Annotated in this window: 51 protein-coding genes, 1 tRNA gene and 1 pseudogene; 21 read left to right on the top strand and 32 right to left on the bottom strand. The window is 69.0% G+C overall.

Annotated features, from left to right (window positions below; translation table 11 throughout):
- Positions 1 to 187: hypothetical protein (locus tag BI335_RS15490; RefSeq protein ID WP_229119632.1), on the bottom strand; the 187-nt coding region annotated here is incomplete at its 3' end.
- 160 nt (positions 188 to 347) lie between these two features.
- Between BI335_RS15490 and BI335_RS15495 the strand changes: the two genes are divergently transcribed.
- Positions 348 to 866, top strand: a complete 519-nt coding sequence (locus BI335_RS15495) for a DUF1707 SHOCT-like domain-containing protein (RefSeq protein ID WP_094432003.1) — start codon at positions 348 to 350, stop codon at positions 864 to 866.
- On the opposite strand, the gene BI335_RS15500 is transcribed toward BI335_RS15495, so the two are convergent.
- From BI335_RS15500 to BI335_RS15525, 6 genes are all read right to left on the bottom strand, one after another.
- The gene (locus BI335_RS15500; protein WP_144009131.1) at positions 848 to 2,473 is read right to left on the bottom strand and encodes a polysaccharide deacetylase family protein; all 1,626 of its coding nucleotides are present in this window, start codon (positions 2,471 to 2,473) and stop codon (positions 848 to 850) included. The two genes, BI335_RS15495 and BI335_RS15500, sit on opposite strands and share 19 nt — an antisense overlap.
- Before the next feature lie 113 nt (positions 2,474 to 2,586).
- A complete protein-coding gene (locus BI335_RS15505; RefSeq protein ID WP_094432007.1) occupies positions 2,587 to 3,426 on the bottom strand; it encodes an alpha/beta fold hydrolase in 840 nt (279 codons plus the stop codon).
- A 107-nt stretch (positions 3,427 to 3,533) separates the two neighbouring features.
- A complete protein-coding gene (locus tag BI335_RS22315) occupies positions 3,534 to 4,850 on the bottom strand; it encodes a LamG-like jellyroll fold domain-containing protein (protein ID WP_094432009.1) in 1,317 nt (438 codons plus the stop codon).
- Positions 4,847 to 5,422, bottom strand: coding sequence for a hypothetical protein (locus BI335_RS15515; protein ID WP_094432011.1), 576 nt, complete (start codon positions 5,420 to 5,422; stop codon positions 4,847 to 4,849). Before BI335_RS15515 ends, BI335_RS22315 begins: the two co-directional genes overlap by 4 nt.
- Positions 5,423 to 5,681: 259 nt before the next feature.
- A complete protein-coding gene (locus BI335_RS15520; RefSeq protein ID WP_094360235.1) occupies positions 5,682 to 6,182 on the bottom strand; it encodes a MarR family winged helix-turn-helix transcriptional regulator in 501 nt (166 codons plus the stop codon).
- A 126-nt stretch (positions 6,183 to 6,308) separates the two neighbouring features.
- Complete coding sequence (locus BI335_RS15525; RefSeq protein WP_094432013.1) at positions 6,309 to 7,091, bottom strand: IclR family transcriptional regulator; 783 nt, start codon at positions 7,089 to 7,091, stop codon at positions 6,309 to 6,311.
- Between the two features lie 177 nt (positions 7,092 to 7,268).
- On the opposite strand from BI335_RS15525, the gene BI335_RS15530 reads away from it, so the two are divergent.
- From BI335_RS15530 to BI335_RS15545, 4 genes and pseudogenes are all read left to right on the top strand, one after another.
- Positions 7,269 to 8,612, top strand: a complete 1,344-nt coding sequence (locus BI335_RS15530) for an MFS transporter (protein ID WP_094432015.1) — start codon at positions 7,269 to 7,271, stop codon at positions 8,610 to 8,612.
- Positions 8,599 to 9,507: a methylenetetrahydrofolate reductase gene (locus BI335_RS15535; protein ID WP_229119633.1), complete on the top strand. Its 909-nt coding sequence runs from the start codon at positions 8,599 to 8,601 to the stop codon at positions 9,505 to 9,507. Before BI335_RS15530 ends, BI335_RS15535 begins: the two co-directional genes overlap by 14 nt.
- Positions 9,508 to 9,539: 32 nt before the next feature.
- Positions 9,540 to 10,403: pseudogene (gene purU, locus BI335_RS15540) on the top strand (formyltetrahydrofolate deformylase).
- Between the two features lie 100 nt (positions 10,404 to 10,503).
- Positions 10,504 to 11,940 (top strand): hypothetical protein, encoded by a 1,437-nt coding sequence (locus BI335_RS15545; protein ID WP_229118943.1) that lies wholly within the window; start codon positions 10,504 to 10,506, stop codon positions 11,938 to 11,940.
- Between the two features lie 199 nt (positions 11,941 to 12,139).
- Here the strand turns inward: BI335_RS15545 and BI335_RS15550 are convergent, their stop codons facing one another.
- Both BI335_RS15550 and BI335_RS15555 read right to left on the bottom strand, forming a co-directional pair.
- Positions 12,140 to 13,462 (bottom strand): MFS transporter, encoded by a 1,323-nt coding sequence (locus tag BI335_RS15550; protein ID WP_208109055.1) that lies wholly within the window; start codon positions 13,460 to 13,462, stop codon positions 12,140 to 12,142.
- Positions 13,463 to 13,539: 77 nt separating this feature from the next.
- Positions 13,540 to 14,550: an MBL fold metallo-hydrolase gene (locus BI335_RS15555; RefSeq protein WP_094432369.1), complete on the bottom strand. Its 1,011-nt coding sequence runs from the start codon at positions 14,548 to 14,550 to the stop codon at positions 13,540 to 13,542.
- 120 nt (positions 14,551 to 14,670) lie between these two features.
- Here BI335_RS15555 and BI335_RS15560 point away from each other — a divergent pair, with 120 nt between their 5' ends.
- From BI335_RS15560 to BI335_RS15575, 5 genes are all read left to right on the top strand, one after another.
- On the top strand, positions 14,671 to 15,615 hold the full coding sequence (locus BI335_RS15560) for a LysR family transcriptional regulator (RefSeq protein WP_094360225.1): 945 nt from the start codon (positions 14,671 to 14,673) through the stop codon (positions 15,613 to 15,615).
- 160 nt (positions 15,616 to 15,775) lie between these two features.
- Positions 15,776 to 16,651, top strand: a complete 876-nt coding sequence (locus BI335_RS22120; protein ID WP_229119634.1) for an FAD-binding oxidoreductase — start codon at positions 15,776 to 15,778, stop codon at positions 16,649 to 16,651.
- 167 nt (positions 16,652 to 16,818) lie between these two features.
- Positions 16,819 to 17,289, top strand: coding sequence for an FAD-linked oxidase C-terminal domain-containing protein (locus tag BI335_RS22125; protein ID WP_208109053.1), 471 nt, complete (start codon positions 16,819 to 16,821; stop codon positions 17,287 to 17,289).
- Positions 17,290 to 17,446: 157 nt separating this feature from the next.
- Entirely contained in the window at positions 17,447 to 19,132 is a 1,686-nt protein-coding gene (locus BI335_RS15570; protein WP_144009132.1) for a M15 family metallopeptidase, read from the top strand.
- On the top strand, positions 19,129 to 19,950 hold the full coding sequence (locus tag BI335_RS15575) for a hypothetical protein (protein WP_144009133.1): 822 nt from the start codon (positions 19,129 to 19,131) through the stop codon (positions 19,948 to 19,950). The genes BI335_RS15570 and BI335_RS15575 overlap by 4 nt, the downstream gene beginning before the upstream one ends.
- A gap of 64 nt (positions 19,951 to 20,014) precedes the next feature.
- On the opposite strand, the gene BI335_RS15580 is transcribed toward BI335_RS15575, so the two are convergent.
- Positions 20,015 to 20,087: transfer RNA gene (locus BI335_RS15580), tRNA-Ala, on the bottom strand.
- Positions 20,088 to 20,191: 104 nt separating this feature from the next.
- Between BI335_RS15580 and BI335_RS15585 the strand changes: the two genes are divergently transcribed.
- Positions 20,192 to 20,860 (top strand): class I SAM-dependent methyltransferase, encoded by a 669-nt coding sequence (locus BI335_RS15585; RefSeq protein WP_094432024.1) that lies wholly within the window; start codon positions 20,192 to 20,194, stop codon positions 20,858 to 20,860.
- Positions 20,861 to 21,046: 186 nt separating this feature from the next.
- Here the strand turns inward: BI335_RS15585 and BI335_RS15590 are convergent, their stop codons facing one another.
- From BI335_RS15590 to BI335_RS15630, 10 genes are all read right to left on the bottom strand, one after another.
- A complete protein-coding gene (locus BI335_RS15590) occupies positions 21,047 to 21,664 on the bottom strand; it encodes a histidine phosphatase family protein (RefSeq protein ID WP_166646829.1) in 618 nt (205 codons plus the stop codon).
- Complete coding sequence (gene rsfS, locus BI335_RS15595; RefSeq protein ID WP_094360215.1) at positions 21,661 to 22,050, bottom strand: ribosome silencing factor; 390 nt, start codon at positions 22,048 to 22,050, stop codon at positions 21,661 to 21,663. Before rsfS ends, BI335_RS15590 begins: the two co-directional genes overlap by 4 nt.
- Entirely contained in the window at positions 22,047 to 22,718 is a 672-nt protein-coding gene (gene nadD / locus BI335_RS15600) for a nicotinate-nucleotide adenylyltransferase (protein ID WP_094360213.1), read from the bottom strand. The genes rsfS and nadD overlap by 4 nt, the downstream gene beginning before the upstream one ends.
- A gap of 13 nt (positions 22,719 to 22,731) precedes the next feature.
- Positions 22,732 to 22,878, bottom strand: a complete 147-nt coding sequence (locus BI335_RS21585) for a hypothetical protein (RefSeq protein ID WP_166646830.1) — start codon at positions 22,876 to 22,878, stop codon at positions 22,732 to 22,734.
- Positions 22,879 to 22,915: 37 nt separating this feature from the next.
- Positions 22,916 to 24,181 (bottom strand): glutamate-5-semialdehyde dehydrogenase, encoded by a 1,266-nt coding sequence (locus tag BI335_RS15605; protein WP_094432028.1) that lies wholly within the window; start codon positions 24,179 to 24,181, stop codon positions 22,916 to 22,918.
- An 18-nt stretch (positions 24,182 to 24,199) separates the two neighbouring features.
- Positions 24,200 to 25,324 (bottom strand): ABC transporter ATP-binding protein, encoded by a 1,125-nt coding sequence (locus BI335_RS15610; protein ID WP_094403944.1) that lies wholly within the window; start codon positions 25,322 to 25,324, stop codon positions 24,200 to 24,202.
- Complete coding sequence (locus tag BI335_RS15615; RefSeq protein WP_229119635.1) at positions 25,321 to 26,352, bottom strand: ABC transporter ATP-binding protein; 1,032 nt, start codon at positions 26,350 to 26,352, stop codon at positions 25,321 to 25,323. Before BI335_RS15615 ends, BI335_RS15610 begins: the two co-directional genes overlap by 4 nt.
- A gap of 17 nt (positions 26,353 to 26,369) precedes the next feature.
- A complete protein-coding gene (locus BI335_RS15620) occupies positions 26,370 to 27,374 on the bottom strand; it encodes an ABC transporter permease (RefSeq protein ID WP_229118150.1) in 1,005 nt (334 codons plus the stop codon).
- Positions 27,371 to 28,393 (bottom strand): ABC transporter permease, encoded by a 1,023-nt coding sequence (locus BI335_RS15625; RefSeq protein ID WP_094360205.1) that lies wholly within the window; start codon positions 28,391 to 28,393, stop codon positions 27,371 to 27,373. The genes BI335_RS15620 and BI335_RS15625 overlap by 4 nt, the downstream gene beginning before the upstream one ends.
- A gap of 123 nt (positions 28,394 to 28,516) precedes the next feature.
- The gene (locus tag BI335_RS15630) at positions 28,517 to 30,193 is read right to left on the bottom strand and encodes an ABC transporter substrate-binding protein (RefSeq protein WP_166646831.1); all 1,677 of its coding nucleotides are present in this window, start codon (positions 30,191 to 30,193) and stop codon (positions 28,517 to 28,519) included.
- A 236-nt stretch (positions 30,194 to 30,429) separates the two neighbouring features.
- Here BI335_RS15630 and BI335_RS15635 point away from each other — a divergent pair, with 236 nt between their 5' ends.
- Positions 30,430 to 31,701, top strand: coding sequence for a pyridoxal phosphate-dependent aminotransferase (locus BI335_RS15635; protein ID WP_094432031.1), 1,272 nt, complete (start codon positions 30,430 to 30,432; stop codon positions 31,699 to 31,701).
- Between the two features lie 18 nt (positions 31,702 to 31,719).
- Here BI335_RS15635 and BI335_RS15640 read toward each other — a convergent pair whose 3' ends face one another.
- Positions 31,720 to 32,286 (bottom strand): flavin reductase family protein, encoded by a 567-nt coding sequence (locus BI335_RS15640; protein ID WP_229119636.1) that lies wholly within the window; start codon positions 32,284 to 32,286, stop codon positions 31,720 to 31,722.
- Between the two features lie 386 nt (positions 32,287 to 32,672).
- On the opposite strand from BI335_RS15640, the gene BI335_RS15645 reads away from it, so the two are divergent.
- The 3 genes from BI335_RS15645 to BI335_RS15655 are packed head-to-tail and all read left to right on the top strand — an operon-like array spanning position 32,673 to position 36,195.
- On the top strand, positions 32,673 to 33,656 hold the full coding sequence (locus tag BI335_RS15645) for an alcohol dehydrogenase catalytic domain-containing protein (protein ID WP_166646832.1): 984 nt from the start codon (positions 32,673 to 32,675) through the stop codon (positions 33,654 to 33,656).
- 47 nt (positions 33,657 to 33,703) lie between these two features.
- Positions 33,704 to 34,864: an acyl-CoA dehydrogenase family protein gene (locus BI335_RS15650; protein WP_133626338.1), complete on the top strand. Its 1,161-nt coding sequence runs from the start codon at positions 33,704 to 33,706 to the stop codon at positions 34,862 to 34,864.
- Entirely contained in the window at positions 34,864 to 36,195 is a 1,332-nt protein-coding gene (locus tag BI335_RS15655; protein ID WP_094403940.1) for a PucR family transcriptional regulator, read from the top strand. Before BI335_RS15650 ends, BI335_RS15655 begins: the two co-directional genes overlap by 1 nt.
- Here BI335_RS15655 and proB read toward each other — a convergent pair.
- The gene (gene proB, locus BI335_RS15660; RefSeq protein ID WP_094432371.1) at positions 36,182 to 37,336 is read right to left on the bottom strand and encodes a glutamate 5-kinase; all 1,155 of its coding nucleotides are present in this window, start codon (positions 37,334 to 37,336) and stop codon (positions 36,182 to 36,184) included. The genes BI335_RS15655 and proB overlap by 14 nt on opposite strands.
- Entirely contained in the window at positions 37,329 to 38,900 is a 1,572-nt protein-coding gene (obgE, locus tag BI335_RS15665; protein ID WP_094432037.1) for a GTPase ObgE, read from the bottom strand. Before obgE ends, proB begins: the two co-directional genes overlap by 8 nt.
- Positions 38,901 to 39,035: 135 nt before the next feature.
- On the opposite strand from obgE, the gene BI335_RS15670 reads away from it, so the two are divergent.
- Positions 39,036 to 39,890, top strand: coding sequence for a PIG-L deacetylase family protein (locus BI335_RS15670; protein WP_094360185.1), 855 nt, complete (start codon positions 39,036 to 39,038; stop codon positions 39,888 to 39,890).
- Between the two features lie 69 nt (positions 39,891 to 39,959).
- Here BI335_RS15670 and rpmA read toward each other — a convergent pair whose 3' ends face one another.
- From rpmA to BI335_RS15685, 3 genes are all read right to left on the bottom strand, one after another.
- Positions 39,960 to 40,247: a 50S ribosomal protein L27 gene (rpmA, locus tag BI335_RS15675; RefSeq protein WP_094360183.1), complete on the bottom strand. Its 288-nt coding sequence runs from the start codon at positions 40,245 to 40,247 to the stop codon at positions 39,960 to 39,962.
- A 14-nt stretch (positions 40,248 to 40,261) separates the two neighbouring features.
- The gene (gene rplU, locus BI335_RS15680; protein ID WP_094360181.1) at positions 40,262 to 40,570 is read right to left on the bottom strand and encodes a 50S ribosomal protein L21; all 309 of its coding nucleotides are present in this window, start codon (positions 40,568 to 40,570) and stop codon (positions 40,262 to 40,264) included.
- Between the two features lie 241 nt (positions 40,571 to 40,811).
- Positions 40,812 to 41,690, bottom strand: a complete 879-nt coding sequence (locus BI335_RS15685; protein ID WP_133626339.1) for a hypothetical protein — start codon at positions 41,688 to 41,690, stop codon at positions 40,812 to 40,814.
- A gap of 79 nt (positions 41,691 to 41,769) precedes the next feature.
- Here BI335_RS15685 and BI335_RS15690 point away from each other — a divergent pair, with 79 nt between their 5' ends.
- Together BI335_RS15690 and BI335_RS15695 are read left to right on the top strand one after the other, a co-directional pair.
- The gene (locus BI335_RS15690) at positions 41,770 to 42,948 is read left to right on the top strand and encodes a benzoate/H(+) symporter BenE family transporter (RefSeq protein WP_094428838.1); all 1,179 of its coding nucleotides are present in this window, start codon (positions 41,770 to 41,772) and stop codon (positions 42,946 to 42,948) included.
- Positions 42,949 to 43,557: 609 nt separating this feature from the next.
- A complete protein-coding gene (locus BI335_RS15695; RefSeq protein ID WP_094407011.1) occupies positions 43,558 to 44,019 on the top strand; it encodes a MarR family winged helix-turn-helix transcriptional regulator in 462 nt (153 codons plus the stop codon).
- Between the two features lie 118 nt (positions 44,020 to 44,137).
- Here the strand turns inward: BI335_RS15695 and BI335_RS15700 are convergent, their stop codons facing one another.
- Positions 44,138 to 47,140: an Rne/Rng family ribonuclease gene (locus tag BI335_RS15700; protein WP_094432042.1), complete on the bottom strand. Its 3,003-nt coding sequence runs from the start codon at positions 47,138 to 47,140 to the stop codon at positions 44,138 to 44,140.
- A 293-nt stretch (positions 47,141 to 47,433) separates the two neighbouring features.
- Positions 47,434 to 48,141 carry a TIGR03936 family radical SAM-associated protein gene (locus BI335_RS15705; protein ID WP_094432044.1) on the bottom strand — a complete coding sequence of 236 codons (708 nt, stop codon included), beginning with the start codon at positions 48,139 to 48,141 and terminating at the stop codon, positions 47,434 to 47,436.
- Between the two features lie 88 nt (positions 48,142 to 48,229).
- On the opposite strand from BI335_RS15705, the gene BI335_RS15710 reads away from it, so the two are divergent.
- A complete protein-coding gene (locus BI335_RS15710) occupies positions 48,230 to 49,963 on the top strand; it encodes an NAD-dependent malic enzyme (RefSeq protein WP_267489560.1) in 1,734 nt (577 codons plus the stop codon).
- A gap of 13 nt (positions 49,964 to 49,976) precedes the next feature.
- On the opposite strand, the gene BI335_RS15715 is transcribed toward BI335_RS15710, so the two are convergent.
- Together BI335_RS15715 and BI335_RS15720 are read right to left on the bottom strand one after the other, a co-directional pair.
- The gene (locus tag BI335_RS15715; protein ID WP_094428830.1) at positions 49,977 to 51,989 is read right to left on the bottom strand and encodes an AAA family ATPase; all 2,013 of its coding nucleotides are present in this window, start codon (positions 51,987 to 51,989) and stop codon (positions 49,977 to 49,979) included.
- A 60-nt stretch (positions 51,990 to 52,049) separates the two neighbouring features.
- Complete coding sequence (locus BI335_RS15720; protein WP_094403931.1) at positions 52,050 to 54,014, bottom strand: TIGR03960 family B12-binding radical SAM protein; 1,965 nt, start codon at positions 54,012 to 54,014, stop codon at positions 52,050 to 52,052.
- A gap of 119 nt (positions 54,015 to 54,133) precedes the next feature.
- Between BI335_RS15720 and BI335_RS15725 the strand changes: the two genes are divergently transcribed.
- Positions 54,134 to 54,721, top strand: coding sequence for a hypothetical protein (locus BI335_RS15725; RefSeq protein WP_094403930.1), 588 nt, complete (start codon positions 54,134 to 54,136; stop codon positions 54,719 to 54,721).
- Between the two features lie 138 nt (positions 54,722 to 54,859).
- Here BI335_RS15725 and BI335_RS15730 read toward each other — a convergent pair whose 3' ends face one another.
- Complete coding sequence (locus BI335_RS15730; RefSeq protein WP_094403929.1) at positions 54,860 to 55,267, bottom strand: hypothetical protein; 408 nt, start codon at positions 55,265 to 55,267, stop codon at positions 54,860 to 54,862.
- Position 55,268: 1 nt separating this feature from the next.
- A complete protein-coding gene (locus BI335_RS15735) occupies positions 55,269 to 56,756 on the bottom strand; it encodes an LGFP repeat-containing protein (protein ID WP_172421921.1) in 1,488 nt (495 codons plus the stop codon).
- A gap of 620 nt (positions 56,757 to 57,376) precedes the next feature.
- Between BI335_RS15735 and BI335_RS15740 the strand changes: the two genes are divergently transcribed.
- On the top strand, positions 57,377 to 57,586 hold the full coding sequence (locus tag BI335_RS15740; protein WP_141212470.1) for a hypothetical protein: 210 nt from the start codon (positions 57,377 to 57,379) through the stop codon (positions 57,584 to 57,586).
- Positions 57,587 to 57,671 lie beyond the last annotated feature (85 nt).

Consider the following 57,671-nt stretch of genomic DNA (forward strand, 5'->3'; position numbering starts at 1 on the left):
CCGGCCGCTGCGGCGTACCGGGCCCGGCGGCCGGGCCCGCGGCGGGACCGCCGAGACCCTGGCGCAGCACCAGCACCGCGGCCACCAGCACCACCGCGGCCGCGAGCATCCCGGTGAGCAGCGCGGTGCGCCGCAGCCGGCGGCGTTCGGCCGGCGGCCGGGGTTGGATCGCGGGTTCTCCGGGCACGGCTCACAGGCTAGGCAGTGCCGGGGGCAGTCGCGAACCAGCCCGTGGTGGGATCGTCCGCTGCGACCGTGGTCGCCGGTTCGCCGGCACCCTCCGCCGAGGGTCCCGCATTCGGGATGATCGGTTCCGGGGTGACCCACAGGCCGCGAAGAATGGGGTCATGACGGTCCCGATGCAGCCACCCTTCCCGTTCGCGAGCTTCCCCCGGCGGCAACCGCCGCCGCCCGCGATGCGGATCGGGGACGCCGAGCGTGCCGAGGCCTGTGAGCTGTTGAACCGGCACTTCACCGCCGGCCGACTCGGCCACGACGAGTTCGAGGAGCGGTTGTCGACGGCGGTCGCAGCGCGAACCGAACCGGAACTGGATCGGCTCTTCGCCGACCTGCCGCAACTTCCCCCGCCACCACCGGCCCCGGCACCGGCGCGCCCGGTGCAGTCCCACCCGGTCCGCGATCTGTTCTTCGCGTTGACCATGCTCGGCGGCCTGCTGGCGATCCCGGTGGTGCTGCTGATGCTGCTCGGGGCGATGATGTTCAGCCCGGGGATCTTCCTCTTCTCCCTGGTCGGCGGCAGCCTGGCCGCCTTCTCCGGTGCGACGCTGACCCGGATGTGCCTGACTGACCGGGCCGAGCGGCGGTCCGCTCCGCAGCCGGGCGGGCGTCAGCCCTTGCAGCCGTAACCGGTCTGCGGCACGTTGGTGCCGGTGCAGTAGCCGTGGCCGGCGTACACGCCACCGGAGTTGACCGTCAGCTCCGAGACCGTGACCAGGGTCGCGCCCCTGTCCTGCAGATCCTTGACGATCGTCGGCGCGGCGGCGACCGTGCTGTCGTGGATGTCGTGCATCAGCACGATCGACGACGGCTTGGCCAGGCCCTGGTAGATGGCACTGTTCTCGGTCTTGGCGGTGCTCTTGGTCTGCCAGTCCATGGTGTCGACGTTCCAGTTGATGATCGCCATCCCGCCCTCGGCGATCACCTTGTCGGTGGCGTCCTTGTGCGAGCCGTAGGGCGGGCGGAACAGCAGCGGCTTGCGGCCGGTGATGGCCTCCAGCCGGTCGCTGTTGCCGAGGGTCTCCTCGCGCAGCTTGGTGCCGCTCAGCTTGGCCAGGTCCGGGTGGTTGGCGGAGTGGTTGCCGACCTCGTAGCCACTGCTGGCGACCAGCCGGACGTTGTCCGGGTAGGCCTTGATGCTCTGCCCCATCTGGAAGAAGGTGGCGGCCGCCTTCGCATCGTCGAGGGCCTGCACCACCTTCGGCGTACCGGCCGCGGGGCCGTCGTCATAGGTCAGCGCGACGCACTTCAGCACCCGGCAGTCCGGGCCGACCGCGGTGGAGGGACGCTCCCCCGGGGCGGGGGTGGCGCTGCCGCCGGGGGTCGCGGTCGCGCGCGGGGTGGCCGAGCCCGCGGGCGTGGCGCCCGGGGTCGCGGTGCCGGCGGAACCCGGGGTGGCCGAGCCCGGCGCGGCGCTCGGGTTCTTCTCGGGCGTCGCCTTCGGGGTGGCGGTGGCGGTGTAGTCGGCGGGGCGGGTGGCGGCCGCCTGGGCGTTCATCCCGTACGCCGACAGCAGTCCGGCGACCCGGTCCTTGGGCAGCACGAGTCCCTCGGGTTTCGCATCGAGGACGCCGCTGCCGAACTTCAGCACCACGTTGCCGTCCGGGTCGAACCCCATCGCCGGGCCGGTGCCCTGCGGGGCCGGGGCGTCGGCGAGTGCGGCGGAGACCTTGGCCGGATCCAGCTTCTGCTGGCCCCCCGCCTCGGTGACCGCCCTGGCGAAATCGGCCCACTTGGTCTCTTCGATCAGGATCGGGGAGGAGAAGGTCTGGGCGGTGCTCGGGTCGTACCAGAGGGTGGCCGGCCGCTCGACCTGCTGGCCGCCCTCGGTGCTGACGCTCTTCAGCACCACGCCGACCGCGTCCGGGGAGCTGGCGATCACCTTGGCCCGGATCTCGACCTGGTCGGCCTTCGCCCAGTGCGCCAGCCGCAACTGCTTCTCCCGGACCACCTCGACGGCCTGGGTCAGGTTGCGCGCCTTCGGCACCTGCGGCACCTCGGCGACCACCTGGCGGGAATCGTCGCGCAGGGTCACTGACTGCAGGGAGGACACCTTGGCGTTGTCCACCTCGACGAATCGGGCCTCCGGGGCGGCAGCCGTCGGTTGCTGGCTGCCCACTGGTTTGGCGTTCGGATCGGCCGTCTTCGGCGCCGGCGGCGTACCGCAGGAGGCGAGCAGAATCGGCACCAGGCCGCCGATGGCGATTACCCCGAAATATGAACGAACCCTAAGCACGGCGGCGAGTCTAAGCGCAGCGACGGTCAATCTTCACATCGTCACCCGCCGCCGGACACCGCACCGTATTTCACCATCAGATGAGTCATCGGCCGGTGAGAACCCGGCTCCGGTCAGCGGGCCAGGAAGGCGTTCACCTGCTCGCTGAACTCGGCGGCGTACTCGATCTGGGTCCAGTGCCCACAGCGGCCGAAGAGGTGCGCCTGGGAGTCGTCGATCCAGTCCAGCAGGGTCAGCGAGTTCGTCAGCGGGATCACCTTGTCATCGCGCCCGTGGACGATCAGCGTCGGCGCGGTGATGCCGCGGATGTCGGCCTCGGGGTGTGCCATCGCATCGACCCAGCGCTGCCGCGGGGCGGGGAACATCCGGGCGAACGCGTCCTGGGTGCGCAGGCTGGCGGTGTAGCGGGACTGCACCATGTCGTCGGTGATGAACGAGGCGTCGTGGGCGAACACCTCGCGCATCAGGCGGCCCATCGCCTCCGGCGAGGGTTCGTAGCCCCAGACCGCGTCCAGTCCGTCGGTGAGTTCGAACGGTACGCCGACGCTGCCCATCAGCACGAGTTTGTCGACCCGGTCGGGGTGGGCGATGGCCAGCGCCAGCGCCATCGACCCGCCGAAGGAGTTGCCGACCACACTGACCCGCTCGAGGTCGAGGGCGTCGAGGAAGTCGACGATCTGCCGCAACCAGGCCTCGCGGGAGAACTCCTGGCCCTCGGGGATCTCGGTGTAGCCGAAACCGGCCAGGTCAGGGGCGAGCACCCGGGAATGCTCGGCCAGCGGGTCGAGCACCAGCCGCCAGTTGGCGTAGGAACTCACCCCGGGGCCGGAACCGTGCAGCAGCAACAGCGGCGCACCGCTGCCCTGCTCGAGATAGTTGGTCCGGATCGCACCGGTCTGGACGCTCTTGCCGATCTCGGGATTCTCGCCCTGCGCGGGCTCGCCACTCTGCATGCGCCGATCGTGGCACGACGCCCGGAGCGACGACAGGGCCCGTTCCGGTGTGCGGATCGCACGGTGGAACGGGCCCTGTTGCGGGGAAGTGCTCGCCGGAGAACCGGTCAGCTCGGCCGGCCGGCCTTGTAGTGCTCCTGCGCCTCGGTGACGGTGAGCGCCCGGTCATAGATCGCGATGTCGTCCGCCCAACCGGGGAAGGACTTCAGCGAGGGCGCCGACGGCCAGCCGCTCAGATTGTCGTAGCCGACCCGCCAGTGCCCGTCATAGGACTGCACGGAGGCGGCCTCACGGCTCAGTGCGGTGCCGTCCACGATCAGCCGCATCCCGGAGGCGTCCCGGGTGGCGACGATGTGGTGCCACTGACCGTCGTCGTAACGCGACTTCGTCTCCAGCCGGTTCGGGCCGTAACCGTCGTTGCCGTAGATGATGCGTCCATCGGTGGTCAGGTAGATCGCGCGGTCATAGAGCCACGAGCTCCGCGGAGCCCGGCTCTCGCCGTAACCGATCAGCCGCCCGCCCTGGCCCTGGACGCCGGTCTTGAACCAGAGTTCGAGGGTGAAGGACTGCGGCCCGGGCCCCGGGAAACGCTTCGCGAGATCCATCCCACCGGTCGGGCGGGCCAGATAGACCGCTCCCCCACGTCCGGTGCGACCGGCACCGGTCTGCGTCGTCAGGCCCGCGTTGTCGGTGCTGGCGGAGGTGCCGCTGGTGTCCAGGGCGGGATCGGCGGTGTCACCCTCCCAGAAGACGATCGGCTTCGCGGCGCGGATCAGGTTGCCGTAGTCGACGACCGCGGCGGTGGCGAAGGCCGCCGTGGACTGCGTCTTCGCGCTGAAGGCGGCCGAGGCGGTCGGCGGCAGGGTGGCGACGGCGAGTACGCCGAGGGCGGCCAGGGTGCCGGCCAGGGCGATCGCGGCGGGGCGGCGGACCTGCTGGAGCTGCCCGGAGCCGATCGCACAGAGGACGGCGAGGGCGGCCGTGGTGGCGACCAGCGGGCCCATCGCGCCGGCCCGGAGCCAGACCAGCGGCAGACCCAGCCACGGGACCCGGATCACGCCGATACCGCGTACCTCTTCGTTGCCGATCGGGCTGGAGTCGGGCTCGGGGTTGGCGTCCCCCTGCAGGATCAGCGCACCCTCGGGGTTGCGCTCCAGCATCCGGTGCAGCCGGAGCCGGTCCGCGTGGTCGGGGTCATTGGCCAGCACGACCCGGCCGGGCTCGACGTCCGCGCCCGCCATCGGCATGCTGACCACGACGTCGCCGGCGTTGATGGCCGGGGCCATCGATCCCGTGACGACGGTGGTCGAGGTCCAGCCGAGTGCGAGCGGGGTGACCGCCCAGACAGCCATCCCGAGCACGGCGAAGAGCACCGTGCGGGCGGCCACCAGGAGGATCAGGCCCGGCCAGGTCGTGGTGTTCACAGGTTCTGCGCCTCCCAGACGAAGTCCAGCGCGGCGGTGCTGGCCTGGGTGCTGTTCGGGGCGTCGTCGGGGAAACGGTAGGTGATCATGTAGGTCCGGATCTCACCCTTGTTGCCGGTGGTGTTCCAGTCGCCGACGCCGTTGGCGTAGTTGGTCGGGCCGGCGGCGAACTTGGCCATCGGCCCGTCCACGATGGTGGTGCCGCCGGCCCCGCAGCTGGTGGCCTGGACGACCTTGATCGAGATGTACTGGTCGAGCTGGTTGGTGGCCTTGGCGTTGGCGGCGTACAGCTTGACCCGCGAGGGCGAGGTGCCGTCGGAGGTGACGGTGATGCACTTCTCGCCCTGCTGGCCGGGCCGCAGGTTCTTGACGGTGAACAGCGCGGCGCCGCGGTCGTCGTCGGTCAGCTTCACGCTGCCGGTCTCCCAGCTGTTGCCGGTGTTCTCGGTCTTGGCGCTGAAGGCGGAGTAGGAGGCCTGGGAGACGATCAGGCCGCTGACGATCAGGGCGGCGGGGATGGCGGCCCAGGGGGCGATGCGGGCGATCTTGCGGGAGGGGGTCTGCTGGCTCATGGCGGTAGCGGTTCCTTCGGGTCGGATGAGTGGAGCTGAGTCGAGGTTCGGGCCGGCTCTCCGGCCGACAACAGAAACACTAGATTCCGAATCACTCGTTTGTCAAACTACTCTATTGAAGAGTGACACGGATCACGAGTTACGCGCATGTCGAGTGAACATGTCGCCAGATCGACCTGGCCCGCAGGCACCCGGGCAACGAAAAGACCGCCCCGGCCGTATCGGCCGGGGCGGTCTGATCTGCAGGCGGGCAGGACGCTCAGGCGTCCTGACTGGCCACCATCGCGTTGGTGAGGTCGTCGACGAAGGCACTGGCAGCGAGGAGCCGCTGCGGGTCGGCATCTTTCAGTGCACCCAGGGTGGTGGCGGCGTACCGGTCGATGATCTGGGTCATCACCTCATCCCCCTGCGGGGTCAGGCTGAGCAGCACGCTGCGCCGGTCGCGCGGGTGCGGGCTGCGCAGCACCAGGCCACTCTCGGTCAACCGGTCGATCAGCGCGGTCACCGACCCGGTGCTCATCGACAGCTTCTGCGCCAGCGCCTTGGGGGTGATCCGCCGCTCGTACTCGACATAGATGAGCGCGTTCAGCTCGTGCAGCGTCATCTTGAGTTCCTTGGCGAGCTCGGCACGCATCCGCTCATTGGCCATGCTGAGCCGGCCGAGCCGGTCGATCAGCGTGAGCAGTTCGGCCGAGTGCATGGCCGCGGCCGAGATGACGGCCGGACTGAGCCCGTCGGTGGAACTGGGATTGCTGGACAACGGTGCGCTTCCTTTCGCGGTTCGGGACCCCCGAGTGCAGGTGATCCATTACTCTAACATTAAATAGCTCGCCTATCAAGATTGATGGCTGGCGAGCTAGTCCTGCATCGAGACGACTCGTGCTGACTAGCGGCCGCGCCGAGCCGCGGCGGCGGGCCCCGCGAGCGCCCGGGACACCCCGCGCGCCGCGGTGACGACCGCCGGCGTGAGCCGGCGCAGCACCGTCGACGAGGCGCGAGTGCTGACACTGAGCGCGGCGACCACGCGCTGGTTCGGGCCCCAGACCGGGGCGGCGACCGAGATCAGGCCCAGTTCCCGCTCCTCCAACTGATAGACCACCCCGGCCTCGCGCGCACGTTCCAGCGCCCGGGCGAGGCGGCCCGGATCGACGATGGTGTTCGGGGTGAAGCGCTCCAGCCCCTCGGCGACGAGCCGCTCGAAGAGCTCCGGTCCGGCATAGGCGAGCAGCACCTTCCCCACCCCGGTCGCGTGCAGGGCGAGTCGGGAGGCGACCAGGGATGCCATCGTCACCGAGTCGCGCCCGTGGATCTTCTCGACCACCAGGGCGTGGGTGCCGCTCAGCACCGCGAGCTGGACATTCTGACCGGTGGCGATGAACAGGTCCTCCAGGTAGGGCAGCGCCGCATCGCGGATGTCCCCGCGCCGGGCGGTGCGGGAGCCGATCTCCCAGAGCAGGGTGCTGGCCCGGTAGCTGCCACTGTCCTCCCTGACCAGCAGGCCACCGGCGGTGAGTTCGCGCAGCAGCCGCAGCGCGGTCGCGGCCGGCAGCCCGGTCGCTCGGCGCACCTCGGCCAGGCTGAGCGGTCCATCGGTGCGCCCGAACGCGGTGAGCACGGCGACCACCTTGTTGGTCACCGTCCGCGCCGGCTCGCGCGCATTTCCGGCCATCGCTCGACTCCCCATCCCCCGCTGCCGCGACCCCTGCCGCACCGGTTCGGGGAAGAATATTCGAAACGTGCCACTGAGTGAAACACCACCCCTACCGCGGCCGGACCCGACCGGCTCTACTTGCCCTGTTGCAGGGCGGCAACGGCTCCCAGCGCAGGTGAGCCGCGAAAGGTGGACATGAACACAGTGAGCACGGGCGACCAGCAGGAGTCCACCGCGGCGGCGGGCATCGATGCCCGCTACGCGCGTCGGGCGGCGGTCAGCAGCCTGGTCGGATCGACCATCGAGTGGTACGACTTCTTCCTCTACGGGACGGCCGCCGCGCTGGTCTTCAGCGCGGCCTTCTTCGCCCCGCTGCCCGAGTCGTGGCAGCAGTTGATGTCCTATCTCACCCTGGCCATCGGATTCGCGGCCCGGCCGATCGGCGGCATGCTGTTCGGGCACTTCGGCGACCGATTGGGCCGCAAGTCGACCCTGATCGTGTCGCTGATGCTGATGGGCGGCACCACGGTGGCGATCGGCCTGCTGCCGACACACGCCCAGATCGGCCTGTGGGCACCGATCCTGCTGGTCATCTGCCGATTGCTGCAGGGCATCGCGATCGGTGGCGAGTGGGGTGGCGCGGTCCTGCTGGCGGTCGAAGCAGCGCCCCCGGAGAAGCGCCGGTTCTATGGCTCGTTCCCGCAGATCGGCACCCCGTTGGGTCTGATCCTGGGCAACGTCGTCGTGCTGATCGTGTCGAACCTGATGTCGGACCAGGCGTTCCTGTCCTGGGGTTGGCGCCTGCCGTTCGTCGCCAGCGTGGTGCTGCTCGGCGTCGGCCTGTTCATCCGGTCGCGGGTCCCGGAGACACCCGCCTTCGTCAAGGCGCAGCAGCAGGCACCCGAGCAGGAGGAGGTGCCGCTGCTGCGGGTCCTCAAGAACTATCCCAAGCAGGTGCTGCTCGGCATCTGCGTCCTGGTCGGCCATTCGGCGACCACCTACATCGTGCTCACCTTCTCCCTCGGTTACGGCACCACCCGGCTCGGCTTCACCCGTTCCCAGGTGCTCACCGGTGTGCTCATTGTCGGGGTGCTCTGGGCGATCAGCATCCCCTTCTGGGGGCGGATGGCCGACCGCAGCGGGCTGCGCCGGCTCTTCCTGATCGGCACCATCACCCTGCTGGTCGCGATGCCGCTCTACCTGCCGCTGCTCGGTCTGCGTTCGGTCCCGGCGCTGATCGTTGCCTCGGTGCTGCTCGGGGTGATCCTGCCGATCGCACACACCGGCCAGGGCAGCATCCTCGCCGACCTGTTCCCGACCCGGGTCAGCTATTCGGGCACCTCGCTCAGCTATCAGCTCGGCGCCCTGCTCGGCGGTGGCCTGGCCCCCTTCATGGCCTCCTGGCTGATGCTGGTCACCGGCCGCGTCTGGCCGGTCACCGCCTATGTGGTGGTCCTGCTGCTGCTCACCCTGGTCACCATCCCGGCGATCGCCCGAGCCGCTGCCGCGGGACGGGAGCAGACCGATGCCGGCAACTGAGAACTCCAAGCAGACAAGGATTTCGGACAAGCAGACGATGATCGACCCAGCAACCGCACACACGCCCGGCCTGCTCGAGGGCTTCTCGGTGGAGATCACCGGAAAGGATGTCCCCGCCCTCATCGAGGCCGCGCCGCTGCTGCCCCGCGGCACGGCGGTCAACATCACCTATCTGGCCAACGAGGACGCCGCGGTCAGGCTACGGGCCGCGGAATCGGTGCTGTCGTTGGGATTCCACCCGGTCCCGCACCTGTCGGCACGCCGCATCGGATCCGCCGCGGAGCTGACCGAGACCCTGGCCGCATACCAGCAGGCCGGTGCCGTCGAGGAGGTGTTCCTGATCGGGGGCGACCCGCCGAGCCCGGAGGGCCCCTTCCCGGATGCGCTGTCGCTGATCGAGACCGGCGTACTCGAAGAGCACGGCGTGCGCAGTGTGGGCATCGCCGGATATCCGGAGGGGCACCCGAAGATCGCCGACGCCGACCTGGCGGAGGCGATGGGACTCAAGCTCGATGCGATCGCCGAACGAGGGATGGCCGCATCGATCATCACCCAGTTCGGATTCGACGCCGAACCGGTGCTGGGCTGGATCCGCGGTCTGCGGGGGCGCGGCATCGGCGCACCGGTCCGCGTCGGCGTACCGGGCCCGGCCGGCATCAAACGGCTGCTCGGCTACGCCCGCCGCTTCGGCGTCGCCTCCTCGGCCGGGATCGCGCAGAAATACGGACTGTCGCTGACCAGCCTGATCGGCACCGCCGGTCCGGAGAAGTTCCTGCATGCACTCGACGACGGACTCGAGCCGGACATCCACGGCCAGGTGCTGTTGCACTTCTACACCTTCGGCGGGGTGCCGGCCACCGCCAGATGGATCGACGACCACTCGGAGGAGTTCTGATGACCAGGATGAAGGAAGCCCGCGCTGCGGCGATGGGTCTGCCGCCCGATCATGCCTCGTTGATCGTGCACGGCCCGGACCGGCCGGGCATCGTCGCGGCGGTGACCAGCGAGCTGACCGGGCTCGGCGCCAACATCGTGTCGCTGGCCCAGCACACCGACGACCCGGAGGGCGGAAATTTCTTCCAGCGAGTGGTTTTCGAGCTTCCCGGGTTGACCGCGAGGATGCCGGAACTCCGCGACACGATGGAGAAGACCGTCGGCACCGGGCTCGGCCTGCAATGGCGGGTACGCGACCTGTCGGTCCCGCTGCGGGTGGGCATCCTGGCCTCGAAGTCCGACCACTGCCTGCTGGATCTGCTGTGGCGGCAGCGTCGCGGCGAACTGCCGATCCTGGTGCCTATGGTGATCTCCAACCACCAGGATGTCGCCGAGGACGTCCGGTTCCTCGGCATTCCCTTCTTCCACGTGCCCAGCGCCGGGGAGGACCGCGAGGGCCCGGAACGGGAGATGCTCAAGCTGCTGGTCGGCAACGTCGACTTCGTCGTGCTGGCTCGATACATGCGCGTGCTGTCACGGACCTTCCTCGAGGAGGTGGGGGTCCCGGTGATCAACATCCATCACTCGTTCCTGCCGGCCTTCATCGGCGCCGGGCCCTATCGGAAGGCGAAGGAGCGCGGGTCAAACTGATCGGCGCCACCGCGCACTACGTTGACCGAGGACCTGGACGAGGGGCCGATCATCGAACAGGACGTCGTCCGGGTCTCCCACCGGGAAACCGTCGACGAACTGACCCGTCGGGGTGCCGATGTCGAACGACAGGTCCTGTCCCGTGCGGTGCTCTGGCACTGCCAGGACCGCGTGATCCGCAACGGCAACCGCACCGTGGTGCTCTGACCTGATCGCGCCCGCGCACCGTTTCAACCCAAGCGAAACCCAACTGACCGACACCGGCGATGGCGCAAGCTCCCGCCGGACACAGAGAGGAACCACCACAGTGACCACACCTACCGGCGACGGATCCCTGCAGCAGCTGATGGACGAGGTCGGCGACCTCCCCACGCTGGTCGACTACTTCTACAACGACACCCAGTCCCCGCACTTCAGCCGGGCCGGGGTGACCAGGACCGGTGCGTTCATCCCACCGGCGTACACCAACTGGCGCGATGAGCAGCGCGCCTGGAACGAGACGGCGGTGCTGTTCCACCAGTCGCACCACATGCCCGAGCTCTTCCTCGAGGGCCCGGACGCGTTCCGGTTGCTGGAGCGACTGGGCGTCAACTCGCTGGCGAACTTCACCACTGATCGGGCCAAGCAGTACGTGGCCTGTGCACCCAGCGGCCGGGTCATCGGCGACTGCGTCGCCTACCGGCTCGGTGAGGAGAAGTTCGAGCTGGTGTCGGGGATGCCGCTGCTCAACTGGGTGCACTACAACGCCGAGACCGGTGACTACGACGTCACGGTGACCCGCGACAACCACAGCACCGCCAACCCCACCGGTCGCCGGGTCAACTTCCGCTTCCAGCTCGACGGCCCCAATGCCGGGGACATCTTCGCCGACGCCGTCGAGGGCGAGGCGCCCGAGATCGGTTTCTTCCGGACCGCGAAGGTGAAGATCGCCGGTGTCGAGGTGCTCGTGCTGCGGCACGGCATGGCCGGGAACAAGGGCGTCGAGCTCTCCGGCCCCTACGAGCACCACGACACCGTGCGTGCGGCGCTGATCGAAGCCGGCCGCAAGCACGGGCTGGTACCGGCGGGGACCCAGGCGTACTTCAGCACCCCGATGCAGAGCGGCTGGATGGCGTACCCGGTGCCGGCGATCTTCGACGACGAGTCGCTGCGCGGCTACCGGGAGTGGCTGCCCGCGAACACCTGGGAGGCCAGCACCAACCTCGGTGGCAGCTTCGTCTCCTCCGACATCACCGACTACTACGCGACGCCCTACGACCTCGGTTACGAGCGGTTGGTGAAGTTCGACCACGACTTCATCGGTCGTGAGGCGCTGGAGGCGCTGGATCCGGCCGACCGGCGCAAGCGGATGACGCTGGTGTGGAACCACGAGGACGTCGACAAGGTCTTCGACTCCCAGCTCGGCGAGGGTCCCCGCTTCAAGTCGCTGGACTTCCCGATCACCTACTACGCGTGGAACCAGTTCGACAGCGTGACCACTCCCGACGGGAAGCCCGCCGGCGTCTCCTGCCATGCCGGCTACCTGAACCCCGAGGGCGAGGCGCTCTCGATCGCCATGCTGGATCAGGCGTACGCCGAGCCCGGGACCGAGCTGGTGATCACCTGGGGCGAACCGAACGGTGGTTCGCGCAAGCCGCAGGTCGAGCAGCACGAGCAGACCCAGGTGCGCGCCACCGTGGCACCCGCCCCCTACTCGAAGCTCACCCAGCAGCTGCAGCGCTCCGCCGTCGGCGGTTCGCGCTGACCCCGCCCTCCGCTGGCTGAGCGAGGGAGGAACCCCACGTTCATCGAGTAGCTGCCCCGGCGCCGCGAAGCGGAGCCGGGGCAGCGTGTCGAGATGAACCTCCCCCGCAAACCCTGCGTACATGCAGATCCCGACAACGACGAGAGCCCGCCAGGACCTGGTTTCCCAGATCCTGGCGGGCTCTGCCGTCGGCGGTCGTTCAGTTGACGGTCGGCTGCTTCGGCTCGGCCGACGGCACCGCGGGCTCGCCCTCGGCGGAATCGTCGATGGCCTCCAGGTCGACCTTGTCCCGGCCCCGCGGTGAGGCGACGATCATGGCCAGCAGACAGATCGCGAGTACGCCGACCCAGAGTCCGCTGAGCGCGGCCACCCCGCCGGCAGCGATCACCGCGGTGGCGATCGCCGGGGAGAACCCGGCGCCGAGCGTCGAGCCACCCTGGTAGGTCAGCGAGGCACCGGTGAACCGCACCTTGGTCGGGAACAGTTCCGACAGGTAACCGGCCAGCGGCCCGAACATCAATCCCTGCATGAACTGGGACAGCATGATGGCCACCCCGAAACCGGTGGCGGTACCCGATTCGACCAGCAGCAGCACCGGGTACGCGGCCACCGCCATGCCGACCATGCCGATGCCCATGATCAGCTTGCGGCCGAAGCGATCGGAGAGGATCGCCGCGACGAAACAGACGACCAGCAGCATCACCGCGGAGGTGGCCTTCAGGTTGAGCACGTGGGTCTGGTTGGCACCCGCGTCGACACTGCGGGAGACGGCCCAGACGGCCATCAGACCCGACACGGTGAACTGGGCGGTGGCGACGAGGATGCCGACGATCACCATCTTCGGGTGCTGGGTGAGCACCTGGGCGATCGGCAGGCGCCGTTCCTCGGCCTTCTTCGAGGCGGCGACGAAGATCGGGCTCTCCGAGACCGAGGCGCGTACCCACAATCCGACGATGACCAGCACGAAGCTCAGCAGGAAGGGAACCCGCCAACCCCAGGCGAGGAACTGTTCCCGCGGCAGCATCGTGAACAATGAGGTGACCAGGGTCGCCAGCAGCGCACCGGCCGGGGCGCCGGAGCTCGCGAAGGTCGCGGCCAGGCCACGACGTCCGCCCGGTGCGTGTTCCAGCGCGAGGGTGGCCGCGCCGCCCCACTCGCCGCCGACGGCGATCCCCTGCAGGATTCGCAGCAGCAGAAGGAGAACGGGCGCCGCAGCACCGATCTGGGCGACCCCGGGCAGCAGGCCGATGCCGACGGTTCCGGCACCCATCATCAGCATGGACAGCACGAGCATCTTCTTGCGTCCAAGGCGATCCCCGAAGTGGCCGAAGATGACCCCACCGAGCGGCCGGGCAAGATAGCCGGTGGCCAGGGTGGCGAAGGCGCTGAAGGTGGCAAGGGTCGGCGACAGGCCGGCGAAGTAGACCGACTTGAAGACGAGCGCGGCCGCGATCGAGAACAGTGAGAAGTCATAGAACTCGATGACGCTGCCGAGGAAGGCCGAGGACAGGATCCTGCGCATCTGTGGTGTGTTGAGACTGGCTTGTGCCGGTGCCTGCGACTCTGAAGACATACGGCGTCCTTTCGGTAGGTGTGCGCTCAGTCGCGCTCGATGGAAATGAGTTGGAGATCGTCCGGGACCAGGACGGTGCCGGGAAACGTTTCCTTGGCGGCGAGCCAGACACTGGGGTCGGCGTCCGCCGGGGCGATGTGGTGCAGCGCCAACCGGGCGACCCCGGCCCGGGCCGCGATCTCACCGGCCTCGACCGGCGTGGTGTGGGCGGTCCGGTGGTGCCGCATCACCGCGGCCAACCGGTGCGGGGCCTGGCGGCGGTAGGTGGCCTCGATCGTGTCGAGATCGATCGCCTCGTGCAGCAGCAGGTCCGCGCCGCGGGCCAGGCGTACCAGGTTGTCACTCGGTGCGGTGTCCCCGGAGACCACCACCGACCCGGCATCGGCATCGATCCGGTACGCCAGGGCGGGTGCGATCGGCTGATGGCGGACCAGGGTGGCGGTGATGCGTACCCGATCGTCCTCGTGGACGAGGAACGGGTCCATCTCCGGGTGCGGGTTGTCGTTGGGGTGGAAGCCGGCCGCCGCGGGCAGCTCGATGTCCACACCGGTGAACAGTTCCTGCGGATCGCCCCGCAGGCTGTCGCGCATCCGGTCGGTGACGTCGGTGCCGTAGGACTCGATCAGGCCCGCGATCAGCGCCGCCGTCCCGGGGGTCGGATTATTGGGGTACGGCAGCACGGGCTCGCTGCTCGCCGCGGGGCTCAGGGCCGGCAGCACACCGCGGTCACCGGGACCGTAGACCGGTACCGGTCCCTCGGCACGCGGTCGCATCGCGGCATGACCGAAGAGCATCAGCCCGGGCAGGTCGACGACGTGATCGGAATGCAGGTGGGTGATCAGCACCGCGCGCAGCGCGTCGAGCCGAAGGCCGGCGCGGTGCAGCTGCCCCGCGGCACCGTAGCCACAGTCGATGAGGTAGGCCGCGTCACCGACCGTGACGGCGGTCGCGATGCCGCTCCGCGGCCGCTGCCCCCACCACCGTGGCCCGCCGGCGGTTCCGAGGGTGATCACCTCGACCGGATCCGATGCTGCCATCGCCCCCACCTCTTTCCAGACGGCCGACACCGGCTGCTCCGGCGTCGAGTGGGAACATTCGAGCATGATCGTTACCCACTGAAAATCACCGAAAATGGGTGAACTACCTAAGATGAACTGATGAAGGAGCCAACCCTGCGCCAGCTCCGTTTCCTGCTGGCGGTCGCCGATCACGGGTCGGTGCAGGCAGCGGCGAAGGCGCTGCACATGTCCCCGACCGGTGTCTCGGTCGGGCTGGACGAGCTGGATCACATCATCGGCGTGCAGCTCACGGTCCGACGGCGATCCAAGGGGGCCGCGCTGACCCCGGCCGGGCGCGAGGTGGTGCGGCGGGCGCGGGCCATCCAGGATGCCGTCGCCGAACTGGGCGTCGCGGCCCAGCAGATCCGCGGCACCCTCACCGGTGTCGTGCGGGTCGGTTGCTTCCCCACCCAGTCACCGGCGCTGGTCCCCGAACTGCTGGAACGGCTGCAACACACCCACCCCGGACTGGAGGTCGACCTGGTCGAGGATTCGGCGGATCGGCTGCAGGACCAGGTGCGCGCCGGGGAGCTGGATCTTGCCCTGATGCTGGAGAACCAGGCCGATCGCGATCTGGAGGTGATGCCGATCATGCCGACCCACACCCAGGTGCAGATCTCGCCGCGGCATCGGCTCGGGATGCGGCGGAGGCTGCGGTTGGCCGAGCTGGCCGAGGAACCGCTGGTCCTGCTCAATGTCGAACCGAACGCGAAGCTGACCCTGGCCTCGTTCACCGATCGTGGGCTGACCCCGAAGGTGCTGACCCGCACGGCCAGTCACGAGACGATCCGTTCGCTCGTCGGTCGCCGACTCGGCTACACCCTGATCATGGGCGTCATCCAGCGACGGACCAGCATCGAGGGACTGCCGCTGGCCTACATCCCGCTGGCCGACGACCTCCCCGCGAACGCGGTGGTCGCGGTGCGGCGCCCGGGCGGCCCGACCAGCGCCCGGGTCACTGCCGCGATGCGGGTCGTGCGGGCCATCGGGCTGGCCGCCGGAAACGGCAGGCCGTCGCCGGCCAGTGATCTGCTGCCGGGGTGAACACCGTGCCGGGCGCATCGGGGTGCGTTATGCCGGACCGGGCATAACGGGACAAGCATCTTGCATTGGTGACCGGGCGGCGACAGGAGCAGGGTGCTGATCACCACTTGCCGTTCCAATCACCACAGCTGTTCCAACGGCTCGACCATCAGGAGGCGCCGTGACCGCCGCAAACCCCACCGATGAACGACTTCACCGCTTCCTGACCGACGTACGCCGAGAGCTCGGCCCGGACGCGGTGAGCGATTCGCCCGAGGTCCGCACCCGGTACGGCGACTCAGAACTCCCCGGCGGCCCCTGCCTGCCCGCCGCGGTGGCATATCCCCGCAGCACCGCTGAGGTGCAGACGATGGTCCGCCTGGCGAGTCGGCACGTCGTGCCGCTGCATGCGATCAGCACGGGTCAGAACGTCGGCCTCGGCAACTCGGTGGCCGTGGCACCGGGGACGGTCACCCTCGATCTCGGCCGCCACCTCGACCGCATCCTGGAATTCGACGATCGCTTGAACTACGTGGTCGTCGAGCCGGGGGTCAGTTATGCCGCGCTGGCAGGGTTTCTGGTCGACCGGGGGGACCACCTGATGTGCGACACCACGTCGGGCCCACCGACCGGCGGGCCGCTCGGCAACACCCTGGACAAGGGCGGTGGCTACACCCCGGCCGCCGATCATTTCGGGAACAGCTGTGGCCTCGAGGTCGTGCTCGGCGATGGCCGCGTATTACGTACCGGGGATGGTGCATCCCCCGACAGCCGCACCTGGCACATCGCGAAGTACGGCTTCGGGCCGGTACTGGACGGGCTCTTCCTGCAGTCAAATCTGGGGATCGTCACCAGGATGGGGATCTGGCTGATGCCCAGGCCACCGGTGATCCGCTCGTTCTTCTTCATCTTCCCCGATGACGACGACATCGCCGAGATCGTGGAAATCGCGCGTACGTTGAAGTTCTCGGGCCTGGTACCGACGGCGATCAAGCCACCGGCGACCTCTACTCACTGGCTTCCCATATTCCCTACCCGGATCTGCCGCGGCCGCTGACGACGCAGCTGCGCCGTGATCTGCACCGCGACCACGACATCGGCGCCTGGATCGTCAGCGGTGCGCTCTACGGTTCCTCCGAGGAATCGATTGCGCCCGCCCTTGATCGGGTCCGCAGGCTCTTCACCGATTCGGGGAAAGGACGCTACATCGACCATGACGAGGCGTTGGAACGCCCGGAGTTGAAGATCCACATCGACACCTACAGCGGGCGGCCGACCGAGACGGAGACCGCGATGGTCGACTGGCGCGGCGGTGGCATCGTGTCCCTGACACCCGCCACCCCGATGATCGGCGAGGTCGCACTCGAGCATCAGCGGCTCTCTCGCCGGATCCTTGACGAGCACGGGCTGGATACCTGCATCGACTACATCTTCGCCGGCCGGGCCTCCCGGGGTCTGCACAGCATCCTGTTCGATCCGAGCGATCCCCAGGAGTGCGCCGACGTCACGGCCGCGAGTGCGGCGCTGCGGGACGAGTACCGGCGGATCGGCTATCCGGTGGGCCGAGCGCCCGCCGACATGCAGGTCGAGGAGATGAGTCACCGCGACGAGGTGTTCCGCGAGGTGCTGCACCAGCTCAAAGGGGTCTTCGACCCGAACCGGATCCTCTCCCCCGGTCGATACGGGATGCACTGACCACGGGTGAGGTCTCATCGGTCGGTCGGTACGCAGAGATCACACGCCAACAGCGGGGGGCTGCACCGGGGTCAGGGGTCGGTATGAGAGTCTGATGTCAGGTCAGCCGCTGATAAACCTCTCATCGCCCCGTCCGGTCCAGAACAGGAGCCCTGAGTTGTCCACCCGCACCCCTGCCCTCGCCCTCACCGGCTCGGTGATCGGCCTGACGATGACCGTCGGGCTCACCGGGCCGGCCATCGCCACCCCGACGCCGAGCCCCACCCCGACACCGACGGCCACCCCCACGCCAAGCGCCTCACCCGGGCGTACGCCGTCGGCCACCCCGACCACGACGCCACCCTCGGTCGCGCCGACGCGCTCACTCACCCCGAGCCCGACACCCAGCGCCAGCCCGACCCCCACTCCCGCCCCCGGCCCAACGGCCAGCCCGGGGCCTGCGCAGACCCGCGCCGCCGACGAGTTCGTCGTCAAGGGCGAGATCCTCAAGCGCTACAACGAACTGGGCGGTGAGCAGGGGCAGCTCGGCAAGCCGACCAGCAACGAGTTCGTCGCCGGCCGGAACGTGACCGTGCAGCGCTTCCAGGGCGGCAACATCTACTGGCGCTCCGATGTCGGGGCCACCCACCTGGTCGGCGACATCCTGCGCAAGTACGGCGAGATCGGCTGGGAGAACGGGTTCGCCGACATTCCGGTCGCGGGTGAGTTCAAGGGCAACGACGGGCGCTCCTATCTGAACTGGTTCCGCAACGACACCACGATCATCTGGAACCCGGGCACCGGCGCGCACGTGGTCCGCGGGTCGATCCGGCAGAAGTGGCACGCCGAGGGTGCCGAGGGCGGTTTCGGCGTACCGACCACCGACGAGTTCGCCGGCAATGACGGCGGCCGCTCCCGATTGAGCTTCTTCCGCCGGAACGCCGGCGGGGACGCCACCATCATCTGGACCCCGCAGACCGGTGCACACAAGGTCTACGGGTCGATCCGCGAACGCTGGCACTCCCTCGGCGCCGAGGGCGGTGTCCTCGGCGCGCCGACCTCCGACGAGTTCGACGGCCAGCGGGGCACCCGGGTGCAGCGTTTCGAGAAGGGGTTGCTGATCTGGAGCCCGGCCACCGGTGCGCAACCGGTCGTCGGCGCCCTGCTCGCCGACTATGAACGTCGCGGCTGGGAGGGCGGTGACCTGGGCGCCCCGACCTCCGGTGAATGGCGGTTCGTCGACGGCTGGGGGCAGGACTTCCAGAACGGCCGGTTGCTGTTCCTCGACAACGGCAGCTATCGCACCCAGGTGCGGGTCAACGCGTTCGTCCGACAGGCCGGGCCGGGTGATGTGCAGAGCACCTTCCGCGCCGGCTGCCCGGTCGGCCCCGACCAGCTGCGGGTGGTCGAGATGAACTATCTCAACTATGGCGGGCGGATCGGCCGCGGGATGATGGTGCTGCGCTGGGACGCCGTGGAACCGACGGTGCGCGCCTTCTCCGGTGCCGCCTGGGATTCCTTCCAGATCTTCCAGATGCGCAACCCGGACGTCTGGGGCAACGACCCGGATCAGATGTATGCCAACAACACCTCCGGCTTCTTCTGCCGCTCGGTGGTCGGCAATCCGTATTCGATGAGCCCGCACTCCTACGGTCGGACGATCGACATCAACACGGTGCAGAACCCCTACTACGACGGGTCGCGTTGGTGGCCGAGCAACGGCACCCCGTGGATCGACCGGAATCGGCGAGACCCGGGGATGCTGTTCGACGGTGGGTTGATGACCCGGAACCTGACCGACAACGGCTACTTCTGGGGTGGCTGGTGGGCCGACCGGGACTACCAGCACTTCGAGATGCGGTGAGGGTGGCGATGGTACGCCGCGGGCTGGCCGGATCGCTGACTTTCCTTGCCCTGGTGGGTTTGTCGGGGTGTGGTGGTGGGTCCGGTGCGCCGACGCCCTCCCCCGCTGCCCCGGCCGCCCCGCCCGCACCCACGGTGACCGGCGTCCCGCCCGGGACGCCCGCTGGCGGCGTACCCACCGGACCCGGGCCCGGCGATCCGGCGCCCGAGCCGTCGATCTCCTACGCCCCGGGTGCCGGGCCGCCGAGCGGGGCGCGCCCCGGTGGCGCCCCGCAGCCGACACCGGCGCCTTCCGGCGTACCCGCACCGACCGCGGCCGGACCGCTGGACGAGGCGGCGCTGCCGCGCGCGATCGCTGGCTACACAGGGGTTCCGGGCAAGCCGACCGAGGGTGAGTTCAACCCGAACGGCACCTGGGTGCACGCCACCGATCCGGCCGTGGCGAGTTTCCAGGCACTGCCGATGTGCGGGACCGAGCGGGAGACGCCCAAGGCGGCGTACGCCCTGGCGGGCAGCTATGCCGGTCCGAACCAGGCGCCCGGAAACGGCCTGGTGCTGCAGTTCGCGAACGCCCAGGCTGCGCAGGGCTGGTACGCCGCATTCATCGACCGGATGGCCGCCTGCCCCCCGGACAACGGCCCGGTGACCGTCACCGATCTGAGCAGGGGCGAGGGTTCGTTCACCGCCCGCCGCAACATCTCCTACGCCCGGACGACCTGGTCCGAGGCCGGCCGGGTGAAGGGCGATCGGGTGCTGCTGATCGCCCTCGGTGGTACGCCGGACCTGCGCCAACTGGGTACCGAGTTGCAGCGGTTCTGATCCACGTGCGAGGGCATGAAGAAGGGCCCCCGTCATCCGACGGAGGCCCAGTGTGGTTGATCTGTGGAGCTAAGGGGATTCGAACCCCTGACCTCTTCCATGCCATGGAAGCGCGCTACCAACTGCGCCATAGCCCCGCGCTCGTCTCCGAGCAACCAGAGAAATATAGCGTGGTCACCGGGTACCGGACAAATCGGAAACCCGGCACCCACATGCCGGTGCCGGGTGGCATGCTCGGAGCGTGAACTTCGATGAACGCGCCGCCACCTGGGACGACGATCCCGCCAAGATCGAACGGGCGCAGCGGGTCGCCGCTCTGCTCCGCGAGCACCTGCCCCTCACCGGCTCGGAGAAGATCCTCGACATCGGCGGCGGGACCGGGCAGCTCAGCTTCAACCTGGCCGGCGACGTCGCCGACGTGACCATCTCCGATGCCTCCGCCGGCATGATCGAGGTCGCGACCCGCGGCATCGAGACGCTCAGGCTCGGCGACCGGTACCGCGCCGTCCAGCTGGATCTCACCACCGACACTCCCCCGGCCGAGGACTTCGACGGCGCGTGGAGCCATCTCGCCCTGCACCACGTGCCCGACGTCGACCTGCTGCTGGGCAAGGTGTACGCCCTGCTGCGGCCGGGCGGCTGGTTCGCCGTGGTCGATCTGGACCACGACGCGCACGGCGCCTTCCACCAGCACCTGCACTCGCAGCAGGAGAAGCACGAGCACGGCCGGGGTGAGCACGGCGACGAGTTCCTGGTGCACGACGGGTTCGACCGGGAGGGGTTCGCCGAGCGGCTCCGGGCCGCCGGCTTCACCCGGGTCGATATCACCGACGGCGGTGTGGTGACCCGGGAGGTCGAGGACCAGCAGGCCGACTTCCCGATGTTCCTGGCGGTGGCGTACCGGGAGTGAGCCGGTGCGCTGGGACATGCACTAGTCGCCACGTTCCATGATCAAACCCAGTGGGACTGGGTTTGGCAACGGGCCGGATTCGACTACTGCATGTCCTGGCGTTCGGCCCTTGGCTTCGACTCGCTCGTACCTCGCTCGCTCAGCCGGCGTGAATGGGGCTCCGCATGGTCGGCTACTCGATGAGCGTCAGGCGGTCTCGTTGTAATGCGTGATGCGCCAGGGGTGGGCCGGCTGATGGCTGCGGTCGATGGTGATCCAGCCGCAGTTGTCCAAGGAGCCAAAGGATTCCTTCAGCTCGGGCGGGATGCCGACCATCTCCAGCGCGCCGACCTTCCCGGCCAAACCGTGCATCACCACCGCGACCACGGCGTCATCGGGGGCCTGCTCGCCGATCTCGCGCAGCGCCTCGGCCACCCGCGCCTCGACCTGGCGTACCGATTCCCCGGTCACCCCGCGGACCACGTCCTCACCGCGGGCCTCGCGCTCCAGCACCGCACCGAACTCATCCAGCAGCTCGGTCAGCACCCGGCCCGACCACTGCCCCACGCTGATCTCCCGCAACCGCTGATCGGTGCGGATCGGCAACCCGGTCAGCTCGGCCAGCGCACCCGCGGTGGCGTACGCCCGCTGCAGATCCGAGGACCAGATCTCGGTGATGCCCAGCTCGGCCAGCCTCGGCGCGGCCTCGCGCGCCTGCGCCAACCCGGTCTCGTTCAACGGGATGTCGGCCTCGCCCTGCCAGCGGCGGTGCAGATTCCAGTCGGTCTGGCCGTGCCGCCAGACCACCAGCCGCCGAGCGGTCACCGCTTCTCCTGCGCTTCCTCGATCCCCAGGCCGTCGAGCGACAGGCGCGGGCAGTCCGCCCAGAGCCGGTCCAGGGCATAGAAGGTGCGCTCCTCGGCATGCATCACGTGCACCACCAGATCCAGGTAGTCGAGCAGCACCCAGCGATTCTCCCGATCGCCCTCGCGGCGGGTCGGTTTCTCGTCGAACTCATCGCGCAACCGCTCCTCGATCGCATCCACCACCGCACCGACCTGCCGGTCGTTCGCGGCGGAGACGATCAGGAAGACATCGGCGATGCCGAACTGATCCCCCACGTCGAAGGCGGCGATCTCGGTACCGAGCTTGTCGGCGGCCGCCTGCGCGGCGGCCCGGGTGATGGCCAGCGAGTGCTCCGAAGCGCTCATGAAGTCCTTTCCCGATCTGCGGAGGGTGACTGGGCGTAGAGCCCGCGTTTGCTGATGTACTGCACGATCCCGTCCGGCACCAGATACCAGATCGGCTCCCCCTGGCTGACCCGGGCGCGACAGGCGGTGGAGGAGATCGCCATCGCCGGCACCTCCATCAGGGTCACCCGGTCCGGCGGCAGATGGTCCACCGCGGGCGAGTTCAGCTCCACCCCGGGCCGGGACACCCCGACGAAGTGCGCCAGATCGAACAGCTCGTCGGCACCGCGCCAGGTGAGGATCTGGGCCAGCGCGTCGGCACCGGTGATGAAGAAGAGGTCGACATCGTCGCCGCGTTCGGCGCGCAGATCCTTCAACGTGTCAACGGTGTAGGTGTCACCCTGCCGGTCGATGTCCACCCGGCTCACGGTGAAGCGGGGGTTCGAGGCCGTCGCGATCACCGTCATCAGATAGCGGTCCTCGGCGGCGGATACCTTGCGATCCTTCTTCTGCCACGGTACGCCGGTGGGCACGAAGACCACCTCGTCCAGGCCGTAGCGGCTGCCGACCTCGGAGGCGGCGACCAGGTGGCCGTGGTGGATCGGATCGAAGGTGCCGCCCATCACGCCGAGCCGATAGCGGGAACCCGCCACGTCGTCGCGGCGGCTCAGCCCGGGCTTGTCACTCATCGAGGAGTACGCCTCAGGAGTGCGGTCGGCTGCCCCCGACGGCGGTCACGATGGCCAACAGCGCCATGAGCAGTCCGAAGGCGATCAGGCCGAAACCCCAGGCAGGGATTGGCAGTTCGTTCAGGCCCTCGGCGGCCACGGTCTCGAGCAGCAACAGCATGGCGGCATGCTACCGGAACAGTTGGGGGCTCCGCGCGTCAGCCGCGTACCTGGCCCGCACCCGTCACCAGGTATTTCGTCGAGGTCATCTCCGGCAGGCCCATCGGCCCGCGGGCATGCAGCTTCTGGGTGGAGATGCCGATCTCGGCGCCGAACCCGAACTCCTCACCGTCCACGAACCGGCTGGAGGCATTCACCAGGACCGCGGCGGCATCCACCTCGGCCTGCCAGCGCCGGGCGCTGGTCTGGTCGTCGGTGATGATGGTCTCCGAGTGCCCGGTGGAGTGTTCGCGGACGTGGGCCAGCGCATCGTCGATCGAGTCGACGATCCGAGCCGACAGATCCAACGACAGCCACTCCCCGGTGAAGTCGTCCTCGACGGCCGCGACCACCTCGTCCCGGTCGGCGACCGCGGCGAATCCGGGCTCGGCGTGCACGGTGACCCCGTGTTCGACCAGTGCCGCGATCGCCTTCGGCACAAAGGAATCCGCGATATCGCGATGCACCAGCAGGGTCTCCACGGCATTGCAGACACTGGGCCGCTGGGTCTTGGCGTTCAGCAGCACCGCGAGCGCGGTCTGCTCGTCGGCGCGGGCATCGACATAGAGGTGGCAGTTGCCGGTGCCGGTCTCGATCACCGGCACCTTCGACCCCTCGACGACGGCGTTGATCAACCCGGCGCCACCGCGCGGGATCAGCACGTCGACCACCCCGCGGGCGGCCATCAGCTCGGCGGTCACCTCGCGGCCACCGGTGACCAGCTGGACCGCGTCTTCGGGCAGGCCCGCCTCGGCCAGCCCTGTGCGCAGCGCGGCGACGATCGCGGCGTTGGAGTTCGCCGCCGAGGACGAGCCGCGCAGCAGCACCGCATTGCCGGACTTGAGCGCGATCCCGGCGGCATCGGCGGTCACGTTCGGCCGGGCCTCGTAGATGATCGCGACCACCCCGAACGGCACCCGGACCTGGCGCACCTCGACGCCGTTGGCATTGGTCCAGCCGCGGACCACGTCACCGACCGGGTCGGGCAGGCCGGCGAGCTGCCGCAGCCCGGAGGCCATCCCGTCCAGCCGGTCGTCGGTGAGCCGCAGCCGGTCGACCAGCGAGGCGGCGGTGTCGGCGGCCTCGGCGGCGTCGGTATCGGCCCGGTTGGCGGTCAACACCTCACCCCGCGCGGCGAGCAGCGCGTCGGCCATCGCGTGCAGTGCGCGGTCCTTGTCGGCCCGGCTGGCGGTGGCCAGCACGCGACTGGCCTCCCGGGCGCGTACGCCCTGCTCGGCGAAGGTCGTCTGCTCGGTCGTGGTCATGGGCCGAGGATACGCGGCTCAGCCTCGGGGTTCGACGGGTTCTGCCACCTGGGAGGCGCGCGGGGCGATCTCCCCGGAGAGGATCTCACCGGCCCAGTGGCAGGCGACCCTGCGGCCGGGCTGGATCTCGGTCAGTTCCGGCACCTCGGTATCGCAGCGGGTCTCCTGCCGCCACGGGCAGCGGGTGTGGAAGCGGCACCCCGAGGGCGGATTCGCCGGCGAGGGCAGATCGCCCTGCAGCAGGATCCGCTCGCGGTTGTCCTCCAGTTCCGGGTCCGGCACCGGGATCGCCGACATCAGCGCGATCGTGTAGGGGTGCAGCGGCTGGGCATAGAGATCGTCGGCCGGCGCCTCCTCGACCAGCTTGCCGAGATACATCACGCCGATGGTGTCGGAGATGTGTCGCACCACCGCCAGGTCGTGCGCGATCACCACATAGGTGAGCCCGAACATCTCCTGCAGCTGTTCGAGCAGGTTGATCACCTGCGCCTGCACCGACACGTCGAGCGCCGAGACCGGTTCGTCGGCGATCACCAGCTCCGGGTTCAGGATCACCGCGCGGGCGATCCCGATCCGCTGCCGCTGCCCACCGGAGAACTCGTGCGGATACTTCGCCAGCGCCGAGCGTGGGAGGCCGACCAGTTCCAGCATCCGCACGGCCTTGGCGAGGTAGGCCTTCTCCGAGTTGGCGCCGAATTCTTCCTTGTCCTGCTGGGAAAGCCCGTGCACCTTGAGCGGTTCGACGAGCAGCGACTGGATCGACTGCCGCGGATCCAGCGACGACATCGGGTCCTGGAAGACCATCTGCATCCGGCGGCGCAGCTTGCGCAGCTGCTCACCCTTCATCGCGGTGATGTCGGTGCCGTCGAAGACGATCGACCCGCCGGCGGTGTCCTCCAACCGCAGCAGCGCCCGGCCCAGGGTGGACTTGCCGCAACCGGACTCCCCCACCAGGCCGTAGGTACGCCCCCGCGGGATCCGTAGGTCGACCCCGTCGACGGCCTTCACGTGCCCGACGGTGCGGTCGAAGATCAGCCCGCTGCGGATCGGGTAGTGGACCTTGAGATCGTCGACGACCAGCACCTCGTCGACCTCGGCCGGGGCGCCCGCATCGGGCTGGTCACCGGTGATGGCGGTGCTCATCGCATTACCTCCTGCCGCTCGTCGGCGCCGGCGGGATGCACGCAGCGCACGCGGTGTTCGTGGGCCACCTCGTCGAGGGAGATCGCATCGGTGACGCAGGCGTCGGTGGCGTGCCGACAGCGTGGTGCGAACGCACACGCCTTGGACCAGGAGATGGTGTCGCGCGGCGTACCGGGGATCGGGGTGAGCTTCTCGTTCCGGTCGGAATCCAACCGAGGAATGGAATCCAGCAACCCCTCGGTGTAGCGGTGCCGGGGTGAGCCGAAGAGTTCCTTGCGTGGCGCGTATTCCACGATCCGGCCGGCATACATCACGTTGACGTGGTCGCAGAGTCCGGCGACCACACCCAGGTCGTGGGTGATCATGATCATCGCCGTGCCGAGGTCGCGGACCAGTTCGGCCAGCAGCTCCAGCACCTGGGCCTGGATGGTGACGTCCAGGGCGGTGGTCGGCTCGTCGCAGATCAGCAGCTTCGGCTTGCAGGCAAGGGCCACCGCGATCAGCGCGCGCTGCCGCATGCCGCCGGAGAGCTGGAACGGGTATTCCCCGAATCGGCGGGCCGGATCGGGGATACCGCAGCGATCGAGCAGCTCGATCGCCTCCTTGCGGGCCCGGTCGCGGGACATCTTCTCGTGCGCGTGCAGCACCTCGGTGATCTGGGTGCCGACGGTGACCACCGGGTTCAGCGAGCTCATCGGATCCTGGAACACCATCGCCAGTTCGTCACCACGCAGGCGATTCAGCTCCTTGTCCGACAGCTTCAACAGGTTCCGGCCGCGATAGTTGGCCTCCCCGGAGATCTGTACGCCGCGGCGCGGCAACAGTCCCATCACCGCCATCGAGGACACCGACTTGCCGGAGCCGGACTCCCCCACGATGCCGACCACCTCACCGGGGCGGACGTCGAAGGAGACCCCGTCGACGGCGGCGAACGGGGTCTGTCCGCGGCGGGCGAAGCTGACCCGCAGGTCCTTCACATCGAGCAGCGCCTCGGCGCGCTGCCTGGGGTCATCAGTGGTCGGGGTCATCGGTGCCTCCTGGCCCGTCATCGGCGGGACTTGGGGTCGAGGGCCTCGCGCAGGGATTCGCCCAGCAGGGTGAAACCGAGCGCGGTGACCGCGATGCACAGACCGGGCAGCACGGTCAGCAGCGGATAGGACTCGAGGCGTTCCTGACCCTTGACCAGCATCCGGCCCCATTCGGCCACGGTCGGATCGGGGGCGCCCAGGCCCAGATAGGACAGCGCCGCGACCTCGATGATCGCGGTCGCCAGCATCAGCGTGGCCTGCACGATCACCGGGCCGAGCGAGTTCGGCACCACATGGCTCATCACGATGGTGCGCGGCCGCAATCCCAACGAGGCCGAGGCGAGCACATAGTCCTGGCGGCGCTGCTTCATCATCGAGGCCCGCAGCAGGCGGGCGAAGATCGGCACCTGGGCGGCGGCGATCGCGACCATCAGCGCCTCCGGCCGGCGGCCCATGATCGCGGCCACCGAGACCGCCAGCAGCAGCGCCGGGATGGAGAGCAGGATGTCCACGATCCGCATCACCAGGGTGTCCACCCAGCCGCCGATCGCACCGGCCAGGCCGCCGAGCACGGCGCCGCCGGCCAACCCGAGCAGGGTGGAGACGACGCCGATGATCAGCGACTGCCGGGCGCCATAGATCAGCTGGGTGAGGAAGTCCGAACCGAAGGAATCCAACCCCAGTGGATGTTCCGGGCTGAACGGCGGCAGCGTGGAGGGGGTGATCTGGTTGGCCCACTCGGTGGTCGATGGTTTGTAGGGGGCCAGCAGCGGGGCGAAGACCGCGACCACGATGAAGGCGAGCACGATGATCCCGCCGATGATCGCCGACGGGTTGCGCCGCAATCGCTGGAAGGCGCCCTTCCACAGGCTGGTGCCGGTCTCGTCCTCGGCCAGCTGCGGGCCCATCGCCGCGACCAGGGCCGGCGGCCAGTTCGGGTGCTCCTCGGTGATCGTGTCGGCTTCGACCGCGGTGGCACCCGCGGTCTGCTGCTTGTCGGTCTTCACGGTCTTCTCGCTCACGTGACACGCATCCTCGGGTCGAACACCCCGTAGAGCAGGTCGACCACCAGGTTGACCAGGGCGTAGATGATCGCGATGAACAGGATGAATCCCTGCAGCACTGCGTAATCCAGGCTGGAGATCGCCTCGAACAGATAGGAGCCGATGCCGTTGAAGGCGAACACGCCCTCGGTGAGCACCGCACCGGACAGCAGCGCCCCGGTCTGCAGGCCGATCAGGGTGACGATCGGCAGCATCGCGTTCTTCAGCACGTGCCGACGGGTGATCAGGCCCTGCGGGAGGCCCTTGGCGGTGGCGGTGCGCACATAGTCCTCGTTGAGCACATCCAGCACCGAGGCCCGGGTCATCCGGGTGATCGCGGCCAGCGGGATCGAACCGAGGGCGATCGCCGGCAGGATCAGGTGCTTGATGGCATCCCAGGAGGCGTCCCATTCCCTGGTGAGCAAGCCGTCCAGCACATAAAAGTTGGTGATGTGGGTGGCGTCCAGGCGGACGTTCTGCCGGCCGGAGGTGGGCAGCACCGCCAGGAACTCCAGGCCGGGGATGCCGACCGCGAAGACCAGCTTCAGCAGGTATGCGAGCACGAAGACCGGGATCACCACGCCGATCAACGAGTTGGTCACCGCGATGGTGTCCAGGATGCCGCCGGCCCGCTTGGCGGCGAAGTAACCGAGCGGAATCCCCACCACGATGGCGAAGATCAGCGCCGCCACCGACAGCTCGACGGTGGCCGGGAAGCGTTCCAGGAAGGTGCCGACGACCGGCTGGCCGGTGCGCGGTGAGCTGCCGAAGTCACCGCGGATCAGTTGTCCGAGCCAGGTGACGTACTGCACCGGGATGGGCTGGTCGAAGCCGTACTGGGCGTTGATCCGGGCCACCGCCTCGGGGGTGGCCTTGTCACCCAGCAGTGCCGAGGCCGGATCCCCGGGCAGCGCCCGCAGCCAGGCGAACAGCAGCAGGCTCAACCCCAGCAGCACCGGGATCATCAACAGCAGCCGGCGTACCACGAATCTCAGCATCGGCGGTCTCTCAACATCGGCGGTCTTGGCATCGGGGGGTCCTCACACGCGCGCCGTGGATGGGGCGGCATCCGCCCCATCCACGGCAACGATCAGATCGGTCGAATCAGCTCCACGCGGGACTCAGCGTTCGACGGTGACGTTGTTCCAGACCTCGTCGTTCACCGGGCTCGGCGTGTAACCCTTGACCCCCTTGCCGAAGGCCAGCGACGGCGCCGGGTGCGCGAGCGGCACGCCCGGGACGAACTCAGCGATCTGCTCGTTGATCTTCTTGTACGCCTCGGCCTGTGCCTCCTTGGTGGGCAGCTGGCGGGCGTCCTGCAGGGCCTTGAACAGCTCCGGGTTGTCGAAGCCCCACTCGATGCCCTTCTTGCCGAAGAACACACCGACGAAGTTGTCCGGGTCGTTGTAGTCACCGGTCCAACCGAGGAAGTGGATGTCCCGCTTCGGGATGCCCTCCGGCTTGCGGGTCATGTCCAGGTAGTCCGGGCTCCACTTGGCGGTGACCGGCTCGACCTTGATGCCGACCTGCTCCAGCTGACCCTTGATGGTCACGAAGGAGTTCTCCGGAGTCGGCATGTAGGGCCGGGAGACACCGGTCGGGTAGGCGAATTTCAGGGTGAGGTTCTCCTGACCGGCCTCCTTCAGCAGCTGCCGCGCCTTCTCCGGGTCGTACTTGTAGTCGGTGACCCCGGGGTTGTAGCCGACGACGTTGTCCGGCATGAACTCGATCGCGGTCTTCGTGCCCTCGGGCAGGCTCTGCTTGACCAGCGCGTCCTTGTCGATCGCATACGAGATCGCCTCGCGGACGCGCTTGTCCTGCAGCACCGGGTTGGCCTGGTTGAACGCCAGGTAGAAGATCGTGAACGGCTGGCGCTGCATCACCTGCAGGCCCTTGTCCTTCAGCGACTGGACATCGGCGGGCGCGACCAGGTCGTAACCGTCGATGTTGCCGGCCTCGAGCTCCTGGGTGCGGGCCTTGGGATCGGAGATGATCCGCACGACGGCCTTGCTGACCTTGGCCTTGTCGCCCCAGTACTCCTCGTTGCGGTCCATCACGACCTGCTGGCCGCGGTCCCACTGGGCGAACTTGAACGGCCCGGTACCGGTCGGGTGCTGGGTGGCGTACGCCGAGAACCGCGGGTCCTTCGCGTCACCCTGCACGTCGTCGGCGTTGTACTGCTTCATCGCGGTCGGCGACTGCATCGCGAACGCCGGCAGCGTCATCGCGTCGATGAAGGCGGCGAACGGCTTGTTCAGGTTGATCGTGACCTCGCTGTCGGACTTCGCGTTGCAGGAGTCGTAGATCGTCTGCCCGGCACCGGCCTCCGGGTTCTTGAAGCCCTGGAAGAGCTTTCCGTAGTAGTAGGAGATGTTCTCGTTCTGGTTCAGGCCCTTCCAGTTGGCCCACCGGTCGAAGTTCGCGCAGACGGCGGCGGCGTTGAAGTCGGTGCCGTCGTGGAACTTCACGCCCTTGCGCAGCTGGAAGGTGTGGGACTTGCCGTCGGGCGCGGAGGACCAGCTCTCGGCCAGCAGCGGTTCCAGCTCGGTGGTGCCCGGCTTGGTGGAGACCAGACCCTCGAACAGGTTGCGCGAGATCCGGAACGACTCACCATCGGAAGCGAAGGCCGGGTCGAGCATCACCGGATCCGAGGAGCCGGCGAAGATGAAGGTGTCGTTGGCGCCACCGCTGCTGCCGCTGTTGTTGTCGCGCTGGCTCTCCGCGCACGCGGCCATCGTCGCGGTCAGCGTCAGCACGGCCGTCGCGGCGAGCACCCGGCGGATGTTGGATTTCTGCACTGTCCCTACCTCGTTGTGTGAACGGGGATCCCCAGGCCCGGATATGGGCTTGCCCGACCCTAACGCAGCCGTGCCCGGTGAAGCAGCATTCCACTGGTCACGATTGGGTCAACCGCTCAGTGGGTTGCGCAATGGGCCCATCGATCCGCGAGGAGGGTGAGACAAACTGTCTTGTCCGCTGGGATTCGGGTGGGCTCGCGCGTCCGGGTCACCGGGAGGCGAGCAGGGTGGGATGCATGGACATCGCCAACGACGCCGATCCGGACACCGACCTCTCCCCCACCCTGGCCATCAACGAGGAGATCGACCGCCGCCGCCGGCTCGGTCTGCCGGTGGTGCCGCTCGGCTTCGGCGAGGCCAACGTGCCGGTGCTGCCCGAGCTGCGGCAGCGGTTGGCCGAGGCGGCCGATCAGGGTGGGTACGGTCCGGTGGCCGGCGTACCGGAGCTGCGGGAGGCCGCCGCGGGCTATCTGGTACGCCGGGGTGCGCCGGCGACCGCGGACCGGGTGATCGCCGGACCGGGCAGCAAGCCGTTGCTGTTCGCGGTGCTGCGGGCCCTCGACCTGCCGGTCGTGCTCCCCGCGCCCAGCTGGGTGAGTTACGCCGCCCAGGCCCGGATCGCCGGGATCGAGACCCACTGGGTCCCCCCGCGCCCCGGCCAGGGCGGCGTACCCGATCCGGACCGGGTGGTCGAACTCGCCAGTGCTCCGAACCGGCCGCGGTTCGCGGTGCTGCTCACCCTGGTGGACAATCCCACCGGCGCGGTCGCCGATCCGGGCACCATCGCCGAGCTGGCCCAGGTGGCACGGCGCCACGATCTGCCGCTGATCAGCGATGAGATCTATCGGGATCTGGTGCACGATCCCGATCGCCGGCTGGTCGGGCCGGCCGAACTCGCCCCGGAACGCACCTTCGTCACCACCGGGTTGAGCAAGAACCTGGCCGTCGGTGGCTGGCGGATCGGTGTCCTCGGGCTCCCGGACGGTCCGCTCGGCGCCCGGGTCGCCGGACGGGTTCTCGGGCTGGCCAGTGAGCTCTGGTCGGTGCCGCCGATGCCGGTGCAGCGCGCGGCCACCTGGGCCTTCACCGAGCCACCGGAGGTGACCGCGCGCTTCGCCGACAGCGCCCGGCTGCACGGCCGGATCGTCGGCGCGGTCGCCGAACGACTGACCGCACTGGGGGTGGGGTTCGTGCCACCGGGTGGTGGCTTCTATCTCTATCCCGACTTCGAGGCGCATCGGGAATCGCTGCTGCACAAGGGAATCAGCGATTCGACAAGCCTTGCGACAGGCCTCTTGGAGGAGCACGGCGTGGCCACCCTGCCCGGGGTCGCGTTCGGCGACCGACCGGAGCGACTGACCCTTCGGCTGGCCACCTCGATGCTGTTCGGGCGTACGCCGACCGAACGCCAGCAGGCGATCGAGACCGCCGACCCGCTCGAACTCGGCTGGGTGCAGGACAACCTGGCCCGGCTCGATGCCGCGCTCAGCGGGTTGCTGCGCGGCTGAGTCAGAGCCCCACCCGCCTCACAGCATCGCCAGGCTGCGGAACTGGCTGCCGTGGAAGACCAGCGGCTCCCGGCCGGCGAAACTGGTGATCGCACCGATCTCCAGCAGCACGATCTCGTGGTCGCCGGCGGTCACCTCCTGCCTCACCGCACAGTCCAACCACAGGCAGGATCCGCCGATGAAGACCGCCCCCTCGCGGGTGGCGCTCCAGTCCAGGCCGGTGAACCGATCCGCCGCTTTCGCGGCCAACTGCCGACTCACCCCGCCCTGCTCCGCGGCCAGCACGCTCACCCCGAGGCGGGTGGCGCCGCGCAGCTTCGGCCAGGTCGAGGAGGAGTGCGCGATGCAGATCGAGACCAGCGCCGGCTCCAGCGAGACCGAGGTGAAACTGCTGGCTGCCAGGCCGATCGGCTGGGCATCGCCGCCGGAACCGAGCGCACACAGCGCGGTGACACCGCTCGGGAAGTGACCGAAGGCCTCGCGCAGTTCGGGCTGCCCGAAGGGTGCAGTGCGCTGGGGATGGATCAACTCCACCGCCCTCTCCATCACGGTCTGGTTCATGGTGTCCTCCAGGGTCTGCTCCATTGCTTGGCATCGACTCTGCGCCGCCGCCGGCGCGATGACCATGTGCCCGAGGACAAACTTCGCGCGGGCTTTTGTGATGGCCGACCCCACGCGCAGCACCTGTGCCAACAGCCCAAAGGTCGACCACCGGTTTGGGCCGGGTGTCGGCGGGGGTTCCCAGGCGGCCGAGCGCGATTACGTTGATCCCACGACCGCGACGGGGCGGATCGGCACTGGTCACCGGAGCCGATCGAGGATCCGTCTGCGGAAACGTCGATCGACAAGGGGATCCAACGATGAATCCTGCGCCCCGGGCCGCGTCGCCTGACCGCGATCGGGTGACCGCGCGGTCCAGAGCCATGGGGGTGGTCGCCTATGGCCGTCCCATCCAACCCATCGAATTGCCGGTGGTCCCACCGAAGGACGATGAGGTCGCGGTCTCGGTCACCTACTGCGGGGTCTGCGGCACCGACGTGAAGATCGCCGAGGGCGGATTGGGATTCTCCGCCGACCTGCCACTGCCGCACGTGCCGGGCCATGAGGTCGTCGGCGTGGTCACCGAGGCCGGCAACGACTCCCCCGTCGCCGTCGGCAGCCGGGTGCTGGTCTACGACTTCCTCGGCTGCGGGGTCTGTGCACCGTGCCGCGACGGCCACGAGAACGTGTGCACCGATCTGCGGCGCCGGGTCGGGTTCACCAGCCAGGGTGGTTTCGCCGAACGATTGGTGCTGCCCCACCAACTGGTGGCCGTGCTGCCGGACACCGTCAGCGATCGGTCCGCCTCCGCGCTCGGCTGCGCGATGGCCACCGCCTACCGTGCCGTGGTCCGGCAGGCCGACGCGCGGGCCGGTGACCGGGTGCTGGTCAGCGGCGCCGGCGGTGTCGGGCTGCACGCCGCCCAGATCGCCGTGGCCTGTGGTGCCGAGGTGGTGGCCGCCGACGTCTCCCAGGCCGCCCTGGCGGCCGTGGAACTGTTCGGCGTCCGCACCATCGACGCCGGGGACCTCCCGGAGCTGACCCCGGCGGCGTTCGACACGGTCATCGAGACCTCGGGCCACCTCACCGATCTGGGCGTGCTGTCCCGACTGCTGCGCCCACGCGGACGGATCGTGCTGGTCGGTTATGACCCCTCTCGACCGATGACGCTTCCGACCTTGGAGATCGTCAACAACGAGATCGAGATCGTCGGCAGTCGGTACGCCACCCGGTCCGACCTGCTCGGCGGCCTCGATCTGGTCGCCCGCGGACTCGTCACACCGGTGATCAGCCGGGTCCTCGACCTCGACGATGCCGCCGCCGCCCTGGCCGCGGTCAAGGCCGGTCGCGTCACCGGCCGGATCAGTCTGCGCATCCACCCGGAACAGCAATCGCAGCAACCGCAGCACCCGTAGCACCAGAGGAGAACACCATGTCGATCGATACGATTTCAGCCAACTCAGTGCCCGACCAGAAGTGGCTCGAACGGGCCCGGGCACTGCAGCCGCAGCTGCGGGCCAACGCCAAGGACGGTGAGCAGCAACGACAACTGCCGGAGGTCGACGCCAAGGCCCTGCAGGAATCCGGACTGCTCTCGTTCTGGGTGCCGCGCCGGTTCGGCGGCCCGGAGGTGAACTTCCGGACCGGTGTGGACATGATCTCCGAGGTCGCCTACGGCAACGGTGCCGCCGGTTGGGTCACCGCACTGATCAACACCAGCAACTGGATGGCCGCGCTCTTCCCGGAACAGGCGCAGCAGGAGATCTGGGGATCGGACCCGAGCACCCTCGTCTCGACCGTCTTCGACGCGAATGCGACCGCCGAACCGGTCGCCGGTGGCTACCGGTTCTCCGGCAAGTGGGGTTTCGCCTCCGGCTCGGCCCTCTCCCAATGGGCAAACCTGGGTGTCCTCATCCCCAGCGCCGACGGCACGATGAGCCACGCGCTGGCCGTGGTGCCCACCTCCGAACTGAGCTACCAGGACACCTGGTACACCACCGGGATGCGGGCCACCGGCAGCAACACCTGGGTCGCTGAGGACGTCGTCGTGCCGGAACACCGGCTGCACCACTTCGATGACCTGATGGAGCGGCGCTACCGCACCGAGTTCGGCGAGGAGATCGTCTACCGCGGTCACTTCATGCCGGTGGCCACCATGATCATCGTCGCGCCCCATCTCGGCATGGCCCGCGCGGCGCTGGATCTGACCCTGGAGACCGTGCCGAAGCGCCGGGTGAAGTACACGGTCTATGAGAAGTCTGCCGATGCGCCGTTCGTGCAGACCCTGGTTGCGGAGGCGGCCAGCATGATCGATGCGGCGACCATGCTCGTCCACCGGCTCGCGACGACGATCGACGACGCGGCCGCGGAGAACAGGGATCACACCGCGATCGAGCGAGCCCGCGCGCGGATGGATGCCGGGCACGCGGCCACCTTGTGCCGGGAGGCGATCGACAAACTGATGAGCGTCAACGGCGCCTCCGCCTTCGCCGAGTTCAACTACCTGCAGCAGATCTGGCGGGATTCGCACACCGGCAGCCGACACGCATTCGCCGAACCCGTTCTCGGGATGGAGATCTATGGCCGCGAACTGCTCGGTCGGGACCGGGTGATGCCGATCTGATGAGCACCGCGATGGAACGGGACGAGGCGACCGGCCTGACCTGGGTCCGGGCGATCACGATCGACGCGGCCTCGGTGGGGTCGCCGGAACCCACCTCCGATCTGCCCACCCGGATCTGGGCCGAGGAGCAGCTCGGCGCAGATCCGGTGTGCTGGGCGCTGGTGACCGCCCAGCGGATGGCCGACCAGATCGTCGAATCGGTGCCCATCTTCGGCTCCGATGCCGGGGTGCATCTGCTGCTCCGCCGAGCGGTCGAGGGCACCACCCTGCGGTTGCTGATCACCCTGCTGACGGACGACACCGATGCGGTCTGGCCAGCACCGGAACCCGCCGACGCCGTCACCTCCTATGTCCGCCGACAGATTCCGCTGGAGGATGTGCTGCGTTCGATCAGCGTGAGCCAGGAGGTGTTCACCCGCTTGTTGCTGGAGCAGGTCTCGGTGCTGGTGCCGACCGAGCGGATCAACGAGGAGACCCGCGCCACGCTGAGCCTGGTGTTCCGGACCTATGACCTGTTCAGCTCGGCGATCGCCTCCTACTACCTGCGCGATGCCGAGCGCTGGGCGCAGACCACCGCCGCGGTGCAGACACGCCACATCGAACGGGCCCTGCAGGCGACCGCCACCGCGGAGGTGGCCGAGCTCAGCAGGGAGCTCGATTACGACCTGACCGGCTCCCATCTGGCAGCGGTGTTCTGGATGCGGGCCCCGCGGTTGGTGAGGCGGGCCCCGGAAGCGATCGAAGCCGCGATCCATCACCTGCTGGCAGCCACCGGACGGCCCGCTCACCTGGTGCGGTGGGTCGGCCCGGCGACCGCACAGGTGTGGCTGCAGGTCGATGATCCGGCGGCGGCCGACGGATTGGATCTCGAGCTGGCGCATGTCCAGAACCTGCATCTGGCGGTGGGCAGCGTCGCCGCGGGTATCTCAGGCTTCCGCAGCAGCCACGAGTCCGCGAGAGCGACCGAGCGGTTGGCGCACCTGGCGGGGCCCCGATTGCCCTGGCTGGTCACCCACCGGTCGGTGCAGGCGATCACCCTGCTGCTGCACGACCTGCCGGGACTGCAGGCATTCGTCATCCGCACCCTCGGCGCGTTGGCCGCGGACGAGCCACGGGCCGAGGAACTACGGACGTCACTGGAGGCCTATCTGGCCGCCGGCCGCAGCTCCCGCAAGGCCGCGGCGACGCTGCCGGCCCATCGCAACACCGTCGTCTACCGGGTGCGGAGCGCGGAACAACTGCTGCCCCCGGGCAGTGCTCTGGATTCGATGGAGCTGCGCCTGGCGCTGCGGGTCTGCGAGTTGCTGGGGCCGCGCTTCAGCGAGAGCTGATCGGCGTACGCCGGCTGGGCCGCAGCACCACCAGCACGTCGCGGTGCACGGCCACGCCCTGCAACTCCTCGCCCAGGTCGGCGAGCAGGCCGGCGCTGTCCTTGCCGCGCATCCGGCGCAGGTCCGCGGCATCGTAGCCGGCCAGCCCGCGGGCCACCACCACACCGTCCGGATCCACCAGATTCAGCGGCTCGCCGGCGGTGAAATCCCCTTCCACGGCAGTGATTCCGACCGGCAGCAGGGAGGCATTGCGCTGCACCACCGCACGGGCCGCACCGGCGTCGAGGTGCAGCTGACCGGCGGTGTAGGAGGCGTGCTCCAGCCAGAGCAGCCGGGTCGGGCGCCGTTTGCCGGTGGGTGCGAACCGGGTCCCGACATCGGCACCGCGGAGCGCCGCATCGGCGTTCTCGGCCGAGGTGAGCAGGCACGGAATCCCCGCCGAGGTGGCGATTCCGGCCGCCTCGATCTTGGTGACCATGCCACCGGTACCGACCTTGGAGCCGGTCCGGGTGATGTCCACCCCGGCCAGATCGTCCGGACCGTTCACCGCATCGATCCGGCGGGCGCCGGGGCGGGCGGGGTGATCGGTGTAGACGGCGTCGACATCGCTGAGCAGGATCAGCGCGTCGGCGTGCACCAGATGTGCGACCAGCGCCGCCAGCCGGTCGTTGTCACCGAAGCGGACCTTGTGGGTGGCGACGGTGTCGTTCTCGTTGACGATCGGGATCACCCCGAACTCGAGCAGCTTGGCCATCGTCCGATACGCGTTGCGGTAGAGACCCTGCCGGGTCACGTCATCGACGGTGAGCAGCACCTGGCCGACCTGCCAACCGTGTTCGGCGAAGCCGCGGGTGTAGTGCGCCACCAGCAGCCCCTGCCCCACCGAGGCGGCCGCCTGCCGGGTCGCCAGGTCGCGCGGGGCGGTCTTCAGCCCGAGCGGGGAAATCCCGGCGGCGACCGCACCGGAGGAGACCAGCACCACCTCCCGCCCCGCCTGGCGGGCGGCCGAGATGGCCTCGACCAGCGGTTCGATCCGTTCCGGGTCGATCGCCCCGGCCGGTGTGGTCAGCGAGGAGGAGCCGACCTTCACCACGACCCGATGGGCCGAACCGAACTCTGAGGCGTCGTTCACATCAGTCATCATGGTCGGCGTCGCCCGGTGCCGCACCCTCGTTCCGGGGCGTGGACCGGTTGCGAGCCGACCGTTCGGCGGTCTCCCGGGTCCGGTTCGCGTAACCGCGGCGCATCCCCTGGGTCTCCGGTTCCGCCTCGGCCCGCTCGGCCTGGTACTCGGCGTCCCGGGCCCGGCGCCGGGCCACCGCCGGGCGTTCGTCCAGCACCCGGTCGTCCTCACCGCGCCGGGAGAGGATCTCCGCACCGATGTCGATCTGCGGGGAGAAGTCGAAGACCACCGCATCCTCACCGCCGATGGCCACCGCATCACCGGGGCGGCCACCCAGTTCGAGCAAGCGGTCCTCGATGCCGATCCGGTTCAGCCGATCGGCCAGGTAACCGACGGCCTCAGGGTTGTTGAAGTCGGTCTGGCGCACCCAGCGTTCGGGCTTGGCGCCGCGGACCCGCCACATGTGCCCGCCCTCGCCGTCACCGATCCGCTTGATAGTGAACTCCGCACCGGAGCCGGTGACCGGCTCGGGGCGCAGCACGATCCGCGGGGCGGCCGGCGCGGGCTGGGTCTCGCGGCGGCGGCGTACCAGATCGGCCATCGCGAAGGTGAGGGATTGCAGACCGGTGCCGGACTTGGTGGAGATCTCGAAGACCGGCCAGCCTCGGGCCTCGACGTCGGCACGGACGATCTCGGCGAGCTCGCCGGCGTCGGGGACGTCGACCTTGTTCAGGGCGACCAGCCGCGGCCGGTCCTCCAGCCCGCCGTGCGCGGCGAGTTCGGCCTCGATCACATCGAGGTCGGAGAGCGGGTCGCGACCCGGTTCGAAGGTCGCGGTGTCGATGACGTGCACCAGCGCGGCGCAGCGTTCCACGTGCCGCAGGAAGTCGTGGCCCAGGCCGCGGCCCTCGGAGGCGCCCTCGATCAGGCCGGGTACGTCGGCGACGGTGAAGGTGGTGTCACCGGCGACGACGACACCGAGGTTGGGCACCAGGGTGGTGAACGGATAGTCGGCGATCTTGGGCCGGGCGCGGGAGATCGCGGCCACCAGGCTGGATTTGCCGGCGCTGGGGAAGCCGACCAGGCCGACATCGGCGACCACCTTGAGCTCCAGGGTGACCCGGTGCTGCTCCCCCTCCTCGCCGAGCAGTGCGAAGCCGGGTGCCTTGCGGGCCGCGCTGGCCAGGGCGGCGTTGCCGAGCCCGCCCTTGCCGCCGGCGGCGATCACGAACTCGGCGCCGACCCCGGTCAGGTCGGCGAGCTGCTGGCCGGTGTCGGCGTCGGTGACCACGGTGCCGTCCGGGACGGAGAGCACCACATCCTCACCGCGGGCGCCGTTCTGGTTGTCCCCCTTGCCGGGTTGGCCGTTGGTGGCCCGGCGGCGGGAGGCGCGATGGAACTCGACCAGGGTGGTCAGCCCCGGGTCGACGCGCAGGATCACCGAACCGCCGTCACCGCCGTTGCCACCGTCGGGGCCGCCGAGGGGCTTGAACTTCTCCCGGTGGACCGAGGCGCAGCCGTGGCCGCCGTTGCCGCCGGCCACGTCGAGGGTGACCTGGTCGACGAAGGAGGGAATGGCCATGATTGGGTGCTTTCTCTCGGGGACGATCCAGTCTATCCGGCGTACGCGAAGAGCCCTTGTCCTTATCGGGCTGGACATGAAATGGTGTTCCACGCGTAATCCGATGTCCAACGATTCCACTGGAGTGGTCCCGTCATGAAGATCATGACCTGTTTCGCCCATCCCGCCGACACCGTCACCAACTGTGGCGGCACGCTCGCCCGGCATGCGGATGCCGGTGATGAGATCGTCGCGGTGATCCTGACCCACGGTGGCCGGATCCATCCGAACAAGTACGCCGAGGAGTGGCGCCGGGAGAATCCCGACGACCAGATCACCGCGGCGAGCATTCTGGAGATCGCAGAGAACAAGAAGCGGGAGCTGGAGCGGGCCGCCGACGTGCTCGGCATCGGCGAGCTGGTGCTGCTGGATCACGACGACACGATGGCGACCGTGCACGAGGACGTGGTGGAACAGGTCGCCGAGCAGATCGCGATCCACGCCCCCGACGTGATCATCGCCGACTACCCGCAGAATCCGGTGGTCACCCTGTCCAGCCACACGGTCGCGACGATGACGCTGCTGGCCGCGCTGGAGCGGGCACAGACCTTCCTGCGCAACGTCGACGGGCGCGCCGAGGTGAACGTCAAGCAGGTCTTCTTCTCCGGCAATCCGGTGCTGGTCGGCGACTCGTTGTCCGCCTACGGTCAGCGCGCGGACTGCTACATCGACATCACCGGGACCGTCGGCCGCAAGATCGCCGCGATGGACTGCTTCCCCAGCCAGGGCTACGACGGCGACTTCGCGCGCAAGGTGGTGGAGTCCAACAACGGTGAGCATGGCCGGTACGCGGGGGTGAATTTCGCGGAGGCGTACACCCGGTTCCGCAACGAGACCCACACCCTGCTGCCGCTCACCGAGCACGCCCGGTCCCAGGACTATCTGACCCGGCACCGCGACTATTCGGTGATCAACCTGCGGGAGCAGTTCCCGGTGCGCCGGGGCGAGTGACTCGGGGGAGACGCAGCAGGGGCGGCCCAGACGGACCGCCCCTGCTGTGTTGCTGTGGTTAGGTGGGTGTCAGTTGGTGCTGGCCGCGGCCGCGGCGGCAGGCGCCTCGACCGGGTTCACCTTGACGACCCGGCGACCGCGGCGGGTGCCGAACTCGACATTGCCCGCGCGCAGCGCGAACAGGGTGTCATCGCCACCGCGGCCGACGCCGTCGCCCGGGTGGAAGTGGGTACCGCGCTGGCGGACGATGATCTCGCCGGCGTTCACCAGCTGGCCGCCGAAGCGCTTCACGCCGAGCCGCTGGGAGTTGGAATCGCGACCGTTCCGCGTCGAGGACGCGCCCTTCTTGTGTGCCATCTCAGTCAGTCCTCTCAGGCGTTGATGCCGGTGACCTTGACCTGCGTGTAGCGCTGGCGATGGCCCTGGCGCTTGCGGTAGCCGGTCTTGTTCTTGTATTTCATGATGCGGATCTTCGGGCCCTTGGTCTCGGCCAGCACCTCGGCCGTGACCGACGCCTTGTCCAGCGCACCCCGATCCGCGGTGACGGACTCGCCGTCGACCAGCAGCACCGGCTGCAGCTCGACGCTGGAGCCCACCTCGTCGGCGACCTTGTCGATCTCGACGATGTCTCCCACGGCAACCTTGTGCTGGCGGCCGCCACTGCGCACGATCGCGTACACGCCTGACCTACTCTCTGTCCTCGTCTGTGGACCCTGCCCGGTCTGAAACCTCGGGGAGATCCGATCCTGGAAGGCACCGCAGTCGCACGACAGGCATGCGTCCGCTGAGCACCGAGGATCAAGAGTACGCGGGGGTACGCGGGTGGGTCAAACTCGCGCCCACGCTCATCGCCAGGCTCATCTCGACACGGCCGCCATTGCTCCGCTTCGCTCCGCATGGCGGCCTACTCGATGAGCGTACTCAGCGGAGATCACCCGGGTTCGCCAGCCCGGGCGGCAACCCTCCCGGATCGGTGTACCAGTCGGCGTACCGGGTGAACAACTCCGCCGGCAACTGGTCGGCGATCAGGGCGAGCTGGGTGCCCTGGTTCTGGGCGAAGGAGATCGCCGCCCGGGCTGACCCGACCGGCGGACTGGCGACCAGGAAGCGGCCGCGGATCCGCCAGTCGAAGGCGACCTCCTTCATCTGCGCGATCACCGCCGGGGTGAGGAACTCCCGCACGTACTGCTCGGCCTCGGTGCCGGTGTCCCAGCCGGTGACCGTATAGAGCCGGTCGAACTGTTCGTCACCGGTGTCGATGTCACCGCCGCGGTCCTGCTTGCCCTGTTCGCGGGCCACCTGCAGCGGTGGCAACGGGGCGCTCAGCGGGACCAGCAGATGCCAGGAACGGTCGCCCTCGTCGGTGACGTGTTCGAAGGCGGTGAAGGAGGTGGGCTCACCGTTGTTGGCGCGCTTCGCGCCGACGAGCCCGTCGAGCCGGTTCTCGAAGTGACCGCCGGAAAAGTTGGCCGGCGGCACCGTACCGGCCCACAGCTCGGTGACCCCGGCGGCGTACGGGTCGGCGGTCATCCCTTTCGGCAGCTCCGTGGGCAGTGTGATCGGGTCCTGGCGGCGGGTACGCCGGCCGCCCGGTCTGGCCGACCGGTCCCGGCCGAGCAGCCAGACCAGCAACCCGAAGCCGCCGAACACCGCGGTACCGAGGCCGGGCACCCAGAGCCAGCTCCCCGGCTCGACGATCGCGCCGACGATCAGCACCACCGGGCTGGCGAGCATCCAGATGATGAACAGCCACATGCAACCGGCCCGCTCGAGCGGGTTCGGTGGTGAGGTGTCTGACACCCGAGCATCGTGCCATTCCCACCGTCCACCTCACCGGCCGAGCGAGCGCAGCGAGTCGAGGCCCCCTAGGCTCCGCACCATGTCCACCCGGCGGGAGACCGCACACACCCTGCTCGCCGGGGTGATCTGTGCCCTGGTCGGTTTCACCAGTTCCTTCGCGGTGGTGCTGGCCGGCCTGCGGGCCGTCGGCGCGGGCCCCGCCCAGGCCGGGTCGGGTCTGATCGTTGCGCTGGTGACGATGGGGCTGGGCTCGCTGCTGTTCTCCTGGCGGTACCGGATCCCGATCACGATGGCCTGGTCGACCCCGGGGGTCGCGCTGCTGGCGGCGGGGGTGGCACCCGCGGGCGGTTTCGCGGCGGCGGTCGGCGCCTTCGTGCTGACCGGGCTGCTGCTCGCCCTCACCGGCCTGGTACGCCCGTTCGGTGAGCTGGTGCAGCGGATCCCGACGCCGTTGGCGAATGCGATGCTGGCCGGTGTCCTGCTGATGCTCTGCGTGGCGCCGTTCCAGGCGCTGATGCGCTCCCCCGCGGCCATCGCGCCGGTCCTGGTGTGCTGGCTGGTGCTGCTCCGGTTGGCGCCCCGGCTGGCCGTACCGGGCGCGCTGCTGGCGGCGGTCGTGGTGCTCGCGGTCACCGGCGCCCTGGGCCGCTTGGATCAGAGTCATCTGACCCCCGCACTGACCCCGGTCCTGCCGCGTTTCGATCCGGCGACCCTGTTGGCGATCACGGTGCCGCTGTTCCTGGTCACGATGACCAGCCAGAACATCCCCGGCACGGCCGTGCTGGCCGGTTTCGGCTATCGCACCCCCTGGCTGCCGGCGATGGCGTACACCGGTGGGACGACCGCGGCCGGGGCACTGCTCGGCGGCCCCGGGATCAACCTGGCCGCGATCTCCGCGGCCCTGGCCGCCGGACCGGAGGCCGGGCCCGATCCGAACCGGCGCTGGCTGGCCGGGGTCTCCTGTGGGATCACCCACCTGCTGCTGGCCCCGCTGTCCGGAGTGGTCATCGCGGTGGCCCAGGTGGCACCCGATGGCCTGCTGGCGACGATCGCCGGCCTGGCCCTGGTCGGCACCTTCGCCGCCAGCGCGACCGCGGCGCTGGCCGAGCCCGGCTCACGACTGCCGGCGGCACTGACGATCGTGATCGCGGCCAGCGGGTTGTCGGTCGCCGGGATCGGGGCGCCGTTCTGGGCCCTGCTCGGCGGCCTGGTGCTGCATGCGGTGCTCTCGCCGCGTCGGGGTCGCCGAGACCAGTAGGGCGCCACCGATCAGCATCGGTACGCCGTAGCGGACCACCTCACCGAGGCCGAGCATCACCCCCATCGCGAGCAGATAGATCGTGAACAGTCCCGCGGTCACCTTGCCGACCCAGCGGCGCTGCCAGCCGGCGAGCAGCAGGACGCCGAGGGCGACCTCCAGCAGCGTCGCGGCGACCGCGGCCACGGTGGCGAGGCTGCCCAGCGGCCCGGGCAACAGGCTCGCGGTGTAGGCGACGAAGGCGGGCCAGCTCCCCCACGACACCCCGCTGGCCCCGGCCGGGCCGAACAGGCCGAAGCGGTCGGCGACCGCGCCGAGCAGGGATAGTGCGAGCAGCACCGCGACGACCGTGCCCAGCACCCGCACGATGCCCGGGAGGCGTGCGGCGAGCGGGGGCAGGCTGCACACGGCCAGCAGGGTGATCGCAACCAGCAGCGCCCCGGTGATCACCCCGGGCCAGACGGCGTACCCGATCCCCCACCCCAGTTGCAGCAACAGGCCGGCGACAACCCAGATCCAGCCACCCGTCCGACGGGCCCCATCCATCCAGCGCATTGCACGCCTCCTTTTAGTAAGGTTCCTGATGAAACCCTAGGGAGGAGATCGCAGATGGTCAAGCGCCTTACTAATCCGTTCGTCGGCGGCCCGACACCGCTCGGCACCCTGCTGACCGCGGCCGGTCGGCGCATCTCGGGCGAGTTGGATGCCGCGCTGCGGACGGCCGGGTTCACCGATGTCCGGGCCGCGCACGCGCCGCTGTTCATGGCGATCGAGGCGGACGGTTGCAGCGTGACCACGCTCGCCGAGCGCACCCGGATGACCAAGCAGGCGGTCGGCGAACTGATCCGCCACCTCGCCGAGCGGGGCTATCTGCAGGTCGCGCCGGATCCGGACGACAAGCGGGTACGCCGGGTCACCCTGACGACGCGGGGTTGGCAGGTGGTCGAGGCCGGCCAGCGGGTGGTCGCCGACTTCGATGCCTGGCTGGCCGCCGAGGTCGGTGCGGACCGGGTGCAGCAGCTGCGCGAGACGCTGACGATGATCGCCGACACCGAGCCGGCCGAACGCTGAGCGCGGGCCCGGCGGACTCCCTCCCCACCCACGCCGCGATCCATCGAACCAAGAAGCCATCCCCCTGGCCCTGTAGGAGGAGGGGGATGGCTGTTGGATTCGCTGGATCGCGGAGTGATCAGCCCTGGGACTGCTGGGACGGCTCCGGGGCCTGCAGCGGCGCGTCGGCGGGCTCGGCCGCGGGGACCGGATCCGGTACCGGCGGGGGCTGCACGATCGTCTGACCGGTGACCTGGGCCGGCTGCTGATCGGGCTGCTCGGTCCGGTCGGACTGGCCGTTGTGCGCGTGCGCCGGGGTCTCCGGCTGCTCCGGTTCCTTGTGCTCCGGCGCCTTGTGCTCCTGCTGCTGCGGCTGGCCGTTCTGCCGCGAGCGGTCCTGACCGTTCTTGTCACCGCGATCATTCGACTCATCGCGGTCGTTCTTCTCCGAACGATCCTTCTTCTCACCCCGGCCGGACTTGTCGTTCTTGTCGTTCTTCTCCGACTTGTCCTTGCCGCGCCGGTTCTGATCGCCACCGCGGTTGCGGCCACCACGACCACCACGGCCACCGTGCCGGTCACCGCCGTCGGACGGCGCCTGGGTCTCCACCGGCATGTCGTGGATCAGGTAGCCGCGGCCCTTGCAGGTCTCGCAGGACTCGGTGAACGCCTCGGCGAGCCCGGTACCGATCTTCTTGCGGGTCATCTGCACCAGACCGAGGCTGGTCACCTCGGCCACCTGGTGCCGGGTCCGGTCGCGGCCCAGGCACTCCACCAGGCGGCGCAGCAGCAGCTCCCGGTTGCTCGGCAGCACCATGTCGATGAAGTCGACCACGATGATCCCGCCGATGTCGCGCAACCGCAGCTGGCGTACCACCTCTTCGGCGGCCTCCAGGTTGTTGCTGGTGACGGTCGCCTCGAGGTTGCCACCGGAGCCGGTGAACTTGCCGGTGTTGACATCGATCACCGTCATCGCCTCGGTGCGGTCGATGATCAGCGAACCACCCGAGGGCAGGAACACCTTGCGCTCCAGCGCCTTGGCGATCTGCTCGTCGACCCGGTGCGCGGCGAAGATGTCACCCTGATCGCGGTCCCACTTCTCGATCCGCTCCGACAGGTGCGGGGCGACGTGCGAGACATAGGCGGTGACGGTGTCGTACGCATCGTTCTGGGCCTGGTTGCCGTCGATGACCAGCTTGCTGAAGTCCTCGGTGAACAGGTCCCGGACGATCCGCACGGTGGCGTCGGGCTCGGCGTAGAGCTGCTGCGGCGCGGACCCACCGGTCTTCTTCTCGATGGCCTCCCACTGGGCCTTCAACCGGTTCACATCGCGCACCAGCTCCTCGGTCGAGGCGCCCTCGGCGGCGGTCCGGACGATCACCGAGGCGTCGTCGCCGACCAGCTCGGCCAGGATGTCCTTGAGCCGCTTGCGCTCGTTGTCGGGCAGCTTGCGCGAGATCCCGGAGAGGTGACCGCCGGGGGCGTACACGATGTAACGCCCGGGCAGCGAGATGTGGTTGGTCAACCGGGCGCCCTTGGCGCCGACCGGGTCCTTGGTGACCTGCACCAGGATCGACTGACCCGACTTGAGCACCTTCTCCATCTTGCGGTTCTGGCCGTCGGCGCCGAAGGAGTCCCAGTCGACCTCGCCGGCGTAGAGCACCGCATTGCGGCCGCGGCCGATGTCGATGAAGGCGGCCTCCATCGACGGCAGCACGTTCTGCACCTTGCCCAGGTAGACGTTGCCGATCAGCGAGGTGGCCGAGGCCCGGTCCACGTAGTGCTCGACCAGGACGCCGTCCTCGAGCACGCCGATCTGTGAGAGTTCCTCGTTCTGCCGGATGACCATGGTCCGCTCCACCGACTCGCGGCGGGCCAGGAACTCGGCCTCGGACAGGATCGGTGCGCGACGCCGGCCGGCGGCGCGGCCCTCCTTGCGGCGCTGCCGCTTGGCCTCCATCCGGGTCGAGCCCTCGATCCCGGTGACCTCGTCGGAGGACCGGTCGGACTTGTTGCGCCGCGGTTCGCGGACCCGGTCGACGACCTCGACGTTCTCGTCGTCATCGTTGCTGCCGGCCTCACCGCGGCGGCGCCGACGACGCCGACGACGCCGTCCACCGGAGGACTGCTCGTCCGCATCATCGGAGCCGGAGTCGGAGTCGGAGTCCTTCGAGTCGTCGTCCTTGGCCTGGTCGTCCTTGGCACCGGAATCGGCGGTGTCGGCACCGTCCCCGGACTCCTGGGCGGTGTTCCCCGAGTCGTCGGAGGCGTTGTCGTTGTCATCCCCCGACCCACCGCGACGGCGGCGGCGACCACCCCGGCGGCGCCGACGCCGGCGGCCGCCATTGGACTGGTCGTCGGCATCGGAGTCCGAGTCGTCCGAATCGGAGTCCTCGGACTCGGAATCGTCGTCCTCGCTGTCGCGGTCCTCGGACTCGGCGTGGTCGCTGCCCTCGGGCTCCTCGCCCTCGGTCTCCTCCTCGTCGCCGTCCTCCGCATCATCCGCCTCGGCGGCGGGGGTCTCGACCGGCTGCGGAGGCTGGAACGGATTGGCCAGCGCCGCCCGGGACCGCTCGGACTGGTCGGCGGCTGCCGGCTGCTCGGCGACGGACGCCTCGGTCGGTTGCTGCTCGGCGGGCTGCTCCTCGGCGGCGGGCTGCTCGACCGTGGGCTCCTCGGCCACCGGTTCGGCGGCGGCGGCCTTCTTGCGGGTGGTGCGCTTGCGGGCCGGGCGGGCCGGTTCGGCGGCGGGCGCCTCGGCCTGGTCACCGGACTCGGCGGGCGCGGGCTCGGCGGTGAGGGCGGCCTGTTGCTCGCCCCCCTCGGGTGCGGGCTCGGCGGTCTTGCGGCTACGCCGCGTTCGGCGCGGCGCCTCGGCAGCGGGCGCCTCCGCCTTCTTGCGGCTGGCGCGCTTGCGGGGGGCGGCCTCCTCGGTGGTCGTCCCGTCGCTCGATCCAGACACCGGCGCCTCCGGCGCCACCGGCTCCGGGGCCGCTGCGGGGGTCTCGACCGGCGCGGGCTCGGCGGGCTTGCTCTCGATCGGGGCCGGCGGACCGGCGGGGCGGCTGGCGGAACGCCGACCGCTGGGCGGGCGGGGCAGGTCGTCGTCGGCAGCTGTGTTGTTGTTCTGGTCTTCGAGCATTCGCTCTCCTTCGACCGGCCGGGGCCGGCGTACGGCTGCGCACCGCGGGCGCTCACCGAGGTGGCGCAGGCAGACGGCGCTGCAGAAGCTTTCAGTCCGTCCCGGTCGTGGTCGTGTGGTCTGCCGCGGTCGCCAGGCGTCGCGGTCGGGACCGGATCGTGGTCTGTCACCCCACGAGAACACCGATTCCAGGACGAGGAGCACCGGCGGTGCCCCCAAACCTGCGGCCAAGTATCCCACATCGGAGCGCAATGCCCCAGTTCCGCGATCGAAGTGTCGGCGAGCGGCCCGGTTCAGGCCAGCGGGTCGGCCAATCCGTCGGGTCCGAGCTCGCCCTGCGCCAGCCGGGTGATCAGCACCGCCGGCGGCACCTCGAAGCGTTCATCGACCCGGGCCATCGCCTGCAGCACGTCGTCGGGACGGACCAGCGGCACCTGGTGCCGGCTGAGCAGATCGAGCGCACCCTCGCCCACCTCGAGGCGGACCACCGCGGCGCGCGCGTCGAACTCCCGGATGCCGTTCTTGGTGAGCCGTTCGACCAGCACCGAATCGGCCGCCAGCAGCTTCTCGGCCGCCGCGCCCACCACCGCCTCGTCGAATCCTGCCCAGCCGATCCGCCACGCCGACCCGGTGAGCCGGTCGGCCAGCGCACCGGGGCCGGCCTCGACCACCTGCACCAGATCCAGCCCGGGCGGCATCGCCGCGCCCAGTTCGCGGAGCACCGCCTCGGGGTCACAGCGCGCCGCGAGGCCGATCTCCAGGTACTCGGCCTCGGTGGCGGCACCGGTCGGGGAGGCATTCGCGAACGACACCCGCGGATGCGGATTGAAACCCGAGGAGTAGGCCATCGGGATCGCGGCGCGGCGCAGCGCCCGCTCGAAGGCGCGGGAGAAGTCGCGGTGGCTGGTGAAGCGCGCCCGGCCGCGCTTGGCGTACCGGATCCGCAGCTTCTGCACCGGGGGTGCCTGCTGTTCGGGTTGTCTGCGCTTCGTCCCTGCCACGACAGAGCAGCGTAGCCCGATGCGGTGCGGATCACGCTTCCCGCTCCCGACTGTCCCCGAGGTCGCCGGGGGAACTAGAGTCGCGTCCGTGGCACGTCAATTCAGCTTTCATTCCGACGAGAACGGCGAAAAGGTCGAGATCGCGATCCGCGGTCGCCAGATCCTGGACCGGCCGATGATCAACTTCGGCACCGCGTACCCCCATGAGGAGCGCAACGCGCTGGGCCTGACCGGCCTCCTGCCACCCGCGGTGAGCTCCATCGACACCCAGGTCGCCCGGACCTACCAGCAGTACTCCGCGCAGCCCGACGACCTGAGCAAGAACATCTATCTGACCCAGTTGCAGGACCGCAACGAGATCCTCTTCTACCGCCTGCTGGCGGCGCACCTGGAGGAGATGCTGCCGATCATCTACACCCCGACCATCGGTGAGGCGATCCAGCAGTACTCGACCTGGTTCGGCCGTCCCCGCGGGATCTTCCTGTCCATCGACGACCCGGACGGCATCGAGCAGGCCCTGCAGGCCGGCGGCCAGAGCGCCGAGGACGTCGACCTGATCGTGGTCACCGACTCCGAGGGCATCCTCGGCATCGGCGACCAGGGTGTCGGCGGGATCCGCATCTGCGTCGGCAAGCTGTCGGTCTACACCGCCGCGGCCGGGATCCATCCGCTGCGGGTGATGCCGGTGGTGCTCGACGTCGGCACCGACAACATGGAACTGCTCAACGACGAGGCCTACCTCGGCGTCCGGCACGCCCGGGTCCGCGGTGAGCAGTACGACCAGTTCGTCGAGCGCTTCGTCAGCACCGCGAACCGGATGTTCCCCAAGGCACTGCTGCACTGGGAGGATCTCGGCGCCTCGAACGCGCACCGGATCCTGCAGACCTACCGCGAGGACTACCTGACCTTCAACGACGACATCCAGGGCACCGCCGCCGTCGTGGTGGCCGCCCTGCTGGCCTCGGTGCAGGCCAAGGGCGAGAAGCTGGCCGACCAGAAGTTCGTGATCCACGGTGCCGGCACCGCCGGGATCGGGGTGGCGGATCTGCTGGTGGACATCATGGTGCGCGACGGGCTGAGCGAGGACGAGGCCCGCAGGCGGTTCTGGTGCCTGGGTTCGCGCGGCCTGCTGCACACCGGGATGAAGCTGCGGCCCTTCCAGGAGCCGTACGCCCGGGCGGCGGCCGAGCTGTCCGACTGGGGCCTCACCGGGGAGACCGCGGATCTGGCGACCACCGTGGACCGGGTGCAGCCGACCGTGCTGATCGGCACCTCGGCCCAGCCCGGTGCGTTCTCCGAGCCGATCGTTCGCAGCATGTACGCCCATTGCCCGCGGCCGGTGATCATGCCGCTGTCGAACCCGACCAGGCTCTCCGAGGCACTGCCGGTCGATCTGCTGACCTGGACCGACGGCAACGTGCTGATGGCCACCGGCTCCCCGTTCCAGCCCGTCACCCTGGACGGCACCACCTACCAGATCGCGCAGGCCAACAACGCGCTGGTCTTCCCCGGCATCGGGCTGGGTGCGATCGTCGCGGAGGCCAGCCGGGTCACCGACCACATGATCGCCGCCGCGGCCGAAGCGGTCGCGGAGATCACCGATGCCAGCAAGCGCGGCGCCCCGGTGCTGCCGCCGATGACCGACCTGCGCGCGGTCTCCGCCGAGGTCGCGGTCAGGGTCGCCGGGGCCGCGGTCAAGGACGGCGTGGCCCAGAAGACCCTCGAGAACCCGGTTCAGGACATCTACGCCCGGATGTGGAAGCCGCAGTACCCGACGATCGAGGTCGTCACCAACGAGTTCACCCCGACCCGGCGGAACTGAGCCCGGGCTCGACTCACAGATAGTTGCCGATCGGGCCCGGGTCGCTCTGCCGACCCGGGTCCGAGGGCAGATCCTCCGGCAGCAGCGTACGGACCTGCTCCGGTGTCGGCTGGCCGAGCCCGACCAGGCGTACCCCCTGCAGGGAAATGGCTTCCTCGAACAGATTCCGGACGTGGCGCCCGTTGCCGAACCCCTGCGGCCGCGGCGACGGCAGCCCGACCCGGATCGCTTCCAGCAACCCGGGCCCGGCGACGAAGGAGTTCGCCCGCAGCAGCCGGCCGAAGATCTCCATCAGCTCGTCATCCCCGTAACCGGGGAACTCGATGGTGACCGGGAACCGGCTCGCCAGCCCCGAGTTGGCCTGCAGGAAGTGCCGCAGTTCGACCGGATAGCCGGCGACGATCACCACCACCTCGTCGCGGTGGTCCTCCATCAGCTTCAGCAGGGTCGCGACCGCCTCGTGGCCGAAGTCGCGCGGTGAATCCTTCGGGATCAGCGAGTACGCCTCGTCGATGAACAGCACCCCGCCGCGGGCCTGTTCGAAGACCGCCTCCACCTTCGGCGCGGTCTGCCCGATGTATTCCCCCACCAGGTCGCTGCGGGCCGCCTCGACCAGGTGACCGCGCTCCAACACGCCCAGCTCGGCGTACAACCGCGCCAGGATCCGGGCCACCGTGGTCTTGGCGGTCCCCGGGTCACCGATGAAGACCATGTGTCGGGACCGGGCCGGGACCTGCATCCCGGCCTGGATCCGGATCCGGTCGGCCTGGATCTCGGCCACCAGCCGGTTCACCCGGTCCTTCACCGTGGCCAGCCCGACCAGGTTGTCCAGCTCGGTCCGCGGGTCGAGGTCGCTGACCGGTTCGACCGTCAGCGGGGCGGGTGCCGCCGCGCCCTCGTCGACGGCCCGGACGGCGAGCGGTGCCGCGCGCCGCTCGTTGGCGCGGCGCTGCCACGCCGGTTCGCGGGTACGCCGGGCGGCGGCGCTGTCGAACACCGAGCGGAAGTCCTGCAGGAAACCGTCGGTGACCGATGCCTTGGCGAAGACGAGTGCGTTGTCCGCACCGCTGGCGGCGTCCAGGGCCGAGTACGCCCCCACCCAGGCACGGCAGGCGTCGACCTGCCCGTTGACCATCGCCCGGACCAGCCAGCGCCGCAGCCGACCCGACCAGGTCGAGTGGTCGTAGTCCGCCAGCCGCGTCAACCGGTCGTCGGCCTCGGTGACGACACCGACACCGGCGGCGCGGAGGAAGGCCGGGCTCAGCTCCGCGCGCCCGTGCGCCTTCGCCAGGGTGGCCAGCACCTCCCCGGTCTCCGGGCCGCCGTCGACCTCGGCGTGCAGATGCTCGTGCACCTGCACGAACCGCTGCCAGATGTCGGCGGTGACCTGCGGGTGCAGGAAGTCGGGCAGCGCGTGGTGGTCCTCCGGTCCCAGCAGGGTGTTGGCGAACCAGATACCGCGGCCCTCGGGCACGAAGATCTGCTCGTCGGCCAACGCGCGGTCCAGGAAGCCACCGGCGATCCGCATCCGCTCGCTCAGTTGTGGGATCTCGGCATAGAGGTCGAGCACCGCATGGGTGATCTCGGCCGCCTGCCGGCACTCCTCGGGACCCGGCGTACCGTCGATCCACGGCAGGCTGGCGATCGGCCAGGACTGGTAGCTGGTGCTCAGATAGTTCATCGAGGGGCCCGGACCGGGGCGCTTGTCGGCGATCGCCCAGTCGGTCACCAGTTCATAGCGCAGCAGCCGCAGCGGCCCGGTCCAGGTCGAGTAGGCACCACCGACGTGGACCTGCAGGTTGAACAGGGTGACGATCGACAGCGGCACCGCACCGGGGCCGAGCAGCTCGGAGCTGCGCGAGACCAGCTGCGGGTGCAGCTCGCGGGCCATCGTCGCGACCCGTTCCCGGGCGTCATCGAGCCACCCGGGCGGCAGCACCCACGGGTCGTGGTCACCGAGGATGTCGACGTAGAGGTCGTCGGTGAACAGCACCTTCAGGTGATCCGGCAGCTCCAGCTCGCTCAACTCATCCCTCACTCCCGGTGGCGTCGCGCGGTCAGGCTAACCGGTGCCGGGGCCAGCGACTCAGGTCGCTTCGGAGTCGGCGAGCACGCTGGGGCGAACCGTGGGCAGCGGCAGCAGCACCTGGCCGGTGGGGCCGATCTGGATCTCGGTGTCCATCTGCGGACAGACCCCGCAGTCGAAGCACGGTGTCCACCGGCAGTCGTCGACCTCGACCTCATCGAGCGCGTCCTGCCAGTCCTCCCAGAGCCAGTCGCGGTCCAGGCCGGAGTCGAGGTGGTCCCAGGGCAGCACCTCGTCGTAGTCGCGTTCGCGGGTGGTGTACCAGTCGACATCGATCCCGTACGCCGCCAGCTCGGCCTCGGCGCAGGCCATCCAGCGGTCGTAGGAGAAGTGCTCGGACCAGCCGTCGAAGCGGCCGCCGTCGCGCCAGACCGCCTCGATGACCTTGCCGACGCGCCGGTCACCGCGGGACAGCAGGCCCTCGACGATGCCCGGTTTTCCATCGTGGTAACGGAATCCGATCGCCTTGGCGAACTGCTTGTCGGAGCGGATGGCGTCCTTCAGCTTGGCCAACCGGGCGTCGGTGGTCTCGGTGTCGAGCTGCGCCGCCCACTGGAACGGGGTGTGCGGCTTGGGCACGAAGCCGCCGATCGACACGGTGCAACGGATATCGCGGGTGCCGGCCTCCTTGCGGCCCGTCTCGATCACCCGCTTGGCCAGGTCGGCGATCGCCAACACGTCCTCATCGGTCTCGGTCGGCAGACCGCACATGAAATAGAGCTTCACCTGCCGCCAGCCGTTGGCGTACGCCGTCGCGACCGTGCGGATCAGATCGTCCTCGTCCACGGTCTTGTTGATCACCCGGCGCATCCGCTCCGAGCCGCCCTCGGGGGCGAAGGTGAGCCCGGAGCGGCGGCCGTTGCGGGTGAGTTCGTTGGCCAGGGTGATGTTGAACGCGTCCACCCGGGTGGAGGGCAGCGAGAGCGAGACATTGCTGCCCTCGTAGCGATCCGCGAGCTGTTTGGCGACCTCGGAGATCTCGGTATGGTCGGCGCTGGACAGCGACAACAGGCCGACCTCCTCCAGCCCGGTGGCCTTCAACCCGTCCTCGACCATCGAGCCGATCGTGGTGATGTTGCGTTCGCGGACCGGGCGGGTGATCATCCCGGCCTGGCAGAAGCGGCAACCGCGCGTACACCCCCGGAAGATCTCCACCGAATAGCGCTCGTGCACGGTCTCGGCGAGCGGTACCAGCGGCTTCTTCGGATACGGCCAGGCGTCCAGATCCATCACGGTGTGCTTGGCGATCCGGAACGGTACGCCGGAGCGATTCGGCGCGACCTGCTGGATCCGGCCGTCGTCGAGATGGCTGACGTCGTAGAACTTCGGCACATAGACCCCACCGGAGGCGGCGAGGCGGAGCAGCAGCCCGTCGCGACCATCCGGGCGCCCCTCGGCCTTCCACTCGCGGATCACCTCGGAGATCTTCAGCGAGATCTCCTCACCGTCGCCGAGCACGGCGGCGTCGATGAAGTCGGCGATCGGTTCGGGGTTGAAGGCGGCGTGCCCGCCGGCGAGCACGATCGGGTCGTGCTCGCGCCGATCCGCGGCATGGATCGGCAGCTGCGCCAGATCGAGGGCGTTCAGCAGGTTGGTGTAGCCGAGTTCGGTGGCGAAGGAGACCCCGAGCACGTCGAAGGCGCCGACCGGGCGGTGCGAGTCGAGGGTGAACTGCGGCAGGCCGTTGGCCCGCATCACCTGCTCCATGTCCGGCCAGACCGAATAGGTCCGTTCGGCGAGGATCCAGTCGCGTTCGTTGAGCACCTCGTAGAGGATCGCCACGCCCTGGTTGGGCTGGCCGACCTCGTAGGCGTCCGGATACATCAGGCACCAACGGACCTCGGCGGCGTCCCAGTCCTTGACGACACTGTTGTGCTCGCCGCCGACATACTGGATCGGCTTGCTCACCTGGGCGAGCAGCGGTTCCAGCCGATCGAAGATCGACTCGGGCGAGGGTGCGGTCATCGGGTCGGGACTCATAAGGCACCCAAGCTTACGGGCCCGCCCCGTTCCGGAACAGCGAGCGGTGGCGGGAGGCCCGCGGCGTTCACGCAATGGACACCTGAACGCCCTACCGTGCCGCCATGACCGGAGCCGCCGACGCCTTTGCGATCGAGTACACCCAGTTGCCCGACATCCTGGACTGCACCACCGACGACTCGAAGCCGATCCTGTTCACCAAGACCGCCATCGAGGGCAGCGATGCCGACCTGCTGGCCTGCAACCGCGGCATCGTGAACCGGGTGATCGACTACGTCGACCGGCCCGAGGAGATCTCGCAGGACGCGCTCCGCTCGATGTATGTGGATCTGTACGCCCGGGCGGTGGCCGAGCTGGGCTGGTCGGCGTACCGGGACCGGGTGCCGCGCGAGGTGCAGGTGCTCGCCCTGCAGGGCCTGGCGTTGATGGACGCCCCCGAGCACCTGGAGCTGGCGAAGCGCGCGGTCGCCGGCGAGCTCGACGATGCGGAGTTCGCCCGGTTGTTCACCCGGGCCGAGGCGACGCAGCCGCTGGCGCACGCGAACGCCGAGTTCCTGCGCGGACTGTCGACCAAGCAGATCATCTCCGAGCGCAACTTCGATGTGGCGTTCTCGCTGGCGCTGGGCCGCGAGCGCGGGTCGGGTACCGGGTTGTTGAAGTGGACCGGGGACCTCGCCGACCTACCCGGTTGAGCGCACCCGCCTGGGATCGGCCGGATAGTCGGTGGTGGGCGGCAGGGCTATGCCACCGAGTTGGCCGCGGACCTCCTCTCCCTCGCCTTCGACGGCCTCGGTCTGCGCCGGGTCACAGCCGGCGCGATCGTCGTGTCCTCAGAGCGGGCGGAATGCCACGTACAGGACGTCTGGATCCTCGTCCATCCAGAAGCGCACGACGTGTTCACCGGGCTTCTCGGGCACGAACACCTCCTGCCATCCCGTCCCGTCGAGGGCCGAGGCGCCCAGTGGATCGAACAGTTCGAGAACACCCGCATCCCGCTCGGCAGCCGCCCAATACGAGTCAGAGTCGAAATCCTCGACGAGGATGGTGACCTCACCGGAGTCTTCGGGCAGCTGCACGCGAGCCCAGGCCACCGAGTCGTCACCGGGTTCATTGCTGGCAAGTGCGGCCCACTCGACGAACCACGGCTTTCTCGGCAACTCGGCGAGGTTCGGCGTCCCTCTGGGGTACTCGGCACGAAATACGAGTTGGTGGTACTGGTAGTAGACCTGAACGGGCATGTCATCCTCTCGTTCCGGTGACCGAGTCCCAGATGATCGGACCCCATTGGAAGTTCTGGGTGCAGGTGCGCGAGCCGGGGCCGTTCGTACACGACTCACCCGATGTCGGATAACCGAATCGTCCCGATTCCCAGCGGTTGGCAGCGTAGTAGTCCAGGATCCGGCCCCATACGGGCCAGCTACCGGTGCCCGGTGACCAATAGATCATTCCGCCCTGGAATCGCTGGGCGCAGCCGCCGTCTTTGAGCCCGCAGAACTCTTCTCCGGTGGGGTAGCCCAGTGTGGAGTTCTCCCACGAGACCTGGCCATAGGCGTCCAGGATCGCGCCCCAGACCGGTTGGGCCCCCGTGGCCGGCGACCAGTACAACAGTCCACCCTGGAAACGCTGCGCGCAGCCGCCGTCTTTGAGCCCGCAGAACTCATCGGAGGTGGGATAACCGAGCTTGCCGCGCTCATATCCCAGTTCCCTGTACCGCTCGCCGATCGCACCGTACACCGGGTGCGCCCCGGATGCGGGTGACCAGTAGATCAAACCTCCTTTGAACCGCTGGCCGCATCCGCCGCCCTGTAGGCCGCAGAACTCGCCAGCCAATGGAAAGGCAAGCCGGGATCGAAGACCGCCGAAGCTGTCGTACTTGGAACGGATGGCCCCATAGATGGGTGGCCCACCGTAGAAGCGGACGACGAACGGTTCTTTATCCACAACGCGCTCGCCGACGTAGAGGTAGGCATTTAACCAAGATCCGCCGAGCTGGTTCTGCGCGGAATTGATCAGGCATCGGCTGAATCCGGAACTACCGGTCCGAACCGAGTCGGTGAGGCCGCACCACGGGAACGATCGTGCTGGACCCGGATTCTCCGCGGCACCCTGATAAGAGCTCCTGAAGGGGTATTCATCGCAGTCAAGCCCATCCCGGGGGATGCTTCGCGGACACGCCGCGTTACCATTTGCCTTTACACGAGCGGGATCCGTGAGACGGGTCAGCACTTCCGGAATGCCCGACTGCCGTGCGGCTTCCACTTGGGCGGCGTATTCGGGGAAATCGTCACGGTTGAACGAATACGTCGCGGTGTTCCCCCAGATGACGCAACCGGGAAGTGCGCCGGGGACTGCGTTGTCACAGCGAACCTTGCCATCGTTCATCTCCAGGCCGGAGGTATTTTGCCCTCGAACCCATTCAGGACGCGTGGGGATAAGTTTGACCCAAGGAGAGTAGAAGGAGATGTCACCGGGCGGCGCGGTGTGAGAAACTGTCCAGTAACCCCGCCAGACATTGGTCGCGACACTGCCGGCGTTTCCGACGCCAAGCGTGTCGATGAGCTGACTGTTCCTGTCACCTGCAGACAGTTCGACGTTCATCGGGGTGCTTTCAGGCGATGACGCCCTGACCAGCTCCACTTCCAACTCGATGTCATACTGGACATAGTTTCCGTACACTCGGTGCAGAGCCATCTTCCGAGCGAGGAGATCGAAGTCGCCGATCTTCACCGGCGGAGTCCCTGACGACCACCGGTAGACATCGAAGCGTTGAGAAAAGCTCCCAAACGCGTCCCGTCGCGCGACAACCACCATGGGGCCATTCACACAACCGGGAACCGGTTCCGCGCGCGGAACCGCTGAACCCTCAGACGATCGTACCTGTCGACGGGGTGGCAGTGCTCGACGGGGACTGGGCCCGCTTGCAGATCTCGGAGTTCGATGTGACAAGTTTCCGGTTCGTCGATCGGGTCGTGAGTGGTTCCGGTTCAGGCGAACCACTTTCATGGTTGCCGATCTCGGCGCCGGTGGGAATGCGCGGCGCTTGGGCGTCGCTGGGCGTCACCGGTTGAGTCGGCGCAGCAAGAGCCGACCCTGCATTCAGAAATGGGATTGCGAGTGACAGGGTGAGAATAGCAACAGCAATGACGCGCGACATCCGGGGCCTTACTTTTGGATCACGTTGGGGAGGGGGTTCGCGCTCACGACGTTAGAGGTTCCTCATATCCGAGTCAAGGGCCAGTTTCGCACCTCGAGATCTCGTAAACCGGTCACACAGTCGCAGACTTGCCCGGGATTTCCGCATGAGCAGAGACAAACTGATTCCGCGTTGGCCGATCAGAGGGGGCGGGATGCTGCGACGAACACTGCGGGGATTGAAGCAGCTCGAGCTGACGGCGCTGGGCATCGCGGTCGGGCTGGCGGCGGTCTGGTTGGTGCTGTGGGGTGTCGGCATCGTCCCAAGTCCGTCGAAGCTGATCGAGTTCGTGCAGAGCCAGCTCACCGGGGAGACGGCGAAGAAGACGCTTAGAGCGTTGGCCGGGGGAGGTGCTGATGGATGAACTTCTCGGTGGCTGTTTTCGCTGACAACATCGCCTCCCGACGGGTGCTCGACAAGATCGGGCGCGCCTCGAACAGTATGGCGTC

Origin of the sequence: Enemella evansiae (assembly GCF_002250705.1) — a bacterium.
GTDB classification, from domain to species: domain Bacteria; phylum Actinomycetota; class Actinomycetes; order Propionibacteriales; family Propionibacteriaceae; genus Enemella; species Enemella evansiae.

Bases quoted from the DNA above. Each gene is read 5' to 3' on its own strand.
- BI335_RS15505 (WP_094432007.1), bottom strand. From the start codon at position 3,426: ATGCAGAGTGGCGAGCCCGCGCAGGGCGAGAATCCCGAGATCGGCAAG.
- BI335_RS15550 (WP_208109055.1), bottom strand. From the start codon at position 13,462: ATGCGCAGGATCCTGTCCTCGGCCTTCCTCGGCAGCGTCATCGAGTTC.
- BI335_RS15690 (WP_094428838.1), top strand. From the start codon at position 41,770: ATGTCCACCCGGCGGGAGACCGCACACACCCTGCTCGCCGGGGTGATC.
- BI335_RS15615 (WP_229119635.1), bottom strand. From the start codon at position 26,352: ATGACCCCGACCACTGATGACCCCAGGCAGCGCGCCGAGGCGCTGCTC.
- BI335_RS15730 (WP_094403929.1), bottom strand. From the start codon at position 55,267: ATGCCCGTTCAGGTCTACTACCAGTACCACCAACTCGTATTTCGTGCC.
- BI335_RS15530 (WP_094432015.1), top strand. From the start codon at position 7,269: ATGAACACAGTGAGCACGGGCGACCAGCAGGAGTCCACCGCGGCGGCG.
- BI335_RS15625 (WP_094360205.1), bottom strand. From the start codon at position 28,393: ATGCTGAGATTCGTGGTACGCCGGCTGCTGTTGATGATCCCGGTGCTG.
- BI335_RS15535 (WP_229119633.1), top strand. From the start codon at position 8,599: ATGCCGGCAACTGAGAACTCCAAGCAGACAAGGATTTCGGACAAGCAG.
- obgE (WP_094432037.1), bottom strand. From the start codon at position 38,900: ATGGCCATTCCCTCCTTCGTCGACCAGGTCACCCTCGACGTGGCCGGC.
- BI335_RS15635 (WP_094432031.1), top strand. From the start codon at position 30,430: ATGGACATCGCCAACGACGCCGATCCGGACACCGACCTCTCCCCCACC.
- BI335_RS15725 (WP_094403930.1), top strand. From the start codon at position 54,134: ATGACCGGAGCCGCCGACGCCTTTGCGATCGAGTACACCCAGTTGCCC.
- proB (WP_094432371.1), bottom strand. From the start codon at position 37,336: ATGACTGATGTGAACGACGCCTCAGAGTTCGGTTCGGCCCATCGGGTC.
- BI335_RS15670 (WP_094360185.1), top strand. From the start codon at position 39,036: ATGAAGATCATGACCTGTTTCGCCCATCCCGCCGACACCGTCACCAAC.
- BI335_RS15525 (WP_094432013.1), bottom strand. From the start codon at position 7,091: ATGGCCGGAAATGCGCGCGAGCCGGCGCGGACGGTGACCAACAAGGTG.
- BI335_RS21585 (WP_166646830.1), bottom strand. From the start codon at position 22,878: ATGCTGTTGCTGCTCGAGACCGTGGCCGCCGAGGGCCTGAACGAACTG.
- BI335_RS15610 (WP_094403944.1), bottom strand. From the start codon at position 25,324: ATGAGCACCGCCATCACCGGTGACCAGCCCGATGCGGGCGCCCCGGCC.
- BI335_RS15740 (WP_141212470.1), top strand. From the start codon at position 57,377: ATGCTGCGACGAACACTGCGGGGATTGAAGCAGCTCGAGCTGACGGCG.
- BI335_RS15495 (WP_094432003.1), top strand. From the start codon at position 348: ATGACGGTCCCGATGCAGCCACCCTTCCCGTTCGCGAGCTTCCCCCGG.
- BI335_RS15640 (WP_229119636.1), bottom strand. From the start codon at position 32,286: ATGGAGCAGACCCTGGAGGACACCATGAACCAGACCGTGATGGAGAGG.
- BI335_RS15605 (WP_094432028.1), bottom strand. From the start codon at position 24,181: ATGACCACGACCGAGCAGACGACCTTCGCCGAGCAGGGCGTACGCGCC.
- BI335_RS15720 (WP_094403931.1), bottom strand. From the start codon at position 54,014: ATGACCGCACCCTCGCCCGAGTCGATCTTCGATCGGCTGGAACCGCTG.
- BI335_RS15560 (WP_094360225.1), top strand. From the start codon at position 14,671: ATGAAGGAGCCAACCCTGCGCCAGCTCCGTTTCCTGCTGGCGGTCGCC.
- BI335_RS15555 (WP_094432369.1), bottom strand. From the start codon at position 14,550: ATGGCAGCATCGGATCCGGTCGAGGTGATCACCCTCGGAACCGCCGGC.
- nadD (WP_094360213.1), bottom strand. From the start codon at position 22,718: ATGAGTGACAAGCCCGGGCTGAGCCGCCGCGACGACGTGGCGGGTTCC.
- rpmA (WP_094360183.1), bottom strand. From the start codon at position 40,247: ATGGCACACAAGAAGGGCGCGTCCTCGACGCGGAACGGTCGCGATTCC.
- BI335_RS15700 (WP_094432042.1), bottom strand. From the start codon at position 47,140: ATGCTCGAAGACCAGAACAACAACACAGCTGCCGACGACGACCTGCCC.
- BI335_RS15655 (WP_094403940.1), top strand. From the start codon at position 34,864: ATGAGCACCGCGATGGAACGGGACGAGGCGACCGGCCTGACCTGGGTC.
- BI335_RS15695 (WP_094407011.1), top strand. From the start codon at position 43,558: ATGGTCAAGCGCCTTACTAATCCGTTCGTCGGCGGCCCGACACCGCTC.
- BI335_RS15515 (WP_094432011.1), bottom strand. From the start codon at position 5,422: ATGAGCCAGCAGACCCCCTCCCGCAAGATCGCCCGCATCGCCCCCTGG.
- rsfS (WP_094360215.1), bottom strand. From the start codon at position 22,050: ATGAGCGCTTCGGAGCACTCGCTGGCCATCACCCGGGCCGCCGCGCAG.